Source organism: Aliivibrio thorii (assembly GCF_057368585.1).
In genome coordinates this window covers 346029-403699 of the sequence record NZ_CM170655.1, presented here as the reverse complement: position 1 = coordinate 403699, position 57671 = coordinate 346029, and the positions used below count along the sequence as shown (strand labels likewise).

Below are 57671 nucleotides of genomic sequence, written 5' to 3'. Positions count from 1 at the left end.
GCTCTGCTGAGTTGATGGAAGACACGAAAATAACGAGTTATCAGAAAACGTTATTAACGACCATTCATCAATCAGGTGAAATGCTAAGGGTTATTATTAATGATTTACTTGATTTTAGTAAAATGAATGCAGGAATGCTGCAGTTAACGAGCATTCAATTTGAACCAGCGATATTGATTCAAACCATTAAACATATGTTTGCTCACCAGATAGAAGAGAAGAGGCTGAGTTTTGTCGTTGACATTGAAAATACACTACCAACTGAATTGTGGGGTGATGTTGATCGAATTCAACAGATATTAGTAAATTTGATTGGTAACGCGATTAAATTTACTAAAGAAGGCGAGATTGTTTTTTCTATTTCTTGGAATGAGGGGGCGTTGCACTTCACTGTCTCTGATAGCGGGTGTGGTATTCCACTGGAAAAACAAGCGACGTTATTTGACCCATTCACACAAGTGGATAATTCAAGCCAACGACAGTTTGAAGGCACAGGTTTGGGACTTTCTATTTGTAAATCACTCGTTGATAAAATGGAAGGTGAGTTAACGTTAAAAAGTGAATTAGGTAAAGGCGCGGTATTTACGGCTATTATCCCATTAATTGTCGCTTCTAAAAAAACAGTGAAGTCTAAAGAGTGTATTGATTGCTCTCATTCTATTGGAGGGCTTTCAGTCTTGGCTGTTGAAGATATTAAAATGAACCAAGTCATTTTGAATATGATGCTTGCTAAAGTAAATATACAGCCAGATTTTGCGAACGATGGTCAAGAAGCCTTGGCATTTTTAGAGCAGAAAGAGGTTGATGTTATTTTAATGGATTGTCGAATGCCGATAATGGATGGCTTTGAAACGACAAAAAGATTGCGAGAGCAAGGGTACAGTAAACCGATAATCGCCTTGACCGCGGGAACAACATCAACAGAAGTAGATAGCTGTATGAATGCCGGAATGGATGATATTTTGCATAAACCATATAAGGCCAAAGAGTTAGAAAAAATGCTAATGAAATGGAGCTGTTCTTCTTTTTCGGGTAACGATAGATTATAAAAAAGCCTAACACTCATAATGAGGGTTGGGCTTTTTTTAATTAAGTATTATGCTTTTGATTCAGATAACGCAATTTCTGCTTGTTTACTGCTTTCAAGCATTTTACGAATAATAAACGAAGCAACAAATGCAACTACAACCATCACAACTGCAAGCACGGTTAATAGTTGGAAGTAATTTCCATAAATCGTTTGTACAAATTCTTGAGTGATTACGTGGCCTTTTTCTTGAGCTATAGAGGTTGAGAATACCGCACCTATAATGCCACTTAATGCCATTGCTACTGAGAATAGACTTACTGAAAATCCTTCAATGTGTTTGGGCGCCACAGACAAAATAAATGCAACGACTAAACTACCTACAATAACTTCAGCAAACGCTTGGAAGAAGTGAATAAGTAAGAATACTTCAGGACGAATAACGGCATCTTCACCAACGCTCATCACCGCCATGGTTAAAATACCAAATGCAATTGCCGTTAATATGAATGCAAAGCCAATTTTCGTTGCGGTTGAAAGATGAATATCACGCTTTTCAAGTGCAGAGAAAATCATCGCGATTACAGGACCAGCAACGATACACCATAATGGATTCATGGCCATTGATGCTTCAGGTGCGATAGGGATAAGGTCGAATAGATCACCACGCATAGTATTGATGGTTACCATTGTCATTGATGTCATCATCTGACCGTAGTAAACAAAGAATGCTGTCGTTAAGACTGTCATAATAAGGATGGTTCCCATTTTTAATGCATCTGGTTTTTCAGATTTAAGCATTAAGAAAATGAAATAACCAATCGCTGCTAAACCAATGGCGTAAACGATATTTTGGCCAATATCCATATTTGAGAACATGAAGAATACAAGTGCAATCATTGCTGCAGAAGTAATTAAAAATGAAATCCAGTTTTTAGAACTTACCGGTTTTTGGTCAATATCTGCGCCTACGGTTAATAGTGATTTACGGAAAAAAACTAAAGTAGCTAAAGCGAAGAATGCCAAAATAGCAGATAATAAGAAGCTTCCGTGAAAACCTATAACAAGAACAAACATTGGGAATAGGTATTGGCCTAATAGAGCACCAACGTTATTAACTGAGTAGTTAACAGGGTAGCAGTTCTCAAAGTGCTCTTGAGTATCAAAGGTGCGTTTATAAAGGCTAGGGTAAGAAGGCGACATTAAACCACGAGCATAACTTGCCAGTGCGATACCACACAGTGCCATGGGAACATTCGTAGTGTACGAGCCCAAAACTAATAAAGCATAACCCGTAGAAAAGCCAAGATAACTGATCGTTAGTGAACGATAAGCTCCTAAGAATTTATCAGCAATGAAGCCACCAGCAATAGCAAATAAAGGCCCTATTGATGAGAAAGCACCTACCACCATCATGGTGTCAGCTTCGCTATAATTTAGCTCTTCAAGGAAAAAGCGAGTTAAAATAACCATTACGCCATAGAATGATAAGCCAAACATCATTTGGCAAAACATCATGGACTTATTTAGTTTGTTCCACATAAGGATTCTCTTTTAAGTAATTACTCTAAATATTTTACCATCAAAAGAATGTAACAAAGTACGTTATTCTTAAAGTTTCATTGTGTAAATAGTGTAAGTAAGAGGGTTATTTAGGGTTTTATTTTATTAAATAGTGATAAATATTTATATTATGTCGCTATCGGTGGATAAATAATCAATAGTTAAATGGGGAATAGATGAATCATTCAAAATTTGGATTTATTGAGTGAGTTCATCTATTTTCTAAATACGAGAACGTAATCGTTAACGTTGAGCTAGCAGGTACTCTAATGCGCCAACAATGGCCGCAACTTGGGCATCATTACACTCTTGTGCGGTGACTTTATCACTATCAGGGTACACTTCAGTTGTCGATACAAAATCAGCATCGGTTAGACCTGCACACAAACCCAACTTCTTAGTTGGGTATTCAATAACGCCTTCTTGTACTACATCTGAGCCAATAATTTGGTTATTTTCATCAGGTGGGGCAATGTGCGTAACAGTACGAACTGAATCAATAATTGCTGTTTGGAATGCTGTTGCTGGTTTTTCTGTATCGCCTACAGTATAGAAGCCATCGGGGATATAGCCTTCGATGTATTCTAATCCATCGCGTGCGGCTAATGCAGGGCGAAATTCAGTTTCATCGCTGTCAGTCGTTTCATGCAGATCAATATGCGCAAAGATAGGCGTTTCAAGTGACGCAACTAATGCCATTAATCCTGACGACTCTTCAGCAGGGCTATCTGCATAAAATGAACGGTTTGGGTCTGTCGCTGTTGGGTTCCAACGGTTAATTACTTCGTAACCCCATGGGCTAACGCAAGGTGCAACGACAATATTAAACCATTGGCTATAGTGCTCAGCTTTAGTGTCTACAAATTGAAGTGCACCATGAACGCCTGAAGTTTCATAACCATGAACACCACCACTAATCAATAGCGTAGGTTTTGCATTATCCCATTGGCGAGTTTTAATGCACAGCAGTGGAAAGCGTGTTTCGTCATATGATAGCGCACCATATTGCGAGATATCGAAGCGATCAGAAAACGCATGAATTTTGGTTGCTACTTCTTCCTGATATGAACGTTTTACTGTCATGCTTGCAAGCCAAGCTGCTTTTTCTGCTTCGCCCCAAGCTTTACCTGGAGTACCAATTGGGTAGGTATAATCGTTTTTCATGGAATTTCCTTTATTCTTATTTGGCTTTGATGCCGTAGAGCATACTAAGACATAGTAGCACTAATTTAGTTGTTCGCGGCTCCATATAATACGATCGCTGCCTCTATAAATTCCAAAATGAATCATGGCCTGAATTGAATCTTCAAATGAATCATCGCGATCTGCATCTTGCTGTAGCCAAGGTAATTTAAGTAAAGAAAGAGTAGGAATTACTTTCCCTTTGTTTCCATTCCCCGGAGCGCTAAATTCCATGCTTGTTAAGCCATTATCAACATCAGTGCCTGTTAAATTTGCAGATGTGGTTCCTTTTCCTACTGGTAATGCGGCAGGATCATTACCGACATTAAAAGTGAAGTAATTTGGTTTTAGAATGGTGCAGTTGTCGTTATTTCTTTCAAAACGCCCGCCAATGTATGATTCTGTTGTGATTGTTGATTCTAAAGATGAAAGCTCAGAGCCATAAGAGTCGGCCATAGTGATGCGGCCCCACTCTTGACGATGCGTAGGTGCCAGTGGAAAATTATAACCAAGACAAGTGCCAGATGAATTTAATTTATAACAAATACCATCAGTATCCTTTAAATCTTCATCCGTTAGAGCCAGTGTAATAGCATCATTGGTTGGAGGGTGAGGAACAAAGGGCTTCTTATAGCGCAATTCAGCACCTTGCAGCTGAACTTGGTTTTTATTTCTTAGCTTTACCACATTACCGGGTTTAGCAAATCCACTATGACGGTTAAGAATGGATAAGCTGTCTGCATCGATAACGTCAATATTCGAAGGGGTTGCTGCATACGTTCTGAAGTCCCATCCGTTTCGGTATTTCCACCAATTACTAATGTTGTAATTTTGAAGTTGTCCGCCTGTTTGAGAAAGAGGAGTGATTTCAAGTGTTGGGAGAGCATCAAATTCGAATGTTTGTCCCATATAAGTATAAGAGCCACAAGCATCAGTAATGCTTGGCTGCTCTGCTGACATTGAAAAATAAGCGGGCGTAAAACGACCAATACTCCCCGTTGATGCTGATTGGATCTGATAAGCAGTGCTGCCTAGGTAATTATCTGGAGGCGTTACTGAGATATCAAATACACCCACTTCGCTGATACTTTGTGTAATACGGTGAGTTCCATCCTGTGATGCCGTATGGTCGTATTCATTGACTAATAAATTACCTGCATTACCACCTGATGAAGCAATAGGTGCGATCAATTGATGGTCAAGTAATAGCATGTTTTGGGCGTAGTTAGGTGTTACTAGATTGTTTGCAATATTGGTATCACTATGGCTTTCCCATGCGTGAGCCCTTACGTATAAATTAAATTCCTCTCCAGCATGAGCAAATATAGTACAAGTTGGATCTTCTGAAGGGCAACGGCTATTTGTCGTTGAATTATTGCTATCAGCCACAATGGCACTCAATCCAAGAGGGAAGCTGACAAAAGTATCACTGCCTCTAATGATTTGCTGTTGAGGTAATGTGTGCTTTACGTTTAATTGTAATTGACCAGCGTCAGAATAATTTAGAGGTAATCTCGCTTCGTTATTTACAAAATTCAAAGAGACTGAAGTTGCTGAGGACTCTGTTTTTCCTATCGTTTTCCATCCATTATTTTCAACAATCGAAACCGTTGGAGAACCAATAATGTTCGCTGTATTTGGATTAATATAGTCAGACCATAGCTGAATTTGTTTGGTGCCAGTAAAGGTGTTCCCACATCCTTTTATGGTTGCATAGACTGGCTTATTCGCTAACTTATCAGGGACAATCACCGTTAATCCTTCAGGTTTGAATATTAAAGAACAGTTGTTCTTACTCAGTGATTGGCCGTTAATGCTACATAAGGTATCACTAAATGGTTTGGTTGATGGCTCAGAACTTACGACCCCTAAAGTTACGTTACCTTGTGTTGCTTTCCCGATAGATAAATTAGCTACGCCATTACGCATGGTAATGTGATTGCCATTTAACCAATAACCGTCACCTCCTAAGTTTGAGGTGCTTAAAGTGACATCAACATCATCTGTAAATAAGGTAGAGCAAGATTCGTCCGCACAAGCTCGCAAAGTCACATCAGAGACATCACAAGTAGAGCCTTCACCTGAATGATCAAATTCAAAGTGATCTATTTGTTCTCCAATTGGTTTTGAGTACAAAACACACACTTTGAAGTTGTCGATTTCATGAGTGTTATACAGTTGCCCCGTTGATCCTGTTAACGACATAATGAAATTATCAGGGACTGCTGCTTGATTGTATTGAGGAGCAAGCACGTTGATAGGACCAATAATTGTGCCAAAACGAGGGCTGTCCCCTTTCCATTGGACACTGCGTTCAACGGTAACATTTGCAGTATTATTACTTCTTGAATCGATAGTAATGCGGTATCGATGTGTTTTGCTATTGCCGTTATTATTATCAATGTCAGGGGTTACTTTATTACCGATAATGTAGTTATAACCGGAATAATTTTGTCCTGAACCACGTAATACAACAGATTGATCTGTGGAATAAGATGAATGATTTGTTGAACCACCTTCTTTAGAGTAATTACCATATTCATCAAGACCAATACCAAGCCAGCCGCCAGTAAAGCCAGGTTTTACTGCTTCTGAGTTATTTTTAAATCCATAACCTAAAGGTCCACCAAAAGCACCAGCTTGAGGGGTGATATTTGCATCAGAAAATACAATAGCAAGGCCATCGGCACCATTACCGCCATACGCCATATAATCAAATTCAACCTCAATCTTGTTACCAAGAGCAGGGTAAAGATATTGATAAGATGATGCTGTTGATTGCGCTCTTGTTGCTTGTGTTAGCTGTAATCGTCCATTAATAATTCTTGGGATAAAACGACCACTACTTGCGCTAGTCACCCAATTACTGCTGAGATTAGTGTTGTTAAAATCATCTTCGTAACAGGTTGGTAGAACGTTATCTGGGCACGGGTGTCGGAGTTCATATAATTCATGAATTTGTGTGTCATTTAGCGCTTGATCGAAAATCTTTACTTCATCGATTAAGCCATCAAAGGTACGAGATAAATCATAGTCATTTGCCACTTGCACTGGTTGAGTGTTTTCTTTTAGATGTCGTAATGGTTGTACATCTTCAACAATAGATTTTACTTCTTGGCCGTTAATGAATATTGACGCTTTGTTTCTATCGTGTGCGTTATAGCGAATAATGACATGAGACCAGCTATTTACAGGAATACTTTGAGAAGTAGTCAGGTTCATTGGGTAATTGGTATTTTTTAGTTCCCAATACCAGTTTATTTGACCACGAGAATTTAAGTGAAATTCATAGTTACCGTTTTTAGAAATAATAGTAGAAAGTCTACCATTATGAGGGTAAGAGCGAGGATTGACCCATGCACTGACAGTGATCTCATCTTCATTTGATAATTTACTATTATGAGGCACTTCAATGTATTGCGCTTGAGAGTGGTTGAAATTTCCATAACCACAGGTTCCCATCTTATTGATATCAATAGGCAACGCAGGATTGTCTTTTCTTGGTTGAGGTGAGTTTTTGGTAGTGCCGTTAAAGCCATTTCCTGAGCTATCAAGTACTTCACCATATGAACCATCCCATGAATCTTCATCTAAGCGAAGCGATAATACAGGGAAGGCTGGTGGTTCAGGAGGTGTTACTTCATCATTGATACGGCTATCGCCTTCCATGAACAATTTTTTGCTCGATATTCGGCCCTTGATATAACTATCATTATTTAATGAAAGACGATTATTCGCGTATACGTCTCCCTCTAAAGAGGAATTATTGTTTAACTGTATATCATTAAACCCAATAACAGTGAGAGAGGCATTATTTTCAAGAGTGATTTTGGTATCGTTATTTAAAAGCAAATCATAATAAACAAATAAGCGAACATCACCAGAAATATAGATATTAGCATTGCCGCTTGTTGATATTTGCTTAATCCAATAATCTCCTGAAGTCAGAGTAAGCTTTGCTTTATCTTCGAGATCTAAACTTGCAATATGGATTAATTTACCCGTGTTACTAAGACTAACCTGACAAGTATCTCGGATCTCTATCCGATTATATTTCTTTGCTTTAAATGCTTTGCTTCCTGTATTACAAACTTTGTTTCTGGTGGTTTGCTCTATTTGGAAGTGCCCTAGCGATAGAGAAGGTGCAACATTGCCTGTGATCTCACATGATTGATAACCACCACGCCCATCATCACAGCTATTACTTGGTAATCCTGCGCCTTTGTTACTGGAGCAATAATTTAAAGAGGCACCTTGAGTTTCATTAATTTTAGCTGAGTTATTGAGCTCTAATTGCGCGTATGGGCAGTTTTCATTATAACTTTTATGCCCTTGGGCAACGCCAGGGAAGTAAGTATCGCGGTCAATATTTTGAAAAGCGTGCGCAGTTGAAGAGAGAGAAAATACGCTAAAAAAAACCGATAAAATGCCGATTTTAGAAGATAAATTAACTTGCATCACGAATACCTACTTCAATAATACGTTGTAAGGTGGTGGAGCCAAATTTGCATTGAGCTGTACTGACTAATTGGTGGACAACTATTCCGGAGTCTAATTTGCCATTAGTTGAGCAGGTGACACTAGCAATGCATTGAGATAAACCATCACCTTCAAAGGTATAAATAACGGCAGTGTTTTTTGCAACGAAACAACTGCCCGCGTTTGACATATAAAAAGCACTAATATCAAGTTGTATTCCTGATTGAGCAGCCATGTTGGTGCGAGTTCCCATTACCGCAGTGACAGTATGAGTATTCACCTTTTGTTGGTTTTTCATCATCATTAAGGCAAGAAAAGCCACAACAACAAGAATAAATACGGTAAGAATTAAGGCTGAGCCCTGAGAGCGACTAGGGCGTGTTGAAGATAAGAACATCATGATCCAATCTTACCTCTTCATTATTATCGCTAAAAATAAATAGCATCTTAACTAAACCGTTACGAACCAAAGATGGGTGTTCAATTTGGAAGGATGCATTTTTGATATTACCAGACATGAGTTGACGTTTTCCGTTAGATAATCCTGCTGGGGATAATTCACTACGTGATAGTGGGTAATCAGAGTATCGGAATATTTGAGACCCTTCTAAGCAATAAGCAAGTGGCTCTCTGTACATATATAAACGGTGGGCAGGTGAACTTACCTCAAAACTCGTTGCTTGAGTTAGAGTCACATCGATCATTGTTGCATCCTCACCTGCGGTAAAAAGCACATCTTGTTTAACTTGGGCTGTTCGTCCAAGACCATTTGTTGGAAGCGCAGATAATAAGTTTGTTGCAGATGTTGGCATAACAACAAGTCGATCTCCCGATTTTATCTCTCTTTCTGGTAAGATTCGAAGGGTAGAGGACCTCATCGGTTTTATTGGTAGAGTTTCATAGACTGCTGTGTTGACGATAGGCAACCATTCGATACAGGTTCCAGTTGAGTTAACTTGCAAACTATTTGGAATGGCATCACGGATCTCTTTATGCATACGCTCTGTGACAAAACGCCCCTGAAGAATCAGTTCTTCTCTGTCTGTAGTATCGGCATACATTGTCATACTGTGTTGGATTATGGCACTAAGAGACAGGCCAATGATGGCAAGTACTACAATTGAAATAGTCATTTCAATAAGTGTGAATCCACGATTAGGTAAGTGCATTAAAAATTCCCTCTAATAACTGAGAATACATAATGCTGTCTACTTGGGTCAGTTACATCGACAACAATACGTTTATTGTTGCCTGAAATAACATCTGGAACGCCATCAAGTTTTCGATTGATATTGGCATCATAGAAAACGTGAATAGAAATAGAAAAATTTGGGTAAACCAGAGCTAAATCATCACCTAATACATCTTTAACGCTGCCTGATAATCCATTAAAGTCATCGACATCGTTAAATAAAGTGCGATTGGGAATACCATTGATAACCTCGGTAGTATCGGGGCCTAGTTGGTCGGGAGCTGTGCAAGTTTTACCTAATGAACTATTACATTCTGGTACCCCACCATTTGGGCCGCTATTTTCATCGTATTTACGCCCGATGATTTCATCCATTACCGCAGCGCCTAGCTCTGCTGCCTTAGTTGAATGGATGAGTTGAGCATTGTCTTGAGCGCGCGGAAACAACAATACGGTCAATGTTATTAAGGCAAAGCTAATAAGAATAATCGATAGAACAATAGAGATTAAACTAAAGCCTGTTTGTTGATTAGCACGCATGAATATAGCCTTCTGTCTCAATACATATTTTTTGTGTTGATGTGCCGTAAATCATTATTTCACAGCGTGTGTTTGCACATTGTTTAACTCTTCCGATTGAATCGAAATCTAATGCATAAGGTGTGCTTGGAGCGATTAAATTTGAATTAACCTTCAATGCAAAAACAGCATTATATTTTGCTAGTGAAGCAACGTAAGTGACGTCTTGATTTTCAAGGTATTCGTTACTTTTTTGAGTATTAGGGAATGCCGTTGAGCACGTATCTGGTTTCAGCTTTAGGCTGACTTGCTGTGCTCTATGCTCATCAATTAACCAGCGATTACAAAATCCATTTCTATTCATGGCTCGAATTTGTGTTAAGCGTAGTGAATGCAGTAACTCTGTTTTTAATGTTTGCGTCGATACGCTACTAATTCCGGAGAAATAGCTATTAGCACTGAGAGATACGATTGAGATTAAAACGATGACCGCAATAAGCTCAATTAAGGTGAATCCATGTGTATGATTACGTTGCATTTTTTTCGTTACAAAATATTAACCGTATGAAAGTTTGACAGTCTACGGATAAAAGTTCTTAAGAGAAGTAAAATAAGCATAAATTTAGTGAGTACTTTCCTGTTTTTGTGTATATCCATTGTGAAATACTTTTACATTCATTAGATTTATTTGCGATCCAATTCAAATAAATATAAACAATGCTTTATTGCTTACTTTTCACTGTCAGTCAATAAATATTTTTAATAACTTCTTATGGGATTTTGGTTTGGTCTGCTTTAGTCGCTAGGTTTGCTTGGTTATTGAGCAATGGCATCAAAGGTGATGGGATTCTCTCAGCAACTTATTTGTTTATATATAAAAAAAGGTTCATCGCGGCTTTCCCCGGAAAGCCGCGATGAACCTAATTTTTTGGGATCTGTGCAAGGGAGTGAGCGTGGGCGATTACATTCAGGAAGCCCTCCATTAGGACCACTATTTTCATCATATGAACGCCCTGTAATTTCATCCATTATTGCGGCACCTAACTCAGCAGCTTTGGCTGATTGTATTATTTGAGCGCTATCTTGAATTCGTGGAAAAAGCAGTATGCTTAATGTCATTAATGTAAATCCATGGATGTGATTACGATTCATTTTTTTTCGTTAGAAAATAGTAGCCGTATAATAAATGAACAGTACGTATAAAAGATTAGAGAAATATAAAGGTATGGTTACAGAGGTAAATGAAACATTAACGACTGTGAGTATTTTGGTGGGATTTAAGTTGTGTTCATTGATATTGTTTAGTAATTGATTTTTATACTAAAAGTAGGTGAGAAATACGTTATTTTCATGCTCTGTCAATAGATTGTTTATGTCATTTTTCGTATGTTTTTAAACGAAAATTAACTATTGGAAGGTAAATAGTGGTAACAATAAATGGAATTGTTGCCACTAAAATCGGTTTACTGAGCTACTACCTTCCCCTCACGGCGAGGGTCTGCGGCACCAACCAAAGAGTCACCTTGAAGTTTAATCGCTTGAACCCCTGAATTTAATTCCTTAACTTGAACTTTAAATCCGATCTTTTCTAACTTAGGAACCCATACTTCAGCGGCGGTGTCTTTTTCGATCTCAAACGTTCCAAATCGATTATTCATGTTAGGCAAATCGATGGCTTGCTGTAAGTTCAGCCCCCAATCAAGATGAGCAATGAGAGTTTTTGCTACATAACCAATGATTTGACTGCCACCGGGAGAGCCAATCGCCATATACGGTTTATTGTTTTCCATTACGATAGTAGGTGCCATGGATGAACGTGGACGTTTACCCGGCTCGATGCGATTGGCAATAGGGACACCATCTACATGGCTTCTAAAAGAGAAATCAGTTAATTCGTTATTTAGTAAGAACCCGCCAACCATTAAGCGAGAGCCAAAGCCATTTTCTATTGTGGTGGTAATTGAAACCACATTACGATCTTTATCGACAATTGAAAAGTGACTGGTAGAAGGTAGTTCAATGGCTTCATCTAATGCGTAATTCTTAGCATGAGACCACGGTGGTGAGCCTGCCGAGGTTTCAGCTACTGCATTCTTTCCTTTTAGTAGTTCAGCGCGTTTTTCTAAATACGTTTTATCTAATAAGCCTTGAGTTGGCATTGGGACATAATCACTGTCTGCCATGTATTTACCGCGATCAGCAAAGGCTAGGCGAGAAGCATCCCCTAATAATCTCCAACTTTGTACATTGTCTTTACCCATATCTGAAATTGGGTAATGGCTGAGTACCCCCATAATTTGTCCAAGTGCCAATGCTCCTGAACTTGGTGGCCCCATACCACAAATTGCGTATTGGCGATAAGGTGCGCAGACGGGTTCACGCTCTTTTACTTGATAAGCCGTAAAATCAATGAGGTTAAGTACCCCAGGGTTTGAGGTCTCATTTCTTACTGTGTTCACAATATCTTGTGCAATTTTTCCTTGATAAAAAGCGACTGCGCCTTGCTCAGAAATAACCTGCAGTGTTTTTGCATAATCTGGATTTTTAAGCTTCTGACCAGCTTTTATTGGTGAACCGTCTTGGTTAAAGAAGTAGGCTTTAGCGGCAGGAGAGCGTTGTAGAAATTCTTGGTCATTATCAACCAATTTTGCTAAACGAGGACTTACGGTGAATCCATTAGTTGCAAGATCAATGGCTGGTTCAAATAGGGTTTTCCAATCCAGTTTGCCTAGTTTTTGATGAGTATCCCACATCAATTTTACTGCGCCAGGAGTACCAACAGATCGCCCTCCGACTACGGCATCATAAAACTTAAGAGGTTGGCCTTTGTCATCTTGAAATAATTGAGGTGTCACTTCTAATGGTGCCGTTTCCCTTCCATCAAAAGTAGTAAGATCTTGCTGTTTTGCATTCCAATAGACAAGAAATGCACCGCCCCCAATACCTGATGACTGAGGCTCTACTAGCCCAAGCACCAATTGCGTTGCAACCATGGCATCAATCGCATTACCACCCTTACGCAGCATCTCAGCCCCCGCTTCACTGGCATAAAGGTTTGCGGAAGCGATCATCCACTCTTTTCCTTCAACGAGGTTTTGCTTGGTTAAGCCCGTTGCGGCTTCAGGGGCAACATTGTCTGCAGTTTGAGCTGCAAATGATATTGGCGTAATAAGAGAGGTTGAAACCAGTAACGCAAGAGTTGATGCTTTCCACTGCATAGATATTCCTTAATCGTATCAATTGGATGTAGGTAAAGGCGTCGAGTAAAATACACTGAGAAGAAAAGATTGGCAGAGGAAAGAAGGCCTGTCGAATAGGTTATTAGTGTTCTTGGTTAATGCTCACGTTTTAAACTAATAGAGAGTTACAATCTTACTTGCAGGATAGACAACACCGATAGATATCACATCAATCACCGATATCACTATTTGGTCCTCATATAAGAGTAATAATTGAATGAGAAATACCCTATGATGGTTTTATATTGTGTTTATGGATGAACTGAATGAATCAAATGGATTATTTGCGATGTGCCAGTGTGGGAGTACTTTTCGGCCTAGCTGGTTGTTCGTCAAACTCTGTCAATGATATTGATGAGGTTGAAGAACCAATGATGTTGACCAAGCAAACCCTAAATATTGAAGGGCTAAAGCATTGCAATAATGCCAATGATGATAGCATTCACTTAAATCCTGATGAACCATTAACCATTATCGTTCATGGCTGCTTCGCTTCTGCGGGTCAATTTAAAACCTTAGCGGATGTTTATGGTTTATATGATCAACAAGCTATCTGTTTTGAGTATGATGACAGAAAGAGTCTAGAAGAGACCTCTGGCGAGCTTGTTTCTGCTCTAAATCAATTATCAAATGAAAATCCCAATCAGCCTCTCCATATTATTGGTCATAGCCAAGGTGGTTTGGTCGCTCGTAGAGCACTTACGGTTGATAGAGAGGATGAGAAAAAAGTCGCTACAAAACAATTGCAACTTACCACCATCTCTTCGCCATTTAATGGCATTGAAATATCGTCACATTGTGGCATGACGTCTTTACGGATCTTGTCTTTGGGTATTGTTGATTTGATCTGCTATGCCGTGACAGGAGAGAAGTATCAACAGATCCCACCTAATGCTGATTTTATTGAACAACCGGGGGAACTTCTTTCTTCTGTTTCTCATCATTTAGTGATAAAAACGGATGAGCGTAATACGTGTCGAAGAACCAATGATGACGGAATATGCGTTGAAGATGATTACGTTTTTAGTGTTAGTGAGCAGTCAAATCAAAACGTGGATGATGTCGTTCATGCGAATCCAATAACGGTGAAAGCAGGTCATGTTGAGATTGTTGGAAATGGGAATTCTGTTCCGACGGATTTGATTGATATCTTAAAAGAACAACAATTGCTGATTGATAATGGAACGGTTGGCCAGCTAGAGCAAGCACGTTTAATTGAGCAACTTTATTCTCAAGACGATAGCTCTAATTTATCTATATTGAAATAAGCAGGGTGGCATAAATACCACCCTGAAATCAGTTTAGCGTCCGTAGGTTTTCATAATATAGGCTTCAAACTCGTCACACATTTTTGTGTTTGATTCTGTATTACTTGCTAATGTTTTTGGACCATCAATAATAGAGATTGTTGCGTTTAGCGGTGCCACTTCGGCTTGAGTTCTAGAATCTAACTCTGCCATTTTTTCTTGCTCAGATTTCCACGCTTCTTCAACAGATAAGTTACACTTATCAGCTAAATATTTAGCGTTAAAGCCTTCACCAGTAAGGGCTATGATTGAATCATTATGGCTAACGCTGTTACCGGCATTCCAATAGTGTTTTGCCAGTAATGGACCAATCTCAGGATTATCAGTTAAGTAACCAAATTCCTCAGTGAAATAGGCGCGAGTTTGATACACCGCCATGTGCGCCAGCAAGTAACCATGATAAGCACATGAGGCTTCATCAGACACTAAGTGAGGGATAGCCATTAATGGACGTGGGCTGCATGCTAACCCAAGAATTTTCTTTTCTGTAGTACGAGCTAATGCTGTGATGTTTTCTGGCGTAAGTTCTTCATCAGTTAATTGATAAAGCGCTCGTTCAAAATACGGTACCACTAAAATACTGCGTTCTTGATATGCACGGAAAGGTTGTTTGCTGTCGATCATTGCTTTGATGATCGAATCAGGTACAGCGTTGCCATTTTTATCAAGCGCATACTGTTTTAACCAATCTGCATCTTCTAGCAAGCTATCGCAGAACATGGATTGCGTTTCTGCATAGGCCATTGAGGTAGGTGCAAATTCTTGTGAAAAGCAGGGTGCATTCATCTTCACGTTAGAGAAATGAGCCGCATGGCCACCTTCGTGGAATAAGGTGTTCATACCGTCATAACCACTGCCAACTTGGTCTGGTTTTGCGTTGCTAGTAAAGTTAACTTTAGCAGCAACCCATTGATCTTGATTATAAAAAGAAGGAATAGGGCCATGACAAAAACCGTTAGGGTATTTGCCTTTACGATCCAATAAATCAAGCGTTAATTCTGCGCCTGAGAACTCAATATTTAAACGGCCAAACGATTCAACCCAACGACGTAATGATTTTGAGAACGGTACGTAAGGGTCTAGCTCTCGCATCACATCGCCTGCAAACGAGAAGACAAAGTTATGCGCGAGTAAGGCTTCATTGCCTTTATCCGCTGCAAGTTGATCTAAGCTACGTTGGTGACAATCACGAGTACGAATTTCAAAATCATCTAAAATAGTAAATAGTTGATTTGTCGTCATTTTTTCTTTTTTTGTTACCGAGTAATCAAAGAAAGTATCAAACCCTTGAGAGCGAGCAAATTTATTGCGAAGTTTAATTAATTCAATAAAGCCGTTTTGTAATAGCCATTGCTCTAAGCCAAGAAAGGCTTGATGAGCTGATTGACGTGTTGCGGCATTAGCGCTAGTGCGAACAATAGAAGCGAGTACAGGAAGAGAGCCTTCAACCGTTTCTCCTTCTTCGTTTACATACGTCATAGTGTGGTTTTGTTTTTTCTCAAATAGACCCGCTTCAAATTTTATTAGCTCTGCTTTTTGTTGTTGAGCTTGTTTTGATTCAATAGCGTGAGATTCAAATGTTGCTAACCAGCCTTTTAAACCAATTAAGGTTTGTGTTTTTTCTTCATTATCAGTGATTGATTCAGCCAGTGTAATTTGTTTTTTAATTGCGGAGATTTGCTCTGCATTACTTAAAAAGTTCGTCCATGCAGTTTCTGCTTGGGTAGAGCCTTGGTGATTATCGCTTAAACCCATATAGGTATCCCAAAAGAAGTTTTCTTTGGTGCGATGAATCGATAAATAACGTTGGTTTAAGTCATTAAGATATGTAGTGGCAGTCATTTTCGTCCCTTTAAATACAGACTAGCGAAAAACAGATTATGCCATAGATGACAAATGAATGATGAAGTAAGTGCTAAAAGCTCATTTTATGAAAAATATCAGGTTTTAATTAGTGCTTTGTTTTAATTCTAATACGGTGACGATAACGATTGCTTATTTATATTTCTCTCAATTTGTGCAAAAATGTGCGCAGAAAATTAACCGCACTTTTATGTTACTTATTTAAGGAATGTTCCATGTCTCAGGGCAATGCGCAAAATACGGCACCACAATCCAATATGGATAGAAAACTAGATGGCTTCTTTAAAATTTCTGAGCGTGGTAGCACCGTTAAAACAGAAATGATTGCTGGTCTTACTACGTTTTTAGCGATGGTTTATTCGGTTATTGTTGTTCCAAGCATGTTAGGTGCCGCAGGATTTGATACGGGAGCTGTCTTTGTCGCTACCTGTTTAGTGGCAGCGTTTGGTTCACTATTAATGGGGTTATGGGTAAATCTTCCAATGGCAATTGGTTGTGCTATTTCATTAACTGCATTTACCGCGTTTAGCTTGGTATTGGGGCAAGGTGTAAGTATTCCTGTTGCGCTTGGTGCGGTATTTATCATGGGCGTTTTGTTTACCCTTATTACGGTAACAGGCGTTCGTCAGTGGATTCTGAATAACCTACCGTCAGGCATTGCACATGGTACTGGTATCGGTATTGGTTTATTCCTTTTATTGATCGCCGCGGATGGCACAGGCCTAATTGTTAAAAATGCACACGCTGGTCTCCCTATCATGCTAGGTGATATTAAGTCATTTTCTGTAATCATGTCGGTATTAGGTCTTGCTGCTATCTTTGGTTTAGAGAAAAAACGTGTTCCTGGTGGCATTTTATTAGTGATCGTCGCTATCTCTATTATTGGCTTAATCTTTGACCCAAGCGTAACTTACAATGGCTTCTTTGCTCTGCCAAGTTTAGAGACCGCTGATGGTAGCTCGCTGATTGGTTCTATGGATATCATGGGTGCATTAACGCCTGCAATTCTTCCTGTGGTTGTTGCGCTGGTTATGACGGCAGTATTTGATGCAACAGGTACAATTCGTGCCCTTTCTGGTCAAGCCAACTTACTTGATAAAAACGGGCAAATCATCGATGGCGGTAAGGCATTAACGGCTGACTCTGCAAGCTCAATGGTTGCAGGTCTTGTTGGTGGCGCTCCTGCGGCGGTTTACATCGAATCAGCAGCAGGTACAGCAGCCGGTGGTAAAACAGGATTAACAGCAACGGTTGTTGGGGTGTTGTTCCTTGTAATGATTTTCTTATCACCAGTAAGTTATTTAGTTCCTAGTTACGCAACGGCTCCTGCATTAATGTACGTTGGTTTATTAATGTTAAGTAACGTTTCTAAATTAGACTTTGAAGATTCAGTTGATGCGCTTTCAGGCCTGGTTTGTGCGGTATTCATTATCTTATCTGCAAATATTGTAACCGGTATTATGATCGGTTTTACCACGTTAGTTGTTGGTCGTATTTTTGCTGGTGAGTTTAAGAAATTAAACGTGGGTATTGTTTCGATTACTATTGCTTTGATTGTATTTTATGTCGGTGGTTGGGCTATCTAGTTCTGAATAATATTACCTTGTAAATTGATAAGCCAGTGATCATCTCACTGGCTTTTTTAATGTAAAAAACAAGACAGTTTGCAAGTTACGGATTAAGCTAAAGTATCAGTAGTAGAAACATAAGAAGTCAATTATGTCAGATTTAACATCAATTATTCTTGCCGGTTCAACAGGATTAATAGGGCATCATTTATTGAATTCGGTCTTAAAAAATGAAGAGATTCAACACGTTTATAGTCTCACTCGCAGGCCTCTTGATGATATATGCTCGAAGCTCATTCAGGTGATTAACCCTGAATTAAGCATTGATAAAGAGCAAGTCAAAGATAATGTGCCTAAGGTCGGTTTTATTACGTTAGGCACTACCATCAAAAAGGCAGGAAGTAAGAGTGCATTAAAGGCGATTGATGTGTCGCTGGTGGTGAGTGTTGCACAATCAATGCATGATATTGGTGTTGAGCGGATTTATGTGGTGTCTTGTATTGGCGCATCAAGTTCTGCATTCTCCCATTATTTAAAATGCAAAGGAGAGATGGAAGATAAGGTGGCAGATATTGGTTTTAAGCAAGTGACCTTTATGCAGCCTGGGCCTTTATCCGGAAGTAGAACTGAACCGAGAACCGATGAGGCATTTTTACAGGGGGTTATGAAAGTAATGAATCCATTAATGAAAGGATTTTTATTAAATTATAAACCGATTCATGGTGAACTTGTTGCACAGTGTATGCTTGAACTAGCGTTAAAGAATAATCACGATAATGGGATTGTTAGATATACCTCAAGAGAAATGTTTGCATTAGTAGAGCAGTAGCTAATAAAAGAAAGGTTTGTAGTAAATAAAGGAATGGAGAGCAATCAGTGCAGCAATTTGATTATAATTTATTAAATACTTTAGAAGTCTTACTTGAAGAGGAAAGTGTAACCTCTGCCGCTTTGCGATTGCATTTAAGCCAGTCAGCCGTTAGTAAGCAATTGGCCAAATTACGAGAGGTATTTGATGATCCTTTGTTTGAGCGAACGCCTTATGGATTACGAGCAACGCCACGAGCAAAACAATTAGCGCCAGAATTAAGGCAAGTACTTCAACATTTAGAGTTATTTACTCGCCCTAGCTCTTTTGAACCAAGTGAAAGTCAGAGAACCTTTGATATTCATATGGTAGAGCCTGCTTATTCACTGACATACCCTCATTTTATGCCAGAGATTTTAAAGCAAGCCCCCCAAGTGAATGTGCATGCAAAAACATGGCGTAGAGAGAGTTTAGAGCAATTATTGCGTTGTGAAATCGATATGGCGATCAGTTGTTGGGAGTGGGATGCTCGATCTAAATGGCATATGGAAAATATACCTAAAGAATTAAACTATGTTGAGTTAGTTCGAGATCATTCGGTTTGTTTAGTGCGTGAAGACCATCCTTTGTTTGATGAGGAGTGGGGACTAGAAACCTTCTTAAAATACCGTCACCTACAAGTGGTTTTTGGAGGGATTGAGCAATGGCTTTTGGACGATATCTTGAACTTACAGCACTTAAAAAGAGATATTGCGGTGAACTTGACGGATTTTCATTCCGCGATGGAGTTATGCGAGCACAGTGATTTGATTTTATGTGCACCTTCAAAATACGTAGATAACATGCTCAAAGGATCACCATTAAGAAAACTACCAGCTCCTATCTCAATGGAAGCGGGGTGCTATGTTTTAATGTGGCATAAACATTTTGACTTTGATCATTCTCATCGTTGGTTTAGAGAGTTGATTATCGAGCGAGTAAAAGCGGAATATAAATAAAAAAGGAGGTACATTGACTGTACCTCCTAATGGTAATGAAATTAATAGCTATTAGATAAATCGTACACACGTAGGGAATTCATCAGTGTTTCTAAATCATTTCCTAAGTAATCAACCGTAACTGGATATTCAGGCAAAAGAGTAAAACTTGAATCACTGAATCGGCCTTTTCCATCGTGCTCTAGGTGCACAAAGAAAGCAGGATAATCAGAGCGCAGAGTAATGCGATTCCCTTCTTGTATTATTTCAATATTAGCTTTTTTAATCGTTAATTGTTTGATCGTTGGTGTAGCAAACCAAGTATTTTGGACCTTTTCTCCATTAACTGTTATCTCTGTAAAGAAGAAACTGTTATTTGCGCTTACTTGGAATTTCTCTTTTGTTAGTGACCAAATAACATCATTACCATCTTCTTCAATAGAATAATTAATCGTCCATTGGCCAAGCACTTCGCCATTAAAGTCCATCCAATAAACGACACCATCGATATGGTTTTCAAATCGAGAATCGTTGACGACTCGGATCTTAACTTCGCTGTCTGTTTCCTCAAAAGGGATGTAGGTTGGTGCAAAAAAACGTTTCGCATGGTAATGAAGTTGCTTCCAGCGACCACTGTATTCAATGCTCGACCATGAACTGACGGGCCAATTATCATTCAATTGCCAATACAGCATGCCACGACAAATAGGGCTAATAGCGCGCCAATATTCACACCCTGTTTTAATCGCCATAGCTTGTTGAACTTGGCTCAAATATAACATCTGTTCAAAGTTAGATGGGAAACGGAAATAGCGAGTAAACATTTCTGTGATGATACTGTTTCCACGTCCATTCTTTTGGTGTGCTTCAAATGTAGGAGAAGTAACATTCCAATCATGTTCTGGAACAAAACGCTTCACTTCCGCGAAAGAAGGCCATGATTGAAAACCAAACTCTGAGCAAAAACGCGGTTTAATATCTAAGTACGTACTGAATGACTTGCCCGAATGCCACACATCCCAGAAGTGCATATCACCACGATTATCGTTGTGCCATGCGTCACCAAAATCCATGTCTCCATTACAAGGAGAGCTTGTCCAAAAACGACGACTTGGGTCTTCTTCTGCAATCCATTTTGCAATATTTCGGTTTAAACGGTCGTAATTAACTGTATATGTAGTTTTGTTATTTTTGGATTCATCATACCAACCAATAGCCCCAATCACTTCGTTGTCGCCACACCAAAGAACAATAGACGGGTGGTCTTTTAGTCGGTTTATTTGTTGGCGAATTTCGGGTTCAACTTCGTTTAAGAAAGCCTCTGTCGACGGATAGAGTGAGCATGCAAACATCATGTCTTGCCATACCATCAGGCCGAGTTCATCACACATCTCATAGAAGATATCTGACTCGTATTGACCACCACCCCACACGCGGATCATATTCATATTCGCGTCTTTTGCACTGCTTAATAATTCACGGTAGCGAGCTTCCGTCTCTAAGCTTGGCATAGCATCCATAGGGATCCAATTCGCCCCTTTTGAATTAATAGGGAAGCCATTGATGACAAACTCCATCGCCGATCCTATTGTATCTGCCTTATTGTTTAATATTAGACTTCTGAGGCCAATTTTTTTAGAGATTGACTGATTATTTAAATCTACATGTAAAGGGTACAACGGCTGTTTACCGTAGCCAGCAGGCCACCAAAGTTCAGGCTGGTCGATACGGAAAGTAACAGTAGTAATGCCAGTTTCACTGGTGGTGGTCATTTGGATTTGGTCACCAAAGCTAACGGTAATTTCATGGTCACTGATTGGGTCATGATGAATAGTCGCTGTTACCTCTACATTTTCTTGGTGCCAAATTTGTTCAGTATGAACAGACAGCAAGGTAATGTGCTCAATTACATCAATATAAACAGGATCGTAAATACCCGAGACCAATAAACAAATTCCCCAATCCCAACCGGAATGACATTGAGTTTTACGGATTAGGTTCATATGAGGAACTTGGTTGTTGCCTACCGCCCAAGGAATTGGCATTGGTAAGGCATTAGCTCGTTGCTTGCCTTCTTCATCAACACGAGAGAAATGCACTTCAATATGGTTATCACCAAGTACGAGAAAGGGTTTGATATTGATGCGATGTAACTGGAACATATTGGTACTGCGTAAGACTAACTCACCATTAATAAATACATGAGCAAGAGTATCAAGACGACTTAGATTTAAAAATAATGAAGAAGCATTGAGTTCTTGTTGTGATAAGGAGAAGGTGCGAGATACATGCCAATCGCATTCCCTTACCCACTGAACCAATTCTTCATTGGTTTCTTGGTAAGGATCCGTAATGATATTGGCTTTTAATAAAGCGTGATAATTATCTCCAGGAACAGACATTGGAATAGAGAGTTGTGAATGCGTAGGCGAGGTCAGTGTCCAATCGCCATTAAGAGAAACCTGCGACATAAAGAATCCTTCTGATGCCGTTGATATAAGTGGTTCAGCATTAAAATTAAGTGGTGCTGAACGGTATTAATGAATAGCAAAGAAGTGTATGTCTGAGAAGGAAATAAAAACGTGATGTTACTCTCGAACGAGAAATAACGAAGTTCTTTTATTTATATCAATTAGAAGGTTAGCACAATTTAACGCGGTCTATTACATTATCAACAAAGTTGAAATAATTGGCTGATTTCTTGTCCTGTCGCAATTTCTCTATGACTTTCTTTAATTAACCAATTTAATGGGTTTCGGACCCAAGGTTGAGGGTCTTGGCTTGGGAAGGAATCCACACAACGTAAACCCACGACATTCCAGCCTTGTTGTTTACAGGTATCGATACAACGTTTCGCATGCCAAGATTGAGCAACGACAACAACATTACGTGAATCAATATTATTTAAGGCTTCGCGTGCAATATCGGCGGTGGTTTGGTAATTCTTGTTTTCAATAATACTTATTTGTTTATTTCTAGGGTAATGCAGCGCAATTTCTTGTTGAAGTTGTACATGAATATTGGGGTATGAATCTTGGATTTTTTCAGCCAGTTCACTCAATTGAATGTTCACATCAGAGCTATCACCAAACGAAAAGGCAATTAAAGTGTCTGCTTGATTTAGATTTCCATAAGGCATCAGAAATGGTTGCCCTAAAGCAAGATAACGCTCTAGACGTTGCTTGGATGATACTGGTAATTGATATGATGAATTACAGTAATTAAAGACTTGAGGATTAAGGCGTAACGAAGAAGCAAAATCGTGGTGGATTTTGATATCAGAGTTTGAAAAATAATTCATAAGATCACGCATTGCTCTATCCTTTTGAAAGAATGATAGCCACTGAGATTAACAATCCGTTGTTATATAATTAAGGCTAACAATGAAGCGATATTATGAGTAGAAATTAATCAACTAATGCGCTTTAATCTTATAAATTAAACTTTATTTTTGTAAGGTTATTTTGTTGTATTGCTAAGATAAAGTAAAACCCATCAAGACAGGTTAGATTTTTAAGTGAAAAACTGCTTATAATCACACCACTAAATAACTGATGTGGTAGGAATTCATGGATTTAAATTTACTTAAAACATTCGATGTTGTAATGAATACACGCAGTGTGAATGAGGCAGCAGTAAATTTAGGTATTAGTGCACCAGCCGTTAGTCACACATTAAATCGCTTACGAGAGCAATATCAAGATCCGTTATTTATTCGGCAAGGAAGAGGGATCGTTCCTACTAATTTTGCGATAGAGTTGCATGCTGAAATCCAAGAGCCTTTAAAGCGATTGTTAAATGGTTCTAAATCTCGCCAAGCGTTTGATCCTGCAACAAGCCAGCGAACCTTTCGTATCTCAAGCCATAAAGACTTAGACCTAATGGTCGTTCCTCCCCTTATTAAATATCGAGATGAACTTGCCCCTAACGTGAACTTCAAAGCCGATATTGAGCATCTCAATGAAAAGGACAGGCAGACTGATTTGCGTATGCGTAAGGTCGATTTAATTTTGGCAACCGTACCACTTGAAGAGCATGGCTATCATAATAAATTGTTATTTGAGCAGCAGCTTGTTGTGGTATGCAGAAAAGGCCACCCAAGAATTAAAGGCAGTATTACTCAAGAGCAGTTCTTTGCTGAGCAACACTTATTGTGGAAAACTCAAAGAATGGATAATTACATCATGGATTCATTAGTGCTTGATAAGTTACCTCAGCGAAAAGAAGCTTATGCTACAGGATCTACTTGTAATTCTATTATGATGGCAGCTCAAATGGATTGGTTATGTGTCACCGGTGTATGGCACGCAAAAATGATGTCTAAAATGCTGCCATTAACAATACTGCCTTTACCTTTTGAATCTCATCTTCTGCCTGTTTATATGACATGGCATAATTCACAGCAATCAGATACTGGCCATCAGTGGTTAAAGCAGGTATTTGAAGAGGTTACGAAAGACTTAACCAGTTTGTATTTATGAATTAATGGAGTAAATCCGCATGGTGGATTAAGTAAGTGTAAATCCACTTTTAAGTATGGCACTATCGATTGTTTAATTGGTAACTCTTAATATTTATAAATCGACGGGCAAAATAGATTGCTCGCATTTATTTAGAGAGAAATTATGTCATTTAAAAAATCCATAGTATCACTTGCTGTTATTGCTACCTTAGCGCCTGCGTTTGTGTTTGCCGCACCGACAACTAGCCAGCCAAAAGAAGCCACAACATTCACTATTCAAAAGAACGACCAATTAAAACAATATTTGAATTTTGACAATAAATCTGACTTTGCAGATGCTTCGCGTGGCTTTATTGCTACGTGGCCAGAAACAACTATTAAAGATGCAAAAGGAAATGTCGTTTGGGATTTCTCAAAGTTTAATTTCATCAACCAAGATGAAAATACTCAAACGATAAACCCTTCTTTACTTCGCCAAGCCAAACTAAATAACATTAATGGGTTATTTAAAGTTAAAGATGGCGTATATCAAGTTCGTGGTTTTGACTTGTCAGTTATGTCATTCATTCGTGGTGATGATGGCTGGATTGTTATTGACCCACTAATTTCTCCAGAAACGGCTGCGGCAGGTTTAAAACTACTTCGTGATAATGTGGAAGATCTACCTGTTACTGGCGTTATTTTTACTCACTCACACGTAGACCATTTTGGTGGGATTTTAGGTGTTACCACACAAAAAGACATTGATAATGGCGATGTTGTGATTGCGGCTCCTGAAGGGTTTTTTACGCATTCAATTGCTGAAAACCTAATGGCCGGAACAACAATGTCACGTCGTTCGTCTTACATGTATGGCAACCTTCTTGATGCAAATAATAAAGGAATGGTTGATGGTGGCTTAGGAAAAACAACATCAACAGGCTCTCCTGGTATTGTTAAACCAACCGAAATTGCAGAGCACACTGGTCAAGAAATGACGATTGACGGTGTTGATTTAGAAGTGATGATGGCTCAAGAATCAGAAGCACCTTCTGAGTTTATGTTCTACTTCCCACAATATAAAACAATGATGGCAGCAGAAGTAATGACGCATACCATTCATAATATTTCGACATTACGTGGTGCTAAAACTCGTGATGCCTCTTCATGGGCAGCTTATGTCGATCAAGCTCTGCACACTTATGGCGACAAAGCAGACACAATGATTGCCTCTCACCATTGGCCAACATGGGGACAAGAGAAAATTAAAGGTCAGCTAGCGAAAACTCGAGATATGTACAAATTTGTGCATGACCAAACGTTACGTTTAGCAAATAAAGGTTATACACCAAATGAGATCTCAGCTGAAATTAAGCTACCAGACTCATTAGGTAAAGAGTGGTACAACCGTGGTTACTATGGCACTGTTTCTCATAATGCACGTGCAACGTATGATTACTACTTTGGCGCATGGTGGGATGGTAATCCAGCAAACTTAAACCCATTAACGCCAACGGAAGAGGGCACAAAATACGTTGAAGCAATGGGTGGAGAGAAAAAAGTTGTTGAGATTGCAGAGGCTGCGATTAAGAAAGGGGAATACCGCTGGGCTGTGACGTTGTTAAATAATGTCACCTTTGCTAATCCTAAAAACATGGATGCACGTTACTTAGAAGCGGATGCAATGGAGCAATTAGGCTACCAATCAGAGTCTGGTCCTTGGAGAAACTACTATTTGGGTGGCGCTAAAGAATTGCGTAATGGTATTAAACCAGTTGCAACGCCAAATACAGCTGCGATAGCCGTGAATATGCCGTTTAATCAGTTCATGAAATATTTAGGTGTGACAGTGAAGCCCGATATAGCAAAAGGCATGAACTTAAAAGTGAATATCGATGTGAAAGGCGATGGTAAATACTCAATGGATTTAAGTAATTCAGTATTGAAATCATACACAGGTACTCAATTTGATAATGCGGATTTGAACATTACGTTATCACGTCAAGCGTTTGAAAATATGATGACGAAAAAAGCGACATTGAAAGATGAAATGAAATCAGGAGAATTTACAGTTTCAGATCAAGCTAAGTTCCAACAGCTGATGTCAGTCTTTGACCAGTTTAATTTATGGTTTGGCGTAGTTACTCCATAAATTAATATAAAAATCACAATATAATTATGCCTCATTAAATGAAGATATTTAATGGGGTTTTTTTGTATGTGTTCAAATAAGTCTATTTGTATATTTATATGACAATTAAATGCAGTTTTATTTCAAAAGGATTGAAAGCATTAATTTTAATTAAGAAGCCTTTTGGGACTTAGCTTTTACCATGTTTAATAACAGATATGTAAATAATATGCTTCATGTTTTTATAAATTAAGTGTTAAAGATGTTGCATTTTAATTTGTATTGTTGGTACATTTGCTTCTCCAATAATAATGTTGGATTTAATTTTAAGGATATATAAATATGAAATTAGATTTATCGAAAATTAAATATGTAGAAGCTTCAGCTATTGCGCAACGAGCTCAATTAGTTATGTTCTAGTTGTATATAAAATTAGATCTTAGAGGGGGAGACCCCTCTTTTTATATAATTAATTGGACATTTAATATGAATGAATGGTTTAAAGAAATATACAAGAATGAACTTTTCTTAAATAAATCTTTTGGGATTAAAAGTGAGTATTTTCCGCTATCATCAAATTTACATCATTATTTTAGTTCTCAAGAGATAGAAAATTATTTAATTACACTCGAAGGTTTTTTACATAAATTTGTAATGGTATATGGAGATGAAAGTGATTCATATCCTCATGCAAATATAGACTTTTTTACTAAATCACAATTTTCTTTTTTGAAAGAAAAAATGTCTGAAGGTGCTAGCCTTAAAATAGAACAACTGGAAAGGCGAGAGGCATCAATTGCCCCATTGTGTCGTGAGTTAGTTGAACATTTTGGTGGTATTTCTTGGGCTAAAATCTTTTGGACTTCTCCAAATAGAAAAGGATTAAATGTACATTTTGATACTTCGGATGTATTTATTATCCAAATCGAAGGCACTAAAAAGTGGTATCTATGGGATGAGTGTGAATTTAATCCTGGAAAACCAATGGCTAGGACTATAACTCAAGAAGAGGTAGGTGAGCCAACTAGAGAGCTTTTATTGAGTCCCGGTGATGTCCTCTATATTCCATCGGGTCACCCTCATTGCGCAGAGTCAAAAGATGAGCATTCTATACATATTAGTATTGGCTTTTTTGCAACAACAGTTTTGGATATATTAAAGTATTCTCTAGATTATTTAGCAATAAGTGAACCTTTATTAAGGAATCGTGTTTTAGGTCAAGATTTATGTTCAGAAACAGCAGTATCAGCATTAAATACTATAGATCTTAATTCACTCATTACTGAAAGTATTGATATAACTACAAGTGCATATTTATCATCATTAATGGCGGGTCGAGCGCAAATTGATAATAGCTTGATGGCTAGTGGATTAGCCATCAATAAGATTACAGAAAACACAAAAATTAGGTGGGCGAATCATCAGGTACCCAAAATAGTTACCGATAGTGAAGAGAGTATAAAGCTTTTTATCCCATCGATAATCGTACCAGAAAAAAATCAACTGGTTGGGCTTCCTCCATATTTGACACTTCCAAGTTTAGTCGCTGAGGAACTTAAGTTTATTAGTGTGTGTGAATATAAAGAAATACTTGATTTAAAAGGACCATTTGATATTAAATCCAAGATTGCTCTTGTGAAAGAATTAGTAAAACATGGATTGATAAGTGTTGATAATGCCGAATAAAATAAAGTTTATAGTAACGATTTCTTTAATTAGTTTAGCTAATTGGTTGGATTTTATTTCTATATTAACATATTCAGCATATCGAGTTGATAGCTCTCCTTTGATTGTGTCTTTAGCTAGCGTCGCGATGCTTTTACCGCAGGTTTTTTTAGGGAAATTTTATACAAAGCTGTTAGAGAGTAACTATAGGAATTGGTCGCTCCCTACCTCTTTTTTTATAAGAGCAGTTCTTACGGTATCTTTGGTTTTTATTGATAATATTAATTTATTTCTAATCATTGTTGCTTTAAGATCTGCCTTTTCTGGAATATACATACCAGTAGTAAGTTTTTATTGTAGTCAACAAGTTGAAAGCGTAAGAAAAATGTATTCATCGTATTTGAGTATAATTAATACCTATTCTAAGATGGCAGTTCCATTTCTAGGTGGTGTTATTGTTAGTCTTTATAATGAAAAAACGGCCTTTGCAATCACTTCAGTTATAACTATATTTTCTATATATTTCTCTTTGTTTTTAGGAAGAAGTAAAAGTATAAAAAAAAAATCAGATGCTTCTGTTAAGATAATGCCAGAGAGAAGCTTAAATAGTCTTATACATTGGAGGATGGTATTGTATTATCCTGCTTTTATATATTTTACACTAGTATTTATGTGTAACAACCTTTTACCTTTAATTTTTTCAAACGAAGGTTTATCCAAGTATATGTTTAGTTTGTCAATTACTTCTTCAGCAATAGGTAATGCTTTGTTTGGATATTTCTCTCTATATACAAAATCAAAACTAAAGGATTTAAAATTTATTTATTATTCTGGGATTGGAGTGTTTTTAGGTTTTCTAATGCTTTTTTTAGTATTTAATTCAGTAAAGCTTGATTTTTTAATATATATTACCTTTTTCGTTATAGGTATTTTTAGCGCTAGTATTCCTGTATTATTTAATAGGCATATATTTGATGAGAATTCGACGCTTGCGATTAAATTAAGCGCAAAGTTACAGTCTATTCAAAATGTATCGATGATTTTTGGTCCAATATTAGGAGCTGTAATTAGTGAGTTTTTACCTCCTTCATATTTACTTCTAATTGCAGGAATTATAGGTTTTATTATATTTACATATTTGAATATCAAAGTTTACTATGTTAGGGGATAAAATGTCTAATTATATTGAATTACTTTCTAAAGTGATCAGAAACGAAATATATCATGAACCGGACAAAACTGAAATTACTAGCAATGAAGTAAATAAATGTAGAACAGTAATTAATGATTTAAAGAGGCGTTGTCCTTTAGTCCTTGAAACATATCCTAGTCTTAGTGATCCTACACATTTCGCCAAAATAATTTCCTATGCCAGAAAAGATAGGCCTGTTCATACTTATGTAAATAAGCTTGGTATTAAAAATGTTATTGATTGTTGTTTATCCGTATTACATAAAGAGGTCGAGGGTGATTTTGTAGAAGTAGGTACGCTTAAAGGAGGTATTGGAATTTTAATGGCGGGTGTGATAGCTGAATATGACAGGTCGCGTCAACTCTATATTTTTGATTGTTTTGAGGGGCTAGATAAACCATGTAGTCACGATTCGCTTTTTGATAATGAAGTTTGGCATCATTACTCTAACGTTTTTGATGAATATATGTTTGATTGTAAATATGATTTAGATTCGGTAGTAAATAATTTTAAGAAATATGGGCTTGATGATATCCCTTTATTGGTTAAAGGGTGGATTCCAGATTGTTTTGATGAATATGAAAACAATATAGCAGTTCTTAGAATCGATGTTGATTGGTATGAGGCAACAAGAGATACTTTACTTCATCTTTATCAATTAGTTACTAAAGGTGGCTATGTAATTATCGATGATTACAATCTTGAAGGTTGTAAGAAGGCTGTGGATGATTTTAGAGCTTTGATAAATTGCGACAATCCTCTCTACGAGGTTTGTGCTGATACAGGTATTGTGTGTTGGGAGAAGTAATGAAATTTTACAATAAAAGTAAATGGAAGTCAGCAGCCTTATTGTGCTTAGAAGATGTTGTAAATATTGAAAATACATTGGGATTTCAGTTTAAATCTACAGCACTTAAAGAATTAAAGATTGCAATGGCTAATGGGCATGGTCAATTAGAGTATCGTTTAGCTGGTGGCTGCACTGGTGAATATATCTCTCAAGGTTCATATGATGATGTGCTTTTTCAATGTAAGAAGAATGGTGTTTCCTATATTATTAATGATTTAGAAACAGTAGATGGTTTTTTTTCTCACTTAGCTAGTGATATATCAAATACCTGTATGTGTAATGTATCTCTTAAAGCTTTTATTTCTGTTAGGAATAGCAAAAAAAGTCCACTACATTATGACTATCATCATTTACTTAATATGCAAATATTAGGATCAAAGTATTGGCGTATATTTAGAAGGCCTGAAGATATTATTTATCCTAGCACTGGTTATGTTGTTAGTAATGACACCGATAAACATGATGAGTTTACAGGTGAAATATCTTGTGGTGATTTATTTACAATACCAAAAGGATTTGCTCATGACGTATATACAACCAGTGATGTATCAGTTCACATTACAGTGATATTAAGATATAAAACAATTAAAGATATTTTATTGCAGAAGTGCTCTGATAATCTAAGTGGTTATGATGAATATCCTTTATTAAAAGCAATTGATAGTCCTCATGAACTAGAACGTAAATTTGTAGATTTACCTCCAGTCAATACATCGCTATCACTTGATGATATATATAGAACGATATTTTCATTTCAAAAATTAGTACCAAAATCTTCTTCTGATAATGAATTTCAATATAACACTCTTTATTTTAATAAATGTACTTGGGGGTATGAAGTTTTTGAGGATATGATCGAGCTTACTTTACCTACCGTAATCCCTAGACATGTAGAAATTGAATCAATATCATTTTTACCGGCAAAGCTGAGTTTACCTCTTGAGTTATTACCAACAATTAAATTTATATTTAACAATGGTTATTTGAGTTTTTCGGACTTAAATCAAACTTTTGATGAAAAAACAAGTCAGGCTATATACAAAGTGTTTTTTGATACGGGAATAGCTTTGAATATGATTGACTCTGAGTGAAATATTTGATTTATTATTTTTATCAAGTCAAATTTAAATGACTTTTGAGGTGTTATATTTAAATAGAGGAAAGTAACATGGCTAAGTATCAATTTTTTTGTATCCCTAATAGCGAACGCAAGCAATATACTTTTCTTGATATGAGTTCAAGCACATTTCTGCGAGAGAAGACTGAGATATTAGAACAAGGTTTTGAAGTGGAAGATGATGTTATTTATGCCGATACTGCAGAAAAAGCGGTTGAAAAATTCAAATCAAACTTTATTTATGCTGTTGATGAATATGGTAAAGCAGATGCTAGCTATGGTTTTGCTGTGTTTTTCCAATCTCTTTATAAAATGATGTTTACTAAGACAAGTTCAAAGTAACAGGGATGAAATTTACCTACTAATGTCTTAAATTACCTCAAGCTTAAATGTAATTGAATGGGGTGGGAGCTGCATTATTCTACAAGCTAAAACATCAAAATAGATCGTCGAATGATAACTGAAGATGATGCATAGAAATCACCCCCTTTGAGTCAGGCACAATGCCATTAACGAGAGAGATCGAAATTGTGTCTGTTACAGGATAAGAAAGAGTAAGCTGAGGGATTAAATATAAGCTAATATCTTCATTAATATAAGTAATTATTTGCTCTTGTTCATAACCTGTAACTACACCAACCATCGCTCCTAAACGAAATGACAGCTTTTGTACTTTAAGGTCATCATCCATTCTAAAGTTCCACCCAACAAGTGTGGAGTTGTTATTATAAGAGTTGACAAAATGTGCAGCACTAAAGCCATTATTAATGCTAAAGCCAATCAGTTTATGGTCTTCATTATAATCATAGTTTCGGTCAACATAGTGGTTACTGTAGCCTAAAAAAGCAATTTGAAGCGAAGTCGCAGAAGAGCCAAATGAGCATAAGAACAAAAAAAAGCTACATATTGAAATCCATTTCATATTATTCCTTAATTTAAGAACTATGAAATATAATAGTAGTTAGAAAATACTGATTTTGCTTAGTTTTTTTTATGCAATAAAAATGACGTGTCCACAAATACAGTACCAAATACAGCTTGTTTCGCTATAAAACCACTCTTGATGTTGACGGCAGCATGGGCAAACTAACTTATCCATATATCCTCTATCATTCTTATTATTTGTAGAACCAGTATGGGATCTATTTATGTTTAATCAAACCAATATTTGGGCTCGTCAGGCTCATTTAGACGTAAACAGCATTTATATGTAATTGTTACAAATAGTGATAATAATATTTGGTTTTTCGTCGTAATTTTATGTGTAAATTGATCATGATTTTGGCCGTAGTCACATTATATAAATATTGTTATGTTTAAAATGAGTGACCGAAAAGAAATTTGCTCAAGGAGGAGTTATGTTGATATCGGAAGGGTTAAGTCCACTAACAGAGTTGGTTATTTGGATGAGCTACGCAGTGACTATCGTTTTAGCTGTGCTTGCTGTTGGCATATTACTTGAAATCAATAAAAAGGAATAATTTGCCTTTTTATTTATGTAAAAGCACCTTTTAGTAAGGTGCTTTTTTAGTTATACAGAAAGGATTAGTTTGTTTTAAATTGTGAAACTTGCTCTTTCATTTCTTCTGCTTGCTCTGCTAACTTCATTGGTTGTTGTATTTTTTATTAAAGAATTCGGTTATCCCCACAACTATAAGCAATTATTTGGCTAATTTCAGACAAAGATCGCCCTGACTCTGCTTTCCAGTGATTAAATGCCTGAGTTGTTGCTTGAAGTGCTCGTTTTGTATCTCGGCCACTATCAATAATATCGCAATGACGTAAATACCATTCAACATCAGAAGAAAGAATAAAGGTATCGACCCCCATTTGGCGTAATGCATAAGCCCCCGTATTACCACCTAAGCGTTTTCCGTGTTTTTTAAGATATGCCCATAACCCCGTAATATCGTCACTAGGCCAATTTGCTATCATCTGGCCAAAAGAACCATATTTAAGGCTTGCCATATTTATCATCAAGGCATTGGCTGGGATAGTCATTACTTTAGTTAGATGGCGGATAATACGCGGATCTTTCGCTTTCTCTTCCCATGTTTCATCAGGTTGAAGTAATAGAGGCTGAATACGAAATTGAAAGAAAACCTCTTCAAACTCCGGCCATTTTTTACGAACTACATTCCATGAAATACCACACTGAAAAACCTTTTCTGTAAATACTGCTAGCCAACGATCATCCGGAATCGCGGTTAATTCTTCTGGTGATAATGGCTTATGTAGCATCAGCTCTAGTTGTGCTTCCCCACCTTTACGCTGCGCCGCTCGTTGATAAATGGATTCAAACTTTTCAATAGTCATGATTGTCTCTGATTTAAAAGCATGAAGAGATTGAAGCATAAATAGCTCTATTTTTGTATTAAAAAGAGTGAACGCTTGACCTGTCTAAAGCTTCATAGTTTATAGTGTTTGTTATCAGCTAAGAGGAAAAGAGTTTATGTATCGTATTTTTGAGTTAGCGCAGCACGTGGGATTAAGCCGTTCAACCTTGTTGTATTACGAGGAGTTAGGCCTGATTTCAGCAAAGCGACAAGCCAATGGCTATCGCAGCTATTTAGAAAACGATCTGCAGTGTCTAGTACTATTTCAGCAACTGCATAGACTAGATGTATTAGATAATGAAATCGCAAAGAAACAAACAAGTGAGAGAGCTTCTATCCTCAATGCTTGCCAGTCATCAATTGGCAGAATGCATTTATCAAAAGTCCTTGGTAAGTAGAATAGAAGGCAGCTATAAATGTCATTTATCTGCTAATGCGTTGATACCATCTTACATTTAGACCAGTATAATAGGCTTTAGTTAATGATTTATAATGTCATTAGTTAATGCCTCTCTATTTAAACAAAGGATCCGTCATGTCTCTGGTTAATCAGCTTTCACTTTTTATTGATGTTGTACAACAAGGCTCATTTACTAAAGCTGCAGCATTGCATGATATGGATAATTCATCGTTATCTAAGCAGATTAAAAAGTTAGAAACAGAGCTTGGAGTGCAGTTGCTTAATCGCTCTACTCGCTCTTTCTCTTTAACGCCAGTAGGTGAAGAGATCTTAGAGCAAGCGCATAATTTAGTGAGTACCATTGGGCACGTGCAAACCATTGCTGATTCTTATCATGCAGAGCCAAAAGGACGTATCCGAATTACTGCGCCATTGCATATCGGGCAACACTATCTGCAACCAGTGATAAGCCAATTCATGAAGCGCTATCCTGAAGTTGAGATCGTTCTTTTAATGGATGATAAACGTTCTGATATTATTTCGGATCACTTCGATGTTGCTTTTAGGTTGGGTCGATTAGATGACTCAAGTTTAATCGCGAAAAAAATTGCAGATATTCGCGCTGTTGTATTAGCTTCCCATGATTTTATTGCGCACTATGGCGAGCCTAAAACGCCAGAAGAATTAGTCAGCTTGCCTTCGGTTATTTACAGTAATGGCTCATTAACCGTTGATGTTGTTAGGTGCAGTGAAACACCAGATTCAAGTGTGTTTAATAATTATAAAATGAAAGGAAATTACAAGGTGAATGATGTAAGCACTTTGCTTGCAGCAGTTCAAGATGGGTTAGGTTACGCTACGATAGCATCATCTAACTTGGCTCGTTCAATAGAAGACATGCAATTAACGCCATTATTAACAAACTACGCTATTTGTAATCAAGGATTGGCTGTTTATGCTCTCTATCCACACAGACAACAAACGGCTTTAGTTAGAGAGTTTATTGCCGCCGTTCAAGCGTATATAGGTGAGTCACCACGTTGGGAGCAACACATTCCAAACTTTGACGCTATGTACCAAATGAATAAGAACGTAATAAAAAAATAACCCTACTCAAAAGAGCAGGGTTATGATTATCTCAATAAGATGGGCTTACTTAGATTGCTTGATATTCAGGGTAATCAAGTAGGCCTTTTTCAGCACCACCAAACAAGGTGCTTGGCTCATGGTTTGCTAATGGATAGTCGTTTTTGATACGATTTGGTAAATCAGGGTTTGCAATAAATGGGCGACCAAAGCCAACCATATCAGTAATGCCACTAATTAATGCTTGTCCTGCTTTCTCTGTATTGTAGCGACCAGCATAAATTATGATTTATTATTAATTTAATAGCGTTTTGTTATGATTTATTGCGATAAATATAAAAAAGGCCAGACATCTGTCTGACCTTCATTTCTATGATTAGCTCATAGGGTTGTTCTGTATATTATAGAACGGTGATTACATCTTCCATTGGTAGACGTGCTTTTGGAAGACCGTGGTTATAATCTTCAACTTCTTTGTGGTAACCCAGTGCAAGAGCGAAGTCACAAACATAACCATCAAGCTCATCTTTAAATGTTTCGCCAATTAGCTGTGCATCAACACCTTCCATAGACGTAGATGCAATACCCATACGAGCAAGTGTGTGTAATGTGTTACCTAAAGCAATGTAAGATTGTGCTTTAGTCCAGTTACCGTTAAAGCCTGTTTCATCTGTATTTAATTCAACAAAACCGTACGCGCCATCAAGCATATCGTTGTAACGCTCAGCAGGAAGGTGGCCTGAACTTACTTCAGCATCAACTACTTTTCTGTATTGATTTTTATCAAACTTAGGGTTGTGTGCAAATAAAATCGTATGTGATGCTTCTTTTGCGTGTGGTTGATTAAACTGGAACATGTTCGCGAATGTACCGTGGAAACGCTCTTTAGCTTCATCACTTTCAAGAACGATGAATTTCCAAGGTTGAGAGTTAATTGAAGACGCTGATAAACGGATAGCTTCTTTAATCACATCCATATCTTCTGCAGAGATGCGTTTAGTTGCATCGTATTTTTTAGCTGTGTAACGAGAGTTTAAATCGGCAATAATTGGATGAGTCATATCTACTTCCTAAAATGAGATGAACAAGAGCACAAGACAGAACATCCGTCTAACGCGTTGTTGATGGAAGTAATATAAATAAAACGAAGCAAGAGAAACAGAGCGTATTTATCCAATGACTATGGAAAAAAAATACCATAATCGATTAGCCTAAAAAATACTGATATAAAAAAGGCCAGTAGCTTATGCTATTGGCCTTTGTATTATTCAAAAATAATGAGTGAAAGCTGCATTAGGGTAGACAAACTACAGTGCGGCTTTTTTCGCTTCCGCAATCCAAGCATCAAATTGAGTGCGGTTTGCTTTTATCCAACCAGTTACGTGTGATTCGATATCTGCAGTACTGTTTTTACCTTTACTCATCATCATATTTTGAGCACTCACGTCATTGATATTCAATTTAATGATTTCAAATAGTTTTGCTGCTGATGGGTTTTGTGCTGCAAACTCTTTATTTGCAATAATACGCATAGAGTTCATCTCAAAACCGTAGTTCTTACCGTTAGATAAAGTGGTATCAACATCTTTACGATCGCCCGGTAGTGAAGAAAAAGGAACTTCTAGCCACGTAACGTCTTTGTTAGGAACAAGAACACCACTTACCCAGTAAGGCGTCCAAGTATAATAAAGAATTGGTTCACCATTTTTATAACGAGAAATGGTATCGGCAATAATCGCAGCATAATTACCTTGGTTATGAGTTACCGTATCTTCAAGTTTAAATGCAGAGATTTGGTGTTCAATAACCATTTCACAACCCCAACCAGGGTTACAGCCAGTTAGGTCTGCTTTACCATCACCATTAGCATCAAATAACTTAGCAATTTTAGGATCTTTTAATTGACCAATATTGGTAATGTTGTATTTTTCTGCGGTTTTCTTATCGATTAAGTAACCTTGAGCGGCGCCACTAACGTACTGGCCTTGACGGAAGAAACTATCATCACCACCAGACATTTTGTATTTGTCAGCATGAAGAGGGAACCAACCTACAGCCAAGAAAGTCGCGTCGCCTTTCGCTATTGAAGTATAAGCAACGTTATAATCCACTTCTTTTGTTGGCAAAACATCATAACCAAGCTCTTCAAGTGCGCGGTTTACAATAGAGGTTTGAAATGTTTCTTCAGCAACAGTAGATTGAAGCGCTTGAACGGTGACGCCTTCGCCAGGAAGTTTCTCAGCCCAAACGTTTGTTGATAAAGCGAATGTTGAAACGATACTTACCGTTAGGGCTTTCTTCCATGAATTAATCATTCTTATTTCTCCTTAAGTTTTAGTTCTGGTTCTGGTTCTTGTTCTTTCTTTTGAGCAAAAATGCGTAGTAGGATAGAAACGGGTCCCATGTGGTACCAACGTAGTTTCGTGTTACCCGCGTTTACACCGAGCACTTGAGTAATTCGGTCAAGCAAAATAGCAAGGATAACAATGCCTAAACCACCGACAGCAGCAAGTCCCATATCTAAACGACCTATCCCTCGTAACACCATTTGACCTAAACCACCTACAGCAATCATTGAAGCAATAACCACCATTGATAGCGATAGCATTAGGGTTTGGTTAACTCCGGCCATAATCGTTGGTAGGGCAAGAGGGAGTTGAATTCGATACAGCATCTGTTTTTTATTCGCACCAAATGAATGGCCCGCTTCGATTAACTCTTCAGGTACTTGTTGAATACCAAGAATGGTTAAACGGACAACAGGTGGAAGTGCAAAAATAATGGTTACAACAACACCTGGAACATTACCAATACCAAACAACATAACAATTGGAACTAAGTAAACAAAAGCAGGGGTTGTTTGCATTGCGTCGAGTATTGGCCGAATAAATTTCGCTGCTGTTTTACTTCTTGCCAGCCAAATACCCATGGGTAGGCCGATAAGCAGACAGAAAAAGACCGAAGTCATAACCAAAGCAAGAGTTGTCATTGCTTGAGACCATGCACCAATGAGCCCGATAACGAGTAATGATACAGCCGTTGACACGCCAAGTTTAAAGTTAGAAAACTGCCACGCTAATAAAAATAAAATAAGTAGCATGAAAGGGGCAGGCGTAGAAACTAACGTGGTTTCAAAGGAGCTCAAGATAAAATCGATAGGGACACGAATTGCTTGGAATAACGGGCGTCCATGTTCAACTAACCAATTTAGGCCTGATTCAACCCAGGTATCTACGGGTAGAACAGCTTCTTCAAATGGGTTTAAAATATCAAAAGGTTTTGTCTCAACAACTTCGCTATTTAGCCAATCAGCAGAAGCTGAAGTGTCGCCAGTTTGACCCCAAGGATCAGCACTTGGCGCAGTTGTAGTTTGTGACCATGGGTCATTATTTGTTTGATCTGATGGCATCGTTCTACCCCTTATCTAACGTCTGAAGTAGTCGTGATTTCGTCACAACACCAAAATAATTGCCATTTTCGTCAACAACCGGAACTGAATAAGGCACATCTGCAACAACACCTAAAATATCATTAATAGGTTGGTTTGGTTTAAGCGTTAAACCTTCAGGTAACTGTGCACTGATAAGAGAGCGGTTATCATTATGAGCTTCACGCAAAGAGTCGACCGAAACAATGCCAGAGTAGAGACTGCTTTTATCTACGACAATGCCGTATTCTCTATCGTTATCCATTAAATACTGTAGAGCAGAAGCGGGACCATCATGCTCTGATTTTTTAAACATAGCCGCTGGTTTTTTACGAGCAATGTCTTTTGCCGTTAAAACATTAGCGACATTAACGCCGCGGAAAAAGGCTTCTACATAATCATTCGCAGGATTATTAAGGATATCGTCGGGGGTTCCAACTTGAACCACTTCACCATTTTGCATGATGGCAATTCTATCTCCAATACGCATTGCTTCATCTAAATCATGAGAGATAAAGACAATAGTACGTTTATCATCATTTTGAAGACGAATAAGTTCATCTTGCATTTCTGTTCTGATCAGGGGATCAAGCGCAGAGAATGCTTCGTCCATTAAGAGAATATCAGGGTCACAAGCCAGTGCTCGTGCTAAACCAACACGTTGTTTCATACCACCAGATAACTCATCAGGATAAGATTCAGCGTAAACATCAAGCCCAACTCTTTCCAATGCACTTAATGCACATTGTTTACGTTTTTCAATATTGACACCTGCGAGCTCCAAACCAAAGGCTGCGTTTTCAACGACAGTCATGTGTGGCATTAGGGCGAAGTTTTGGAAAACCATTGAGATGTTATTGCGGCGGACTTGACGAAGTTCATCTTCAGAGATGTGTGCAATGTCTTTACCTCTAAGGAAAACATTGCCTTTCGTTGGTTCGATAAGTCGATTGAGGAGGCGAACTAAAGTGGATTTACCTGAGCCAGATAGGCCCATAATGACGAAGATTTCGCCTTCTTGAATACTAAGAGAGACGTCATTAACACCAATGGTTAATCCTGTTTTTTCAAAAACATCGTCTTTGTTTGCGCCTTCATTAATCATTGAAAATGCGCGATCAGTGTCCTCTCCAAACACTTTGTACAGTCCCTTAACTTCCAGTATGGGATTCATTTTTTAATTCCTTTGATTGAAAAATCATTAGTACTATAATTAAATCTTGCGTGTTTATCAAGAGTACTCATACGGTAAATGGTATGGGCCTTTGTTTTTTACGGTATTTTCAATAAAAATAAAAATAGAGAATGTTGACTTAAATTATTGTTTTTGATTGTATTTATGTAGAGTTGGATCTCAAGTGATAACTGGGTGTTATATTTTTTGTAAACGTAAGGTAATGAGTTCATTATTTTGTGAATAATTGGATGGTATTCTGAATCTGATAATTTAATTTGAGTACGAATTAAAAGTTTCTACTGTTATTTAATCAGTTTAAGGTTGCTGAGATAAATTCTGCTTTAATTCACATTTTTACTTAGAAGACGCGACCTGATTTACAATAACGTTTTGTTATTGTTTTTATAATTATTGATAATTTGTTGTAATCCGCACTTATCCATATACTTATCCCATCGAAACGAACATTGAATATATTATTTGAATTTGGAGCGCATTATGAAAATGAATCACGTTGGTATCATGGTTGGCAATATGGATAAAGCGGTTGAGTTTTATACTAAAGCACTTGGCCTTAGTGTTGTGATGGGAAATACTAAAGTTGAAGAAGAACGCAAAACGGCGATTGGTAGAATGTGTGTGGCTGTTTTTGGTGAAGGTTTCAAAGGCTTTAATATTGCACACCTATTATCTAGTGACGGCATTGGCTTTGAATTATTTGAAATGAAAGAGCGTCAAGAACGTCACGAGGTTGATTTCTCTCGCATTGGTATCTTCCATTTCTGTCTTCAAACCGATGATTTTCATGGTGTGATTGAACGTACAGAACAGTTTGGCGGAAAGGTGCGTATGGATATTATGCGTTACCATCCAGAAGACGATAATAACCTATCTCAAATGGTATATTTAGAAGACCCATTTGGTAATTTATTTGAGCTTTATTCACATACATACGAAGAAACATATTCTGCTGAATATGAATAAGTAACCGTAGAAAAAAGACTAAGGGTTAGCCGTTGCGCTAACCCTTATTGCTATCTATCTATTTATTAATCTTGTGATTTTTTAGGCTTTCTTTTCTTATACACCACACAGAAATTACCACGTTTAGTGCGACACTTAGAGCAACGCTCACAATCTACTTCTGCTCTGCTGCCTTCTTTCCAGCGCTTAATTAACTGAGGTTCAGCAAGTAAAGGGCGTGATAAAGCAAAATATTGAATATTGGTGTTCTCAGCAATGGCTTCAATCGCACAAATATCGTTAAGACCACCCACCGTAATAACAGGGATAGAAATATCGTCACTGATAACCGCCCCATACTCACGAAAATAGCCTTCATCTTGCAGCGTATAACCATCGAACGATTCACCAATCATGGTGCTCGCATTACCGTGAATGTTGCCTGAAACAATGATCGCATCGACCCCAATTTCTTCCAGTTTTTTACAGATAAGACGAGTGTCATCAAACGTTAAGCCACCATCAAAAAACTCTGTTGCCGTTAGCTTAACTAAGATAGGGAAATCATTACCCACTAATTTTCTGATCTTAGCATAAATTTCAATTAAGAATCTCATGCGGTTCTCTAAGCTACCGCCGTATTCATCTTCACGACGGTTATAATATGGGCTCAAGAACTGATTGATTAAATAGGTGTGTGCTGCGTGAATTTCAACGCCATCAAAACCTGACTCTTGTGCCCGTCGGCTTGCTTGAGCAAAGGCATCAACAATGTAATCAATCTCATCTTTAGTCATCGCTTTACCAAGAGTTTGCGTGCCTCTTTCGCATACGTCACTTGGTGCAAAGATCACACGCTCGCCGACGTTATACGTGGTCTTAGTGCCACCATACGCCAGTTGCATCGCAATCTTAGAATCATACTTGTGCACTAACTCAGTCAGCTTTTGGTATTCAGCAATAAAAGAGTCGTTGTACATACCCATCATGCCAGCGTTAGGTTTTTCTTCCTTAACGATATTTGCATAACCTGTCACTATTAAGCCAACGTCACCTTTTGCCAGCTCTTCGTAGATATCGTATAGCTTATCGGTCATATGGCCATCTTCAGTCGCCATATTTTCCCACGTTGCACTTCGAACAAAGCGGTTCTTTAGTGTCATGTTGCCAATCTGGGTTTGTGTAAACAAAGTGCTCAAGTGCAATCCTCTCAGTGTTCTATGATGTCATTGGGATAAAAGGGCGGCAATAGTAGCGCTAAGAAAAGAGCAAAACTTTAATCTATATTAAGAAGTGGGCATATAATTGATGCAGAGAGGGGGGACTTAGTTTGTTTGATATATTAATTATAGTGATCTCTAATCCATAACTTACCATTCAGTTACTTTACCTAGTAAAACCAATATTTTGTCATGTTAATAATCGCCATTATTAAATGGTACAATTGCACTATTGAATGTGATAACAATGGTGATATTTTGGCGGCAACAATAGGTGCAAATGGATTAAGTGTAGTTCATCAAGGTTCTGGAGGAGAAGCAAATGCTGATTCTCCCGATGTATGTGCGACTACAACAGGGAAATCTACCTCTAATATTGCTTATGGCAATAGTGCAAAATCCTCAGATTTAGCTGGTGGCTCAACAACCGTTGATATGGATGGCGGCAATTCTGTTGCCCTTAAAGGCTCTACATTTTCAAAAAGTACGGGTGATGAAGGTGGTGATAAAAAAGGTGTTGCTTCTGGCACCATTCAAGGAGAAGCAGCCTTCATCAGTGCATCTCCTACCGTGAAAATAGAAGGTCAAGGCGTAGCAAGACAATCTGATTCTATGACCATGAACTCAGGCAATACCTTGTGTAGCGGAGTTCAAAACCCACCAATTCAAATTGGCACGCCAGAGCCAGAAACTTACTCCGTTAATATCTATTGTGAAAACTTAGCCAATGCGCCATTTAAAGTAAAAGATGGCGATGGCAATATCGTTGCTTCTGGTGAGTTAGATGGCAGAGGTAAATGCACGCTTGCCCCATTACCTGAAGATATGCGTCTTGAAGTGGAATATGACGAAAGCCCAAATGAATTCAATTGGGGTCCTGGACCTGTAGATTTTAATCAGCGCTATGGTGAATTAAGTGATGATGCTTTCTTTTCATTAGCAGCAGGCTCGCAGTATCCGTTTTGGTTACGAAAGCCCAATAGCCGAGCAGAGCAATATCAATGGGGTATCTTAGTCTGCCAAACTTACCCAAATGAGACTCTGCAATCCATTATTGAATTAGAAGCTAAGTCTCTTTCTCCGCAACTGTTTACCTATTGGGATGCACAAGAGTTCGCGACCTCATTATTAAAAGTGATGGATAAAGAGCCGATGGAGCAAAAAGACGTCCGTTATTTTGTGTCACAACTGCTTTGTATAGCCTCTCCCAATATATCAACTTCAGTATATGCCGATGCGATTTACTCTTTTATCTGGTTAGATGGCTCAACATCTTACGGTGAGTTGTGGGCAAACTTACGTTACTTTGGTCGTGGTAACCCACAAAAAGCATGGGATAGCCTTGACTGGTCTGCAGCTGCACTGCACATCAATAAAGTGGCAGATGCTTTTTTTGAGCGTTTTCTATCACGATTAGAATGCGTAAAAGGCAATGCGTCATTGGCAGGATACAGCGAAGTTGAAAAGGTAACACTTGGGCATATTGATACCGTTAAACGTGTAAGAAAACAGCTTATTGATGAAACCCAAACTCTACTTGATAACACCAAAGCCAAGATACAAGGCATTATTGAAAAAGGTGGAGATAAGCCACCAGTAGTGAAGCGTCCAAACCAGGTTGTAGCCAGTGCAAATGAGCTGAATGATAAGTTATATATTCACGCGCCTAAGTTAGATAAGCCGAAGATGGAGTTAGATAATAACTTTGATGTTGACGATACCTATATCGTTTTTTCTGATTCAAAAATTACAATTGAAGATTTTGTAAAAGAAACGTATCTATCAGCTGAACCTGAAGTTATTGAGCATTTCATTAAGTCAAATCCACACTTAAAAAGAAGTTTTCATCAGATAGTAGAAGGAATGCCATTAGTCGTATCTCCTTGGAAAGCAGGGTTCCCGCATGTTATTTACGCGGATTTTCTTAATTTTTCGGGATAAAAATTTAAAAATAAGTTGAATTTGGCGATCTGACGTGATCTTATACTGTTTAGATAACTAAATGAGATTCAAAAGATGAATTACGACGAATTCAAAGACCATTTTAACATATTAAGTGATAGCCGTCAGAAACGAAAAATCACTTACGATTTCTTCGAAGTTTTGTTCCAAGTGGTGACAGCCATGTTGTGTGGAATGAAAACCTGGGATGAGATAGAAGCCTTTGGAGAAGAGAACTTAGAATGGCTTAAAAAGTTCAGTCCATATTTATCAGGCATTCCAAGTCAAGATACAACGGCTCGCATTGTTGGATTGGTTGACCCAGATGAATTTTCTCTTTGTTTTACTCGATGGTGTAACGACATTCAAAATGAAAAGTCGTTAGAAACCAATCATATAGCTATTGATGGGAAGTCTTTAAAAGGCACGTATGATTATAGTAAGAAGAAATGCCTAACACATATGGTTAATGCTTATTCTGTTGATACTGGTCTGGTTTTAAGTCAACTAAAAACGAGCTCGAAATCGAATGAAATAAAGACTATCCCTGAGTTGCTTAAATTAATCAGAGTTAAAGGTCGAGTAATTAGTGTTGATGCAATGGGTTGCCAGAGAGCAATTGCAGAGCTAATAGTTGAACGTAAAGGGGACTATTTAATGTCAGTAAAAGACAATCAACCAAGTCTCCATAAGGTTTTTACTGAACACTTTTCGTTAGGGCAATTATGCGATTATGCGAGTGATTCTTTTGAGGAAGAAGAAATTTGTCTACGGGGTCGTAAGACCTTAAGAAGTTATATTGTTGTTCCATTTACGGATAAATATGGAGATTTTGCCTCTAAATGGAAAGGCTTAAAAAGTTTATGTATAGCAACGACTTATCAACAGAAAAACGGAGAGCCTTCGGGAAGTTTAGGCGTTAGATACTTCATTTCTTCTAAGGAAATGAAAGCAGAAGAATTTGGCCAATTATGCCGAGGCCATTGGGGCGTAGAAAGTATGCACTGGTGGTTGGACACTGTAATGAATGAAGATAACAGCCGGATCATCTACAAGCATGCATCAGAAAACCTATCTCGAATTCGTCAAATGTGTATGAATTTTATTAAGCTTGTAGAGATGAAAGGGACATTGAAACGAAGACAATTGAAATGCGCGTTAAATACTGAGTTTCGAGAGAGAGTTTTGTTTGGTACTTAAGGGTTTTTAACAATTTTGTAACTCACGAGGGAACCCTGCCTTGGAAAGAGCCTCATCAAGATGAAGCATACGCAATAGAACAAACAGATGAGTTGATGACAGAGTTCTTAACACTATCCAGTGATGAGAAAAAGTGGTTTTCTGAGCATCATGAAACGACAACTAATGCATTAATGATTATTGCTGCTTCAAATTTAGATACTCGAGAAGGATTTGTTGATTCACCGGAATCAAGTAGTTTAAATTTAAGTCACTTATTAGCGGTAAGTGCTGGATTGATAGATGGTGCTCAAGAGCAGGGAAAGATCCTTAATAGCAAAATGACAAATTTTGCTGAGTATTCAAAAGAAATAGCAGAAAAAACAAAAGGGATTTCAGAAGCTAATTTAAAATCTAATCCAGATTATAAAGCATGGCGTAAAGCTTCCCGAATTTTTAAAGAAGAGATGAAAGGAGCTTTATCAGGGGTGACTAAGCCAGCTTATATTAAAGAGTTTCAAGCAAGAAATATTAATAAGTACCTAAATATCGATAAGCGACAATTATATAAAGCAAAAGATTTTTCTAAATCTCTTTCTGGAATAGACATGACGTCTTTGTATAAACAATCGATGAAATTCAGTAAGGGATTAAAGATTGGTGGAGTCGTTGCTACAGGGCTCGGTCTTTATGGAAATGGAGAGGATTTGTTTCAAACCTGCATTACAAATAATGATGTAATGAGTGAAGCATGTGGTCGCTCTACCGTTAAAAATGTTAGTTCGATCGCTCTAAATGCTGGTATGGGAATGTATGGTATAGGGCTTATTCTATCACCAGCTACAGGAGGACTTTCCGTATTATTAGTTGGTGGTGCAGGGTTTGTTTGGGGAGTTTATGGTGGAGACATATCTAATAAGGTAGGATCTTTTGCAGAGGGACTAGTTTATGACTGATAAAATAATCTGGATGATAGATGTAATAAATATATTGATGTTAACAATCGGTATGTTTATTACTATTTTTTTGACTATTTATTTGGTTGTTAAAAATAGAAAAGTAAAAAAAGAATTAATAAAGAAAGTAGCAGATTGTGCACCTCCTGTATTTAGAGAAAGAGCTATTAATTCAATGAGGAATGTGGCACACAACTGGCTTATAGGCACTATGTTTCCTTTAATATGGTTCATGTACCCTATCTTAAGGTTTTTATGCTCATTATCAAATGTTGAAATAATTACATGGAGAAAAAATATTCGAATGACTCTCGGTAGCACATATTCACTGTGTGTTTTTAGTTTAAATTTAAGCTCTGTAGGGGGAATATATTTAATCGTTAGGTATCTTTTATCATCTAGCTAAAAGTGAACTTTATGAAGGTGAATTTGAGAATGTATTTTGATAGATCTTATTGATAAAACTGAGGTTTTTATTAAAGGGATAGTGGCAATATACCTTATATCTTGGTCTTTTATGGCTGTCGTCATACTACCTGTAATCTCATTAGGAAGTTTTAAACATATTATTTTTATAGATAAGCAATTAGCAAAGGATTTGGATAAGCTTTATGATCATAATGAGTACATGCGTTCTAAATATCAACTGTCATGGGAAATAGTTCGCAGGTTTAATCGTTATTGTATTGCTTATCCATTTATTAGAAAAAGAGCATCAACAGACTCAAAGAAATTTACAGTCTTCATGTGGTGGAATGCTTTAGGTATGTGGAGTATAAAAAAGCTCATACGTGATAAAATGCATGAGCTTAGTATTTAAGGTTACTGGGCTAGTCTATAGTTAGTGATAACGATAAGAATAACCTTAAATTTGGTTGCAATGAGGTGCTTATTATTTAATTGAACGAAAGGTAATCATGATTTTGGTTAATCTCTTTTAACTCTAATTCGTATATTTTTTGATTAACTCGATTTTTAGTCTCAGGATTAATAATATTCGTTGTTTTCTTTGCTGATTTTCTCATAGAAGTAATGATAATAATTGCTTCTTCAATATCTCTCTTTGTCATACTCATTGACATCAATCCTATACACTAAATAAATAGTCACAACTCACGTGGTCGCATTCGTCATAATTTTCATATAATTCAATAAGATAATTTTTTCGCTTGTTCATTTGGATAGCAGTAATAATGGTGCTCTTTTTAGCATCTCCAATTAAGCGTGTAGCCTTTCTTACTATGGCTCTATCTTTATAATTTAAATAATATATTTCATAACTAATAAGTCGAATGCCTTCATTAGCACTCATACCTTTTTTTTGCAGTTGGGTCAGGATTCTTTTATCTAAAACTGTAAGATCAATAAAATTCATGTTCTACCTATTATCAAAGAAAGAACACATCCTTGTGTATGTCTATGGGAAGAATAATAGATATTTATCTTAAAGTTACATACAGCATTCATGAAATAAATAGTAATGATTTGCCTACCTGCACAAAGCATGTCTTTACGCGTGATTTCTTCTTGAGCTCTTACCTCTATTTTTGAAAACTTATGTTGCACGAGATTTGCCGCAAATTTCTTGGTGTTTTAATCGTTGCTGTGTATGTTTACTCAATATTACTGAATAAGTACCGAAGTAACTTATTGATGCTTATTCGATGCAGCAGTCACGAGGCAACAGATGAATACGATCAAACAACCAAAAGGAATATTCCATATTATTGCAATACAGATGTGGGAATTCTTTAGCTATTACGGTATGCGCTCTTTATTGATTCTTTTCTTAACGGAAAAGCTATTAATGTCAGACCAACATGCCTATGCCTTGTATGGTGCGTATACATCACTTGTGTATGTAACGCCTATTATTGGTGGCTATTTAGCAGATAAGTATCTTGGTAATTACTGGTCAGTGGTTCTCGGTAGCTTATTGATGGTTGGAGGGCATTTTGTATTAAGCATTCCCAGCAGTGATCATTCGACACTGTATTTAGCCTTGTCACTTATTATTTGTGGTTATGGCTTCTTTAAAACCAATTCTAGTTGTTTGTTAGGTGAACTTTATCAAACCAAAGAGCAAGAGCATGGACGCGAAGCGGGTTTCTCTATCTCTTATATCGGTGGCAATATTGGCTCAATGATTGCCCCTATTCTATGTGGTTTCGTTGCAATGAAATGGGGTTGGAATGTTGGCTTCTCATTGGCAGGTATTGGCATGTTTATTGGTTTGTGTGTATTTATCTCAGGCCGTAAATATTTCACCCATGTAAGCCAACCAAATATACCAGCACTAAAAAGAAAAAGTGCCGGGATCCCGCATTGGTCTCTATTAATAGCCGCTATCGCAGTAGCAACCTTAGGTTTAGTGTTTGTGCTTAAAAATCTATGGGCAGGGTATATCTTATTTGTTATCTGCTTAATGTCTTTAGTCCATATCATTAACCTATATCGTAAAAGTGATGCAGAAGATCGCCAAAAGTTAAATTCAATCATGTATTTCATGTTATTTGGTACGGTTTTTTGGGCATTCGACCAACAGGGTGGTAGCTCAATCAGCTTGTTCATTGAACGTAACATTAATACTAATATTGGTGGCTTTACGATCCCAACAGCTTTCTTCCAAGCGATTAACCCAATTGCAGTCATTGTTGGTGGTGCGGCGGTTGCTTGGTTATGGAAAATTCTGGATTCAAAAAGTATTTCAGTAAGAACACTGACTAAGCTAAATATTGGTCTTTTATTATTAACTGCAGGATTTAGCTTAATAACCTTGTCTTCTAAATTAGCGATGACAAGCGGTGAAACCACCTTTGTTTGGTTAATGATTGGTTTGTTATGTATTGGAGTAGCAGAGCTATTTATTGACCCTGTCGCTCTTGCTGCGATTACACGATTAAATCCGCAAGGTGCAACAGGAACATTAGCGGGTATTTACATGCTTGCTGGTGGCTCTGTGGCTAACTATTTGGCCGCAGATATTGCACAGTTTACTTCAACAGATACAGGAGTAAATGCAGGTACATTGGATTTGATCGTATCAGCGACTCAATATCATCATGTGTTTCAAAGCATCTTATTTGTGACGATAGGTGTGTTTATGCTTGGTATGCTGGTTGATTTTAAACACCGTAAACAAACTGCAATGTAATTCTTCTTATTAGTAGCAGCAGACAATGGCATCTGTTGTTGCCTATATTACGACTTTTTTTGTAAGTCCTTTATTATCCTTATAATTTTTCGCTCTATACAGTGAATATATTCTTGCTTTGTCATTATTATGTTAGTATAAAATGTTATTAAATGTTTCCTTTTGTATCCATTTGTAAGTCATTGATTGCCTTACCTCTTATTGGTAATTCCAAAATCGGTAATTTAGATTTCATTTATGGCTAGTGATAACTAAATGTTAAATACGTAAGTTGATAGTGCAATTAATAAAAAAAGCAAAGCAAATAACCACAACATACACAGGGATTTATTTATGTCTAACTTGAATGTATTCAAGCAGCCTAAGCAGTTTTATTTAATCTTTTCTATCGAGTTTTGGGAGCGTTTTGGCTTCTACGGCATGCAAGCAATCTTAGCCGTTTATTTGGTTAAAATTTTAGGAATGTCAGAGTCAGAGTCTTTCATTCTTTTCGGTGCATTCTCAGCATTAATCTTTGGTTCTGTCGCCATTGGTGGTTGGGTTGGTGATAAAGTCATAGGAACTAAACGAACCATCACACTCGGAGCATTCATACTCACCATTGGTTACGCACTATTAGGTATATCTGCATCGGCAGGAAATATTGGTGGTTCAGGTCTTATCTATGTTGCAATGGGCTTCATTACTATGGGTAATGGTCTATTTAAAGCAAACCCATCAAGCTTACTGGCTAAAGTATACGATCAAGACGATAAGCGTTTAGATGGTGCATTTACCATGTATTATATGGCGATTAACCTTGGTTCATTTTTCTCGATGTTACTTACCCCATGGATAGCAAGCCAGTTTGGCTACGGCATGGCATTTAGTGTCAGTGCTGTTGGTTTGATCATTACCGTGATTAACTTCCTAATGTGCTCTCGCATGGTGAAAGGTGTCGGTTCAGAACCTGATCTTATTGCAGTAAATAAAACGCGTTATTTAGGCGTAGTGGCAGGTGCGGTTGCATTGAGCTTCTTATGTTCAATACTGCTACAGCATTTATTTTATGCTCACGCTATCTTGGTTGTTGTTGGTGTCTCAATCGTTGTTCTTTACATGAAAGAAGCATTCAAGATCCAAGGATTAGAGCGTGCAAAAATGCTCGTTGCGTTTGCACTAATGCTGCAAGGCGTAGTGTTCTTCGTGCTTTACTTCCAAATGCCAACATCACTAAACTTCTTCGCTATTCATAATATCGAACATAACTTGTTTGGCTTATCGGTAGCACCAGAGCAGTTCCAAGCATTAAATCCATTCTGGATAATGGTAGCGAGCCCAATTCTAGCAATTGCTTACAACAACCTAGGTGAGCGCTTTGCAATGCCATACAAATTCGCATTTGGTATGGTACTGTGTGCTTTGTCTTTCCTTGTTCTAAAATTCGGCGCTAACTTTGCAAATGCAGAAGGTATCATGAGTTCAAACTGGTTAGTGGCTTGTTACGCCTTCCAATCATTAGGTGAGCTATTGGTTTCTGGTTTAGGTCTTGCGATGGTGGCACAACTAGTACCACAACGCATGATGGGCTTTGCAATGGGCATGTGGTTCTTAACTTCAGCAACCGCAGCGGTTATTGCAGGTTGGGTTGCAGCATTAACTACAGCTCCAGCAGGTTTAACTGATGCAAACCAAACATTAGCTATCTACAGCGATGTGTTTGGTAAAATTGGTTACGCAACAGCTATCGTAGCGGTAATTACACTGATGATAGCTCCTAAGCTAACACGTATTATTCGTGGTGAAACACCAGAGCAAACAGAAGTTGCTAGCGTATAAACGATAAGTGCAACTAGCTAGATGTGATAAACTTGTTCTTTTTTTGTTTATAGCTGTAGGGAAAGACTGTGTCATTATTTTTTATATCTCAGATATTGGTTGCCATAGCGATTGGTTTTGATCTTATGTCATTCCAATTTAAAGAACGAAAAAAGATCGTTGGTTGTTTATTTGGTGCGGGAATTTTGATTTCTAGTCATTTTGTATTACTTGAGCAGTGGACGGCTGCTGGCTTAATGATTATTGCAACGGTTCGTTATTTAACGAGTATATTTTCAACATCAACAAAATTGAAATATCTTTTTTGTTTATTGTCAGTAATTACATCGATAGTTACTTACTCTGGGTTGGCGAGTATTTTGAGCTGTATTGGTTCTATTTTTCAAACCGTTGCCGCTTTTAATAAAGATGACCGACGTTTAAGAGAGTTGATGATAATAGGAACAACATTTTGGCTTATACATAATTATGTGATTGGATCTCCGACAGCAGTGATTATGGAAATATTGTTCATTAGCAGTAATCTAGTTGGTTACTACCGTTATTATTATAAGAATGCATGACAGTAAGTATAAAATTGGATAGCAATCAAAATGTAATATAATCGATATCAAGAAAGCCAGTGTTATTCCCTTATAGAGATGAATACGCTGGCTTTTTTTGATCTCGCCTATAAATACGATCAACATTTTATACGGGAAATACAATCCAGATTAAAATAAGACAAATTTTACTAAGCATTTAACAAGGACAATAAATGAAAACCAAAGTGGGATTATGTCTGCTACTTGCCATCACATCTTTTACTAGCTGGGCATCAGAGCGAAGCGATAAAGCGTGGCACCTTGTCGATCACGGTGCGTTATTAATTGATGTACGCACTCCTAACGAATTTAACCAAGGACACGTAAAGGGAGCCGCAAATCTTCCATTAAACACCGTAAATACCGCCTTTGCAGACATAGACAAAAACACCCCAATTGTAGTGTATTGCCGCAGCGGTAATCGCTCAGGAAAAGCCATGGCCTACCTACAACAAGAAGGCTTTACTCAAGTGCACAACGGTGGTGGTTTAGATGAAATGCTCTCAAGCCAACCGACAAAATAAATAGCGTTTAGAAACCATCAAAAGGTTATTGCTTAAAATATATTCATTTAATGCAAATTTTTTAAAAAATAGCGACAAAAAAGCGTATTTATCTTTTCATTGTAGCAACATATAAGTAGGCTTAGCTTCACATTTAAGACGCGCTTAGACGTCGCTATTACTTTTAAAGGACTTGCTATGATTTTAGATATCTCAATGTGGATTTGGCTGCCACTCTCCCTAGCCATCGTATTTGCTCTTGCCCATCAAACCAAACCCAGTTTCGCTTTACTTGGTATCAGTTTAATCGGGGGGTTAATAGAACAAAGACTCAATATAATCGGTTTAGTTGCTCTTATTGTTGCTCTCTTTATCGCTTACAAAACCCCAAGCCTAGAGCGCAAATGGCAGATAGGAGCCTACCTATTTATCTTCCTTTGGTGTGTCGCTCTTTTCCTACACCTAATACCCGGTTTCATCAATGCCAAAGTGCTTGATGCCGTTATCACCGGCCCACAAAGCATCCCCTTTACAATGTACTTAAACCTAGATAAGCCATTCATCTTTTTTGGATTGCTACTCGCTTATCCTGCAATGTTAGGAAATAAAGCAAGCTTCAATAAAAAAGCGCTTCTGCTTACTGCAATACCATTATTTAGTTTATTACCAATCGCATGGGGACTAGGCGCTTTACAACCAGAGCTAACAATTTCTCATTGGTGGTGGTTATTTGCGTTAAATAACTTACTGCTTACCTGTGTAGCAGAAGAAGCCTTTTTCCGTGGTTTTGTGCAGCAATCATTAAGTAAACGATTTGGTTGGATAGCAGGTGTAGCAGTGGCAAGTCTATTATTTGGTTTAGCACACATTGGCGGCGGGTTACTCTTGGTTGCTTTTGCAACATTAGCAGGCGTAGGTTATGGCTTAGCTTACCATTACAGTTCACGTTTGTGGGTTGCCGTGTTATTCCACTTCTTATTTAATTTTGCTCATCTACTGTTCTTCACCTACCCAATGATGAAGTAAAAAACAGAGGCATTCTTCATACAACATGCAGAGTGCCTTTAGTTTTACTTGACCGCTACAGAACTTGGATTTACTGTTCCAGAAAATAATAAAAACATTCAAGTCAGAGGTTTACATGAAAATAGAAGCGATTGGTAAAATTCAAACCGAATCAATAGAGCGAGACAGAAGCCAAGAAGAGCTTAAAAACAGCATCAGTAATATGAAGATGCAAAACGAAGGCGTGTACGACCAGCAAGCCATCAAGTTCGAAATGAAACGAGGCGAGCTAAAAGAAAAAGAGATTGAATCAAGAGTAAACCGCTTAAAAGTCTACATGGACCAACAGCGAAATTTAAATAACGTAATGTAAGCACCCTTCGGGCAACCTGCTATATCTCGCGAATTGGGGTTGCTCATTCTTCGTAAACCCCAATGGCTCAACCAAGCCACAAAACGCTTCGCTGTGTCTTGGCCCTACGGGTCACAATCAGGGCTAGATTTTATTATTAATATTTATAGCTTTTGAAATGATTGTTATACCTCATTTTTTTACTAGGTATAATATTATAATAGCTTGGTTTTTATTTTTAGGATGCTGTATGTCTGTTGATTATTATGTAGACAAATTCCGTAACTTGAACATGAATAGTAACAAAGGCCGAAAAAGTCCTCATAAAGTCTGCATGTTGCTTTCAGTTATGGACTTAATACAGGCAGGTTATATCTATGAGAATAAGATTAAGCTTGATATAACATTAAAAGATCGGTTTACTCATTTCTTCAATGAACGTAAGCAAGGTCAAGATAGAGACACACCTGAAAATCCTTTTTTTCATCTTAAAAGTGAAGGTTTTTGGCATTTAGTTTATCAAGAAGGTATTGATGCTTCTCTTGTTAAAGGGTATTCAAATAAAGCTGTGGACTATGCTTATTTAGATCCAGAATTGTTTGATTACTTAAAAAGTCCGATAGTGGTTAATGATTTTAAAGACTCTCTTGTGGAAAATTTATCAGATTTAACGGATCTCTACATTCAATGGCTTCTTGATATTGGTAAATCAGAAAAAACAGCTAAAAATTATTCCCAAGCAATAAGAGGGTCTATTTCTAATTGGATGGTGCAGGAAAGGCTTCTTAATGTCCCTTTAACCGAGGTGAAGTCTTTTCGAGAGTTTTGTCGTCTTTCTGAAAGTGTGCGATCTTTGGATAAGTTTAAAAAGTTTAATGTCAGGGGTAATAGTATGTATAGCGCAGCATTAAACTCATACCAACGTTTTTTAGCAGATTTATCTCAAATAGATGTAAAAGCAGACATTCAAAATATCTTTGAAGATAAAAAACTTACACAAACTGAAAAATCAATAATGGTTAACACCCGAATGGGACAAGGAACCTTTAGAAAGCAACTTATTGAAATGTGGAAGGGATGCTCGGTAACTGGATATAAAAATACACAGATGTTAGTTGCATCGCACATTAAACCTTGGCGAGATGCTAATAATGCTGAACGATTAGATAAATTTAATGGTTTATTGCTGCTTGCAAATTTAGATAAAGCGTTTGATCTCGGATTTATTTCTTTCGAAAATTCAGGAAAAGTTATGGTTTCTAGACAGCTAGAAAAACCAGAAGTATTAGGTATTACTGATGGAATGGCTTTTCATGTAAATAGAGAACATGAGAAATATTTGAAGCATCACCGAATGACTTTATTTAAAGGTTTATAGTTTAGTTAAAATGGTATTTAGCCATTTTTCATTAGTTCTTCCTAAGCGTAAATCTTCGGTTATCCATATTTTTTTAATAGCTAAAGGTGAAGATTTAAGTAGTTGAATTAACAATGCCTCATTTAAATTGGTAAATCGGCGACCATTACGGTTAGTTTCGTTGTTACCATATTTGAATGAACAATAGAAAATGCCATTAGTTTTAAGAAATTGACTTAAATGAAGAAAGGTTTGTGTTAATTCATTCATTGGAACATGAAGCAAAGAAGCACAGGCCCAGATAGCATCTTGGCTTTCTGGTTTGGTTGAAAACCCCAAAAAAGTAGTATGTAAAATAGGGTGCTTTGTTCGTTCTGTGGCAAGTTGCCCTAACTTTTCACTTGAATCAAAAGCAATAACATCATGATCATTTTTTAAAAAATGTTGCGTATCACGGCCTGAACCACAGCCTGCATCAATAATTTTTGCATTGATAGGAAGGTAAGGCATGAATTCTTGGTAGAGAGAGCTTGCATCGACATCAATAGTATCGCTAAAAAAAGCATCTGCGTTACTATTATAGTAATTACTATTAACCATGATGATATAACCTATTAAAATCGTATCTTCAAATCATACCAAGCTTTTCATTTTTAATGAAATAAACACTTATCTACCTCACAGCTTCCCTCTGTTTTTTTACAATCCCAATCGTTACGGGCTTTTTCACTTTTAAGCTTAATTCTCCGTTTGTTCTTTCTCGGGTTGGTATAGCTAACCTATCAATATCGCCTAATAAGGTTTGTGCTAAATCGTCCGCAAAATGTTTGCAGTAAAAGTGCCATGAGTGGGTCCAATTATCATTAGTGTCTTGCGAAAAAGGGCTGGTGAGTGATATCCAGTGATCACCACAATGCACATTAACGACATGATCGGGGGCATCATTCGGGATCCCTACACGTCCACAACGGGGAGATAGCCCTGAGCGATGTTGTGATATTTTTAAGGCCGTATCATAAGGGCTTTGGTAATTAGTAATACGAGTAGATTGTTCAAATAAGGGCTTTGATTTACTGTCATCTTTTTGTAATGATTTTTGGGCAATATCTCCCCCAATAAAACATATTTGGTTAACGTTCCAATAAATGCGTTGTAAGGTTCGGTTTTTACTGGCTTGGTAAAATGCTTCTCTAATTACATAAGCCCCAGTTGAATGCCCAAGTAAATGAACATCAATATCGCATTGGTTTTTACGTTCGTTGAGTTGGTTAATAGCTAATGGAGTGATCCCTGAAATAACCAATTGCAATGCACTTTGATAAGCATCCATCCTGTCTTCTAAATCATGTAAAGTGTAGGTAGAGCAAGACCAGTCAAAACTGACAATCGTACCTGTGAACCCTTGTTCTTTAAGGTTTTTATCTAACAGTTTATGGCGTTGTATCACTTCTTCTTGGTTATTGTTATACCCATGCACAAAGAAAAGAATGTTTCCTGTTTTAAATTGAGCTAATGGATGGTGATCAGGGTGGTGCCCACTAGTTGCTGCGGCTGTTAAATCGGCAATCCAATGCTCTTGGTTTGTTTGATGAATATTGTAATCTGAGCTTGTCGCATCATCAGGCAAAATAAGGTAATGAGCGTGAGCAAACTCGTCTATGTGCTGAGTATGTATTGAACTCTTTTTAGGGTGACGTGTACTTAATATGAATATCACTTAACATCCTTGTTACGTAATTTTATAAGCTTATAGAATAAAAGGTTTTTAAAAGATAAGAAGTCTGAGTGTAAGAAGTTGCGAAGGAGAGTTAGGAGGGATGAAATAAGCATGCAAGATAGTCTTTCTTTTAAGAATTAAATCTTAACTTTATTTAATTATGTTTTATATCAGTAGGTTAGTTTATATGAATATTTGTGACTCATGATCGTATGTTTGTGAATAAATGATACTAATTATTTTTTAAATACAGCATAATGAGATCCATAACAAACGCAAGAGAGTATTCTCTGCAATAAAAAAACCAACAAGAAACAGGAAAACTGTCTCTGGTCTAGGTGTAATGGCTTAAACAACATAGGGTAATGAGATGTTCTTAAATGGTTCTCAGAGTTCATTCATGGTATTTATGGAATTTTTAATCGTGGGTTTAGCGATTGTGTTAATTCCGATGGCAATACACACATTCCGTATTTTAAGAGAAAAAGAGTAATCACACCTTTTCTTTCTTAATGCAAATTATTGGGTAAAATAGGGTTTTCTTCTTTAGTTTGGAAACCCTATGGTTCACTACTCTCTTATTGATATTCCTTTTAACCTCAGACATACCTGTTGGTTTTGTGGTGAGCCTTCGTTTGATCTTCTTTCTTTTCCAAAATCATCCCACCAAATTGCACAAATATCGCATCAGCCAATTGAGCTACCGGCTTGTAAAGAGTGCTTATCTTTACCTACGGGTGGTGTGGTTGAATCTATCTGGTCATTTCGAGATAACATTAAACACGCCTTAATGAACAAATATGCTAAACATTTAGGTATAGGGTTACAGTGGACAAAAGAAGAGTTAGAAGACTCAGAGTTTCACGGTGCTATCTTGGAAGGGTTTGGTAAAAGTGCATGGCCGATGTATGAAATCGCAAAAGAGCGAGTTGAGTATGTTGGTTGGAATATTGCTGTCGATGGTGAACCGCTTGATGGGTATGATGAAAGTTGTGGTTATGAGTTTAATGGTGTGCGTTATTTGAGTATTCAAGCGTGTATTGAATACCATGTGAAAGCATTGTCGTTGGATCTTGTCTTACTTGAAACCTTAATTGAAATCGTTGGTTCTGAGCGTTTTGCTTATGCTTTACGTATTGCTGAGTTAAATCGAAACATTTCAAGCAGAGACCGTAATACCATTATTAATGAAGTCTTAAACCAAGAGCAGGATAAGGCCGATATTGCAGAGTCTGAATTATCAAATCAAACAGTTCAAGCACTGCCTTTAGAGCCTGTATCAATTGATGGCATGCTCGCTCAGCCTGAAGCAATAGAATGGGCGATTAAAAATCAGTGCATTAATCTAGGTGCATTGGTTGAACAAGAAGATGCAT

Annotated in this window: 52 protein-coding genes and 1 pseudogene (2 of these 53 cut by a window edge); 29 read left to right on the top strand and 24 right to left on the bottom strand. The window is 37.5% G+C overall.

Annotation, left to right across the window (positions count from 1 at the left end):
• Positions 1 to 1049, top strand: the 3' portion of a protein-coding gene (locus tag AC2IP4_RS16015) for an ATP-binding protein (protein WP_375320119.1). It extends 709 nt beyond the left edge of the window; only the last 1049 of its 1758 coding nucleotides appear in the window; its start codon lies off the left edge, out of view; it ends in the stop codon at positions 1047 to 1049.
• A gap of 47 nt (positions 1050 to 1096) precedes the next feature.
• Here AC2IP4_RS16015 and AC2IP4_RS16010 read toward each other — a convergent pair whose 3' ends face one another.
• From AC2IP4_RS16010 to ggt, 9 genes are all read right to left on the bottom strand, one after another.
• Positions 1097 to 2569, bottom strand: a complete 1473-nt coding sequence (locus AC2IP4_RS16010; protein WP_375320120.1) for a peptide MFS transporter — start codon at positions 2567 to 2569, stop codon at positions 1097 to 1099.
• A gap of 264 nt (positions 2570 to 2833) precedes the next feature.
• Entirely contained in the window at positions 2834 to 3754 is a 921-nt protein-coding gene (locus tag AC2IP4_RS16005; protein ID WP_375320121.1) for a M14 family metallopeptidase, read from the bottom strand.
• A gap of 60 nt (positions 3755 to 3814) precedes the next feature.
• Positions 3815 to 8230 carry a DUF6701 domain-containing protein gene (locus AC2IP4_RS16000; RefSeq protein WP_486311127.1) on the bottom strand — a complete coding sequence of 1472 codons (4416 nt, stop codon included), beginning with the start codon at positions 8228 to 8230 and terminating at the stop codon, positions 3815 to 3817.
• Positions 8220 to 8651 (bottom strand): MSHA biogenesis protein MshP, encoded by a 432-nt coding sequence (locus tag AC2IP4_RS15995; protein ID WP_486311126.1) that lies wholly within the window; start codon positions 8649 to 8651, stop codon positions 8220 to 8222. The genes AC2IP4_RS16000 and AC2IP4_RS15995 overlap by 11 nt, the downstream gene beginning before the upstream one ends.
• Positions 8623 to 9420, bottom strand: coding sequence for a PilW family protein (locus AC2IP4_RS15990; RefSeq protein WP_486311125.1), 798 nt, complete (start codon positions 9418 to 9420; stop codon positions 8623 to 8625). Before AC2IP4_RS15990 ends, AC2IP4_RS15995 begins: the two co-directional genes overlap by 29 nt.
• Complete coding sequence (locus tag AC2IP4_RS15985) at positions 9420 to 9983, bottom strand: type II secretion system protein (RefSeq protein WP_486311124.1); 564 nt, start codon at positions 9981 to 9983, stop codon at positions 9420 to 9422. Before AC2IP4_RS15985 ends, AC2IP4_RS15990 begins: the two co-directional genes overlap by 1 nt.
• Positions 9973 to 10500 (bottom strand): pilus assembly FimT family protein, encoded by a 528-nt coding sequence (locus tag AC2IP4_RS15980; protein ID WP_486311123.1) that lies wholly within the window; start codon positions 10498 to 10500, stop codon positions 9973 to 9975. Before AC2IP4_RS15980 ends, AC2IP4_RS15985 begins: the two co-directional genes overlap by 11 nt.
• 314 nt (positions 10501 to 10814) lie before the next feature.
• On the bottom strand, positions 10815 to 11114 hold the full coding sequence (locus tag AC2IP4_RS15975) for a hypothetical protein (RefSeq protein WP_486311122.1): 300 nt from the start codon (positions 11112 to 11114) through the stop codon (positions 10815 to 10817).
• A gap of 311 nt (positions 11115 to 11425) precedes the next feature.
• Positions 11426 to 13180, bottom strand: a complete 1755-nt coding sequence (gene ggt / locus AC2IP4_RS15970; protein WP_375320126.1) for a gamma-glutamyltransferase — start codon at positions 13178 to 13180, stop codon at positions 11426 to 11428.
• 287 nt (positions 13181 to 13467) lie between these two features.
• Between ggt and AC2IP4_RS15965 the strand changes: the two genes are divergently transcribed.
• Positions 13468 to 14469, top strand: a complete 1002-nt coding sequence (locus tag AC2IP4_RS15965) for an esterase/lipase family protein (protein ID WP_486307724.1) — start codon at positions 13468 to 13470, stop codon at positions 14467 to 14469.
• 33 nt (positions 14470 to 14502) lie between these two features.
• Here the strand turns inward: AC2IP4_RS15965 and AC2IP4_RS15960 are convergent, their stop codons facing one another.
• Positions 14503 to 16350, bottom strand: coding sequence for a M3 family metallopeptidase (locus AC2IP4_RS15960; RefSeq protein ID WP_486311121.1), 1848 nt, complete (start codon positions 16348 to 16350; stop codon positions 14503 to 14505).
• Positions 16351 to 16586: 236 nt separating this feature from the next.
• Here AC2IP4_RS15960 and AC2IP4_RS15955 point away from each other — a divergent pair, with 236 nt between their 5' ends.
• The 3 genes from AC2IP4_RS15955 to AC2IP4_RS15945 all read left to right on the top strand — a co-directional run bounded on the left by AC2IP4_RS15955 (position 16587) and on the right by AC2IP4_RS15945 (position 19745).
• The gene (locus AC2IP4_RS15955; RefSeq protein WP_486307722.1) at positions 16587 to 17957 is read left to right on the top strand and encodes an NCS2 family permease; all 1371 of its coding nucleotides are present in this window, start codon (positions 16587 to 16589) and stop codon (positions 17955 to 17957) included.
• Positions 17958 to 18090: 133 nt separating this feature from the next.
• On the top strand, positions 18091 to 18768 hold the full coding sequence (locus AC2IP4_RS15950) for a Rossmann-fold NAD(P)-binding domain-containing protein (RefSeq protein WP_486311120.1): 678 nt from the start codon (positions 18091 to 18093) through the stop codon (positions 18766 to 18768).
• Between the two features lie 47 nt (positions 18769 to 18815).
• Entirely contained in the window at positions 18816 to 19745 is a 930-nt protein-coding gene (locus tag AC2IP4_RS15945; RefSeq protein ID WP_105056430.1) for a LysR substrate-binding domain-containing protein, read from the top strand.
• A 41-nt stretch (positions 19746 to 19786) separates the two neighbouring features.
• On the opposite strand, the gene AC2IP4_RS15940 is transcribed toward AC2IP4_RS15945, so the two are convergent.
• Positions 19787 to 22195: a beta-mannosidase gene (locus AC2IP4_RS15940; RefSeq protein ID WP_375320131.1), complete on the bottom strand. Its 2409-nt coding sequence runs from the start codon at positions 22193 to 22195 to the stop codon at positions 19787 to 19789.
• A 200-nt stretch (positions 22196 to 22395) separates the two neighbouring features.
• Entirely contained in the window at positions 22396 to 23037 is a 642-nt protein-coding gene (locus AC2IP4_RS15935; protein WP_375320132.1) for a hypothetical protein, read from the bottom strand.
• Between the two features lie 256 nt (positions 23038 to 23293).
• On the opposite strand from AC2IP4_RS15935, the gene AC2IP4_RS15930 reads away from it, so the two are divergent.
• From AC2IP4_RS15930 to AC2IP4_RS15900, 7 genes are all read left to right on the top strand, one after another.
• Positions 23294 to 24205: a LysR family transcriptional regulator gene (locus tag AC2IP4_RS15930; protein WP_375320133.1), complete on the top strand. Its 912-nt coding sequence runs from the start codon at positions 23294 to 23296 to the stop codon at positions 24203 to 24205.
• 144 nt (positions 24206 to 24349) lie between these two features.
• Positions 24350 to 26317 (top strand): alkyl/aryl-sulfatase, encoded by a 1968-nt coding sequence (locus tag AC2IP4_RS15925; protein ID WP_375320134.1) that lies wholly within the window; start codon positions 24350 to 24352, stop codon positions 26315 to 26317.
• 465 nt (positions 26318 to 26782) lie between these two features.
• Complete coding sequence (locus AC2IP4_RS15920; protein ID WP_375320135.1) at positions 26783 to 27982, top strand: JmjC domain-containing protein; 1200 nt, start codon at positions 26783 to 26785, stop codon at positions 27980 to 27982.
• Positions 27972 to 29132: an MFS transporter gene (locus AC2IP4_RS15915; protein ID WP_486311119.1), complete on the top strand. Its 1161-nt coding sequence runs from the start codon at positions 27972 to 27974 to the stop codon at positions 29130 to 29132. The genes AC2IP4_RS15920 and AC2IP4_RS15915 overlap by 11 nt, the downstream gene beginning before the upstream one ends.
• Before the next feature lies 1 nt (position 29133).
• Positions 29134 to 29961: a TylF/MycF/NovP-related O-methyltransferase gene (locus AC2IP4_RS15910; RefSeq protein ID WP_486311118.1), complete on the top strand. Its 828-nt coding sequence runs from the start codon at positions 29134 to 29136 to the stop codon at positions 29959 to 29961.
• Positions 29961 to 31094, top strand: coding sequence for a JmjC domain-containing protein (locus tag AC2IP4_RS15905; protein WP_486307719.1), 1134 nt, complete (start codon positions 29961 to 29963; stop codon positions 31092 to 31094). Before AC2IP4_RS15910 ends, AC2IP4_RS15905 begins: the two co-directional genes overlap by 1 nt.
• A gap of 77 nt (positions 31095 to 31171) precedes the next feature.
• On the top strand, positions 31172 to 31462 hold the full coding sequence (locus AC2IP4_RS15900) for a hypothetical protein (RefSeq protein ID WP_486307718.1): 291 nt from the start codon (positions 31172 to 31174) through the stop codon (positions 31460 to 31462).
• A 94-nt stretch (positions 31463 to 31556) separates the two neighbouring features.
• On the opposite strand, the gene AC2IP4_RS15895 is transcribed toward AC2IP4_RS15900, so the two are convergent.
• A complete protein-coding gene (locus AC2IP4_RS15895) occupies positions 31557 to 32042 on the bottom strand; it encodes a hypothetical protein (protein ID WP_486311117.1) in 486 nt (161 codons plus the stop codon).
• Between the two features lie 436 nt (positions 32043 to 32478).
• Here AC2IP4_RS15895 and AC2IP4_RS15890 point away from each other — a divergent pair, with 436 nt between their 5' ends.
• Entirely contained in the window at positions 32479 to 32601 is a 123-nt protein-coding gene (locus tag AC2IP4_RS15890) for a hypothetical protein (protein WP_258132652.1), read from the top strand.
• A gap of 145 nt (positions 32602 to 32746) precedes the next feature.
• On the opposite strand, the gene AC2IP4_RS15885 is transcribed toward AC2IP4_RS15890, so the two are convergent.
• Positions 32747 to 33436 (bottom strand): DNA-3-methyladenine glycosylase I, encoded by a 690-nt coding sequence (locus AC2IP4_RS15885; protein ID WP_375320845.1) that lies wholly within the window; start codon positions 33434 to 33436, stop codon positions 32747 to 32749.
• Between the two features lie 136 nt (positions 33437 to 33572).
• On the opposite strand from AC2IP4_RS15885, the gene AC2IP4_RS15880 reads away from it, so the two are divergent.
• The gene (locus AC2IP4_RS15880) at positions 33573 to 33854 is read left to right on the top strand and encodes a MerR family transcriptional regulator (protein ID WP_375320141.1); all 282 of its coding nucleotides are present in this window, start codon (positions 33573 to 33575) and stop codon (positions 33852 to 33854) included.
• A 137-nt stretch (positions 33855 to 33991) separates the two neighbouring features.
• Positions 33992 to 34963 carry a LysR family transcriptional regulator gene (locus tag AC2IP4_RS15875; protein WP_375320142.1) on the top strand — a complete coding sequence of 324 codons (972 nt, stop codon included), beginning with the start codon at positions 33992 to 33994 and terminating at the stop codon, positions 34961 to 34963.
• A gap of 49 nt (positions 34964 to 35012) precedes the next feature.
• Here AC2IP4_RS15875 and AC2IP4_RS15870 read toward each other — a convergent pair.
• The 5 genes and pseudogenes from AC2IP4_RS15870 to proV all read right to left on the bottom strand — a co-directional run.
• A pseudogene (locus AC2IP4_RS15870) lies at positions 35013 to 35228 on the bottom strand (oxidoreductase); the annotation flags it as partial.
• A gap of 115 nt (positions 35229 to 35343) precedes the next feature.
• On the bottom strand, positions 35344 to 36003 hold the full coding sequence (locus AC2IP4_RS15865; RefSeq protein WP_375320143.1) for a nitroreductase family protein: 660 nt from the start codon (positions 36001 to 36003) through the stop codon (positions 35344 to 35346).
• 246 nt (positions 36004 to 36249) lie between these two features.
• Complete coding sequence (gene proX, locus AC2IP4_RS15860) at positions 36250 to 37257, bottom strand: glycine betaine/L-proline ABC transporter substrate-binding protein ProX (protein WP_486307717.1); 1008 nt, start codon at positions 37255 to 37257, stop codon at positions 36250 to 36252.
• A 2-nt stretch (positions 37258 to 37259) separates the two neighbouring features.
• Positions 37260 to 38351: a glycine betaine/L-proline ABC transporter permease ProW gene (gene proW, locus AC2IP4_RS15855; protein ID WP_486311116.1), complete on the bottom strand. Its 1092-nt coding sequence runs from the start codon at positions 38349 to 38351 to the stop codon at positions 37260 to 37262.
• Positions 38352 to 38355: 4 nt separating this feature from the next.
• Entirely contained in the window at positions 38356 to 39543 is a 1188-nt protein-coding gene (gene proV / locus AC2IP4_RS15850; protein WP_375320146.1) for a glycine betaine/L-proline ABC transporter ATP-binding protein ProV, read from the bottom strand.
• Positions 39544 to 40044: 501 nt separating this feature from the next.
• Here proV and AC2IP4_RS15845 point away from each other — a divergent pair.
• Positions 40045 to 40530 carry a VOC family protein gene (locus tag AC2IP4_RS15845; protein WP_105056415.1) on the top strand — a complete coding sequence of 162 codons (486 nt, stop codon included), beginning with the start codon at positions 40045 to 40047 and terminating at the stop codon, positions 40528 to 40530.
• A gap of 65 nt (positions 40531 to 40595) precedes the next feature.
• Here the strand turns inward: AC2IP4_RS15845 and AC2IP4_RS15840 are convergent, their stop codons facing one another.
• Positions 40596 to 41708: an NADH:flavin oxidoreductase gene (locus AC2IP4_RS15840; protein ID WP_486307716.1), complete on the bottom strand. Its 1113-nt coding sequence runs from the start codon at positions 41706 to 41708 to the stop codon at positions 40596 to 40598.
• A gap of 279 nt (positions 41709 to 41987) precedes the next feature.
• Here AC2IP4_RS15840 and AC2IP4_RS15835 point away from each other — a divergent pair, with 279 nt between their 5' ends.
• The 5 genes from AC2IP4_RS15835 to AC2IP4_RS15815 all read left to right on the top strand — a co-directional run bounded on the left by AC2IP4_RS15835 (position 41988) and on the right by AC2IP4_RS15815 (position 46625).
• The gene (locus AC2IP4_RS15835; RefSeq protein ID WP_486311115.1) at positions 41988 to 43670 is read left to right on the top strand and encodes a DUF4150 domain-containing protein; all 1683 of its coding nucleotides are present in this window, start codon (positions 41988 to 41990) and stop codon (positions 43668 to 43670) included.
• Between the two features lie 75 nt (positions 43671 to 43745).
• Complete coding sequence (locus AC2IP4_RS15830; RefSeq protein WP_375319889.1) at positions 43746 to 44870, top strand: ISAs1 family transposase; 1125 nt, start codon at positions 43746 to 43748, stop codon at positions 44868 to 44870.
• A 95-nt stretch (positions 44871 to 44965) separates the two neighbouring features.
• Entirely contained in the window at positions 44966 to 45805 is an 840-nt protein-coding gene (locus AC2IP4_RS15825; protein WP_486311114.1) for a hypothetical protein, read from the top strand.
• Complete coding sequence (locus AC2IP4_RS15820) at positions 45798 to 46211, top strand: hypothetical protein (RefSeq protein ID WP_486311113.1); 414 nt, start codon at positions 45798 to 45800, stop codon at positions 46209 to 46211. The genes AC2IP4_RS15825 and AC2IP4_RS15820 overlap by 8 nt, the downstream gene beginning before the upstream one ends.
• 111 nt (positions 46212 to 46322) lie before the next feature.
• Complete coding sequence (locus AC2IP4_RS15815) at positions 46323 to 46625, top strand: hypothetical protein (RefSeq protein ID WP_486311204.1); 303 nt, start codon at positions 46323 to 46325, stop codon at positions 46623 to 46625.
• Between the two features lie 76 nt (positions 46626 to 46701).
• Here AC2IP4_RS15815 and AC2IP4_RS15810 read toward each other — a convergent pair whose 3' ends face one another.
• Positions 46702 to 46881, bottom strand: a complete 180-nt coding sequence (locus AC2IP4_RS15810; RefSeq protein ID WP_486311112.1) for a hypothetical protein — start codon at positions 46879 to 46881, stop codon at positions 46702 to 46704.
• A gap of 11 nt (positions 46882 to 46892) precedes the next feature.
• Positions 46893 to 47180, bottom strand: a complete 288-nt coding sequence (locus tag AC2IP4_RS15805; protein ID WP_375320149.1) for a hypothetical protein — start codon at positions 47178 to 47180, stop codon at positions 46893 to 46895.
• A 312-nt stretch (positions 47181 to 47492) separates the two neighbouring features.
• Between AC2IP4_RS15805 and AC2IP4_RS15800 the strand changes: the two genes are divergently transcribed.
• The 7 genes from AC2IP4_RS15800 to AC2IP4_RS15770 all read left to right on the top strand — a co-directional run bounded on the left by AC2IP4_RS15800 (position 47493) and on the right by AC2IP4_RS15770 (position 54599).
• Complete coding sequence (locus AC2IP4_RS15800; RefSeq protein WP_486311111.1) at positions 47493 to 48959, top strand: peptide MFS transporter; 1467 nt, start codon at positions 47493 to 47495, stop codon at positions 48957 to 48959.
• Positions 48960 to 49292: 333 nt separating this feature from the next.
• Positions 49293 to 50777, top strand: a complete 1485-nt coding sequence (dtpA, locus tag AC2IP4_RS15795; RefSeq protein WP_375320151.1) for a dipeptide/tripeptide permease DtpA — start codon at positions 49293 to 49295, stop codon at positions 50775 to 50777.
• A gap of 68 nt (positions 50778 to 50845) precedes the next feature.
• Positions 50846 to 51340 carry a YgjV family protein gene (locus AC2IP4_RS15790; protein WP_375320152.1) on the top strand — a complete coding sequence of 165 codons (495 nt, stop codon included), beginning with the start codon at positions 50846 to 50848 and terminating at the stop codon, positions 51338 to 51340.
• Positions 51341 to 51534: 194 nt separating this feature from the next.
• Complete coding sequence (locus AC2IP4_RS15785) at positions 51535 to 51885, top strand: rhodanese-like domain-containing protein (RefSeq protein ID WP_486307714.1); 351 nt, start codon at positions 51535 to 51537, stop codon at positions 51883 to 51885.
• A gap of 177 nt (positions 51886 to 52062) precedes the next feature.
• Entirely contained in the window at positions 52063 to 52890 is an 828-nt protein-coding gene (locus tag AC2IP4_RS15780; protein ID WP_486311110.1) for a CPBP family intramembrane glutamic endopeptidase, read from the top strand.
• A 115-nt stretch (positions 52891 to 53005) separates the two neighbouring features.
• On the top strand, positions 53006 to 53242 hold the full coding sequence (locus AC2IP4_RS15775) for a hypothetical protein (RefSeq protein WP_486311109.1): 237 nt from the start codon (positions 53006 to 53008) through the stop codon (positions 53240 to 53242).
• Positions 53243 to 53471: 229 nt separating this feature from the next.
• A complete protein-coding gene (locus tag AC2IP4_RS15770; protein ID WP_375320154.1) occupies positions 53472 to 54599 on the top strand; it encodes an HNH endonuclease in 1128 nt (375 codons plus the stop codon).
• On the opposite strand, the gene AC2IP4_RS15765 is transcribed toward AC2IP4_RS15770, so the two are convergent.
• Both AC2IP4_RS15765 and AC2IP4_RS15760 read right to left on the bottom strand, forming a co-directional pair.
• Positions 54594 to 55178, bottom strand: coding sequence for a class I SAM-dependent methyltransferase (locus AC2IP4_RS15765; RefSeq protein WP_375320155.1), 585 nt, complete (start codon positions 55176 to 55178; stop codon positions 54594 to 54596). The two genes, AC2IP4_RS15770 and AC2IP4_RS15765, sit on opposite strands and share 6 nt — an antisense overlap.
• Positions 55179 to 55251: 73 nt before the next feature.
• Positions 55252 to 56295, bottom strand: a complete 1044-nt coding sequence (locus tag AC2IP4_RS15760; RefSeq protein ID WP_375320156.1) for an alpha/beta hydrolase — start codon at positions 56293 to 56295, stop codon at positions 55252 to 55254.
• 562 nt (positions 56296 to 56857) lie between these two features.
• On the opposite strand from AC2IP4_RS15760, the gene AC2IP4_RS15755 reads away from it, so the two are divergent.
• Positions 56858 to 57671, top strand: partial view of a hypothetical protein gene (locus AC2IP4_RS15755; RefSeq protein WP_486311108.1) — the 5' portion only. It continues 134 nt past the right edge of the window; only the first 814 of its 948 coding nucleotides appear in the window; the start codon lies at positions 56858 to 56860; its stop codon lies off the right edge, out of view.

Coding starts and splice junctions, on each gene's coding strand:
- AC2IP4_RS16010 (WP_375320120.1), bottom strand. CDS start 2,569: ATGTGGAACAAACTAAATAAGTCCATGATGTTTTGCCAAATGATGTTT.
- AC2IP4_RS16005 (WP_375320121.1), bottom strand. CDS start 3,754: ATGAAAAACGATTATACCTACCCAATTGGTACTCCAGGTAAAGCTTGG.
- AC2IP4_RS16000 (WP_486311127.1), bottom strand. CDS start 8,230: ATGCAAGTTAATTTATCTTCTAAAATCGGCATTTTATCGGTTTTTTTT.
- AC2IP4_RS15995 (WP_486311126.1), bottom strand. CDS start 8,651: ATGATGTTCTTATCTTCAACACGCCCTAGTCGCTCTCAGGGCTCAGCC.
- AC2IP4_RS15990 (WP_486311125.1), bottom strand. CDS start 9,420: ATGCACTTACCTAATCGTGGATTCACACTTATTGAAATGACTATTTCA.
- AC2IP4_RS15985 (WP_486311124.1), bottom strand. CDS start 9,983: ATGCGTGCTAATCAACAAACAGGCTTTAGTTTAATCTCTATTGTTCTA.
- AC2IP4_RS15980 (WP_486311123.1), bottom strand. CDS start 10,500: ATGCAACGTAATCATACACATGGATTCACCTTAATTGAGCTTATTGCG.
- AC2IP4_RS15975 (WP_486311122.1), bottom strand. CDS start 11,114: ATGAATCGTAATCACATCCATGGATTTACATTAATGACATTAAGCATA.
- ggt (WP_375320126.1), bottom strand. CDS start 13,180: ATGCAGTGGAAAGCATCAACTCTTGCGTTACTGGTTTCAACCTCTCTT.
- AC2IP4_RS15965 (WP_486307724.1), top strand. CDS start 13,468: ATGAATCAAATGGATTATTTGCGATGTGCCAGTGTGGGAGTACTTTTC.
- AC2IP4_RS15960 (WP_486311121.1), bottom strand. CDS start 16,350: ATGACTGCCACTACATATCTTAATGACTTAAACCAACGTTATTTATCG.
- AC2IP4_RS15955 (WP_486307722.1), top strand. CDS start 16,587: ATGTCTCAGGGCAATGCGCAAAATACGGCACCACAATCCAATATGGAT.
- AC2IP4_RS15950 (WP_486311120.1), top strand. CDS start 18,091: ATGTCAGATTTAACATCAATTATTCTTGCCGGTTCAACAGGATTAATA.
- AC2IP4_RS15940 (WP_375320131.1), bottom strand. CDS start 22,195: ATGTCGCAGGTTTCTCTTAATGGCGATTGGACACTGACCTCGCCTACG.
- AC2IP4_RS15935 (WP_375320132.1), bottom strand. CDS start 23,037: ATGCGTGATCTTATGAATTATTTTTCAAACTCTGATATCAAAATCCAC.
- AC2IP4_RS15930 (WP_375320133.1), top strand. CDS start 23,294: ATGGATTTAAATTTACTTAAAACATTCGATGTTGTAATGAATACACGC.
- AC2IP4_RS15925 (WP_375320134.1), top strand. CDS start 24,350: ATGTCATTTAAAAAATCCATAGTATCACTTGCTGTTATTGCTACCTTA.
- AC2IP4_RS15920 (WP_375320135.1), top strand. CDS start 26,783: ATGAATGAATGGTTTAAAGAAATATACAAGAATGAACTTTTCTTAAAT.
- AC2IP4_RS15915 (WP_486311119.1), top strand. CDS start 27,972: ATGCCGAATAAAATAAAGTTTATAGTAACGATTTCTTTAATTAGTTTA.
- AC2IP4_RS15910 (WP_486311118.1), top strand. CDS start 29,134: ATGTCTAATTATATTGAATTACTTTCTAAAGTGATCAGAAACGAAATA.
- AC2IP4_RS15905 (WP_486307719.1), top strand. CDS start 29,961: ATGAAATTTTACAATAAAAGTAAATGGAAGTCAGCAGCCTTATTGTGC.
- AC2IP4_RS15900 (WP_486307718.1), top strand. CDS start 31,172: ATGGCTAAGTATCAATTTTTTTGTATCCCTAATAGCGAACGCAAGCAA.
- AC2IP4_RS15895 (WP_486311117.1), bottom strand. CDS start 32,042: ATGAAATGGATTTCAATATGTAGCTTTTTTTTGTTCTTATGCTCATTT.
- AC2IP4_RS15890 (WP_258132652.1), top strand. CDS start 32,479: ATGTTGATATCGGAAGGGTTAAGTCCACTAACAGAGTTGGTTATTTGG.
- AC2IP4_RS15885 (WP_375320845.1), bottom strand. CDS start 33,436: ATGACTATTGAAAAGTTTGAATCCATTTATCAACGAGCGGCGCAGCGT.
- AC2IP4_RS15880 (WP_375320141.1), top strand. CDS start 33,573: ATGTATCGTATTTTTGAGTTAGCGCAGCACGTGGGATTAAGCCGTTCA.
- AC2IP4_RS15875 (WP_375320142.1), top strand. CDS start 33,992: ATGTCTCTGGTTAATCAGCTTTCACTTTTTATTGATGTTGTACAACAA.
- AC2IP4_RS15865 (WP_375320143.1), bottom strand. CDS start 36,003: ATGACTCATCCAATTATTGCCGATTTAAACTCTCGTTACACAGCTAAA.
- proX (WP_486307717.1), bottom strand. CDS start 37,257: ATGATTAATTCATGGAAGAAAGCCCTAACGGTAAGTATCGTTTCAACA.
- proW (WP_486311116.1), bottom strand. CDS start 38,351: ATGCCATCAGATCAAACAAATAATGACCCATGGTCACAAACTACAACT.
- proV (WP_375320146.1), bottom strand. CDS start 39,543: ATGAATCCCATACTGGAAGTTAAGGGACTGTACAAAGTGTTTGGAGAG.
- AC2IP4_RS15845 (WP_105056415.1), top strand. CDS start 40,045: ATGAAAATGAATCACGTTGGTATCATGGTTGGCAATATGGATAAAGCG.
- AC2IP4_RS15830 (WP_375319889.1), top strand. CDS start 43,746: ATGAATTACGACGAATTCAAAGACCATTTTAACATATTAAGTGATAGC.
- AC2IP4_RS15825 (WP_486311114.1), top strand. CDS start 44,966: ATGACAGAGTTCTTAACACTATCCAGTGATGAGAAAAAGTGGTTTTCT.
- AC2IP4_RS15820 (WP_486311113.1), top strand. CDS start 45,798: ATGACTGATAAAATAATCTGGATGATAGATGTAATAAATATATTGATG.
- AC2IP4_RS15815 (WP_486311204.1), top strand. CDS start 46,323: ATGGCTGTCGTCATACTACCTGTAATCTCATTAGGAAGTTTTAAACAT.
- AC2IP4_RS15810 (WP_486311112.1), bottom strand. CDS start 46,881: ATGAGTATGACAAAGAGAGATATTGAAGAAGCAATTATTATCATTACT.
- AC2IP4_RS15805 (WP_375320149.1), bottom strand. CDS start 47,180: ATGAATTTTATTGATCTTACAGTTTTAGATAAAAGAATCCTGACCCAA.
- AC2IP4_RS15800 (WP_486311111.1), top strand. CDS start 47,493: ATGAATACGATCAAACAACCAAAAGGAATATTCCATATTATTGCAATA.
- dtpA (WP_375320151.1), top strand. CDS start 49,293: ATGTCTAACTTGAATGTATTCAAGCAGCCTAAGCAGTTTTATTTAATC.
- AC2IP4_RS15785 (WP_486307714.1), top strand. CDS start 51,535: ATGAAAACCAAAGTGGGATTATGTCTGCTACTTGCCATCACATCTTTT.
- AC2IP4_RS15780 (WP_486311110.1), top strand. CDS start 52,063: ATGATTTTAGATATCTCAATGTGGATTTGGCTGCCACTCTCCCTAGCC.
- AC2IP4_RS15775 (WP_486311109.1), top strand. CDS start 53,006: ATGAAAATAGAAGCGATTGGTAAAATTCAAACCGAATCAATAGAGCGA.
- AC2IP4_RS15770 (WP_375320154.1), top strand. CDS start 53,472: ATGTCTGTTGATTATTATGTAGACAAATTCCGTAACTTGAACATGAAT.
- AC2IP4_RS15765 (WP_375320155.1), bottom strand. CDS start 55,178: ATGGTTAATAGTAATTACTATAATAGTAACGCAGATGCTTTTTTTAGC.